This window comes from Pseudomonas sp. BNK-15, assembly GCF_047456105.1.
GTDB lineage: Bacteria > Pseudomonadota > Gammaproteobacteria > Pseudomonadales > Pseudomonadaceae > Aquipseudomonas > Aquipseudomonas putida_E.
Map to the genome: position 1 here is coordinate 685,607 of NZ_CP179898.1, position 55,213 is coordinate 740,819.

The window sequence follows — 55,213 nt, forward strand, 5'->3', positions numbered from 1 at the left end:
CCGTGCCGACAACCCTTGTTTGATATAAGATAACGCCCCTCGTTTTTCCGCCTTGCCTTGCCCCGGAGTTCCCCATGACGGCCCCAGCCGAGCTCTCGCCTACCCTTCAACTGGCCTGCGACCTGATCCGTCGCCCCTCGGTCACCCCTGTCGACGCCGACTGCCAGGCGCAGATGATGAAGCGCCTGGGCGCCGTGGGCTTTCAGCTCGAACCGATGCGCATCGAGGACGTCGACAACTTTTGGGCCACCCATGGCAACCAGGACGGTCCGGTGCTGTGCTTCGCCGGCCACACCGATGTGGTCCCCACCGGCCCGGTGCAGCAGTGGCAGCATGAGCCGTTCGAGGCACTGATCGATGCCGACGGCATGCTCTGCGGTCGCGGCGCCGCCGACATGAAGGGCAGCCTGGCCTCCATGGTGGTCGCCAGTGAGCGTTTCGTGCAGGACTACCCGAACCACCGCGGCAGGGTCGCCTTCCTGATCACCAGCGATGAAGAAGGCCCGGCCCATCACGGTACCAAGGCTGTGGTCGAGCGCCTGGTCGCGCGCAACGAGCGCCTGGACTGGTGCATCGTCGGCGAGCCGTCGAGCACTACCCTGCTCGGTGACGTGGTCAAGAACGGCCGCCGTGGCTCGCTCGGCGCCAAACTGACCGTGCGCGGCAAACAAGGCCACGTGGCCTACCCGCACCTGGCGCGCAACCCGATCCACCTGGCCGCGCCGGCGCTGGCAGAGCTGGCCGCCGAACACTGGGATGAAGGCAACGCGTTCTTCCCACCGACCAGCTTCCAGATCTCCAACCTCAACTCCGGTACCGGCGCCACCAATGTGGTACCTGGCGATCTGACCGCGCTGTTCAATTTCCGTTTCTCCACCGAGTCGACGGTCGAAGGCCTGCAAGCGCGAGTATCGGCAATCCTCGACAAGCATGAACTGGACTGGTCGATCGACTGGGCGCTTTCGGGCCTGCCATTCCTGACCGAACCCGGTGAACTGCTCGATGCCGTGTCGGCCAGCATCAAGGGCGTCACCGGCCGTGATACCCAGCCGTCCACCAGCGGTGGTACGTCCGATGGCCGGTTCATCGCCACCATGGGCACCCAGGTCGTTGAACTGGGCCCGGTCAATGCAACGATCCACCAGGTCGACGAGCGCATCCTGGCCAGCGACCTCGACCTGCTGACCGAGATCTACTACCAGACCCTGGTGCGGTTGCTCGCCTGATGCTCGCCTGCCCTATTTGCCATGCGGCCCTGACGCGGCTCGACAACGGCGTGGTGTGCCCGGCCGGCCACCGCTTCGACCGTGCCCGCCAGGGTTACCTGAACCTGCTGCCTGTGCAGCACAAGAACAGCCGTGACCCTGGCGACAATCAGGCCATGGTCGAAGCACGCCGGGATTTCCTCGATGCCGGCCATTACGCGCCCGTGGCCCGCCGCCTGGCCGAGCTGGCCACTGAGCGCCAGCCCGGCGCCTGGCTCGACATCGGCTGCGGCGAAGGCTACTACACCGCGCAGCTCGCCCAGGCCCTGCCACAGGCTGACGGCTACGCCCTGGACATCTCGCGCGAAGCCGTCAAACGCGCCTGCCGCCGCGAGCCTTCGGTCACCTGGATGGTCGCCAGCATGGCCCGCGTACCCTTGGCCGATGCCAGTTGCCAGTTCATCGCCAGCGTCTTCAGCCCGCTGGACTGGGCCGAGGCCCAGCGCCTGCTGAGCCCGGGTGGCGGCCTGATGCGGGTGGGCCCGACCAGCGGCCACCTGATGGAGTTGCGCGAAGTGCTCTACGATGAAGTTCGCCCTTATGCCGACGACAAACACCTGGCCCTGGTACCGCAGGGCATGGCCCATGCCCACAGCGAAACCCTGGAGTTCAGGCTGAGCCTGGCTGCACCCAAAGCCCGCGCCGACCTGCTGGCCATGACCCCGCACGGCTGGCGCGCCAGTGCCGAGAAACGCGCGCGGGTGATCGACCAGGCCGAGCCCTTCGACGTCACGGTTTCCATGCGTTATGACTATTTCGTGCGCCAAGACTGAGCACACCCGGAGCCCTTATGCGCCAACCTGATATCGAGATCTACCTGAAGGACGCTGACGTCGACCACAAGCAGATTGCCCAATGGCTCGGCGAAGCGATCGGCCCCTGCAGCGAATGGCAGCAGAAAGGCCAGACCTTCAAATGCAAGGCCGGTAACATTCCGGTCACCTGGTTACCCAAGGCTGTAGGGAAATGGAACAGCCTTTACCTGGAAAGCGACCAGACCCCATGGGACGATGACGTCGCCTGCGCCCGCGCCGCATTCACCGCACTGGGCGTGGAAGTGCGCTGCGCGCCGGGTGGCTGGGTCGAGGAAGATGGCGAGGAAGATGCCGATCGCTGGATCCGCATCAGCGCTGACGGTGAAGAGGAAATCACCTGGCGTACCTCGTGAGCGGCAAGCTTTAAGCGGCAAGCTGCAAGAGGGTTCGCATCAGGCTGCAAGTTACACGGTCAACTTGCAGCTTGAGGCTTGAGGCTTGAGGTTTGGGACTTAGAGCCCTACCACGTCCTCGGCTTGCAGGCCTTTCTGGCCCTGCACGCAGGAGTACTCGACCCGCTGCCCTTCGACCAGGGTACGATGCCCCTCACCGCGGATCGCCCGATAATGGACGAACACATCCGCACCACCTTCGCGCTGAATGAAGCCAAAGCCCTTGGCATCGTTGAACCACTTTACATTCCCAGTCTCACGAGACGACATCTGAACTACTCCGGATTTTTATTGTGAAGATCGCCTTGTAGACACAGGGTTTCCTCCCCGTGCCGACGCCGCTTGCCGAAATATCCTGCAAGTGGCAGGCCGAGTATATGACACAGAACAAATAATTTTCATGACCGCCGCGCCCTTTGCAGGATTTTGCTGAACTTACGCCGATACGGCAGACTAACTGATTGCACACTTACTAAAAATCACACCCAGGGCACACACCCCATGACCCGTTCTCCCCTGCGCCGCCTGATCTTCGGCGCTCTGCGTCGCCTGTTGTACCTGTGGGTGCGCTCCGAGACCATCAATCAGTCCGCCATGAGCCTGCAACTCGACCGCAGCCGCCCGGTGTTCTATGCCCTGCCCTCGCCATCGCTCACCGACCTGGCCGTACTCGACCACGAGTGCACCAAGGCGGGGCTGCCGCGCCCGGTACTGCCGGTAGCTGTGGGCACACTGCACGAGCCGGCCGGTTTCTTCTACCTCACCCCCGACCCGGACTGGCTCGGCCGCCAAGACAAGCGCGGCGCGCCTCCTGCCCTTGAGCGTGTGATTGCAGCAGTCAGCAAGCATGCCGAGGAAGATGCACAGATCATCCCGGTCAGTGTGTTCTGGGGCCAGACGCCTGCAAGCGAATCGAGCCCGTGGAAATTGCTGTTCGCCGACAGCTGGGCGGTAACCGGGCGCCTGCGCCGGCTACTGACCATCCTGATACTGGGGCGCAAGACCCGCGTGCAGTTCTCGGCGCCGATCCAGGTGCGTGACCTGGTGCAGCACAACAAAGGCCATGAGCGCACCGTGCGCATGGCCCAACGCCTGATGCGCGTACACTTTCGCAACCTCAAGACTGCAGTGATCGGCCCGGACATCTCGCACCGGCGCAATCTGGTGAAAGGCCTGGTGCACGCACCACTGGTTCGCCAGGCCATCGGCGAACAAGCCCAACGGGAAAACATTCCCGTGGCCAAGGCTGAAGCACAGGCCCTGCGCTACGGCAACGAGATCGCCTCGGACTACACCTACACCGCGATCCGCTTCCTGGAAGTGGTACTCAGCTGGTTCTGGAACAAGATCTACGACGGTATCAAGGTCAACCACATCGAGCAGGTGCAAGGCATCGCGCCGGGCCACGAAGTTATCTACGTACCGTGCCATCGCAGCCACATCGACTACCTGCTGCTGTCGTACCTATTGTTCCGCAACGGCCTGACGCCACCGCACATTGCCGCCGGCATCAACCTCAACATGCCAGTGATCGGCGGCCTGCTGCGCCGCGGCGGCGCTTTCTTCATGCGCCGCACGTTCAAGGGCAACCCGCTGTACACCGCAGTGTTCAACGAATACCTGCACACCCTGTTCACCAAGGGGTTCCCGGTCGAGTACTTCGTCGAGGGCGGGCGCTCGCGCACCGGGCGCATGCTGCAACCGCGCACGGGGATGCTGGCGATCACCCTGCGCAGCTTCCTGCGCTCATCGCGCACACCGATCGTCTTCGTGCCGGTGTACATCGGCTACGAACGGGTACTGGAAGGCCGCACCTACCTGGGTGAACTGCGTGGCGCCAGCAAGAAGAAAGAGTCGATCTTCGACATATTCAAGGTCATCGGCGCGCTGAAGCAACGCTTCGGCCAGGTCTACGTCAACTTCGGCGAACCGATCCGCCTGGCAGGCTTTCTCGACCAACAGCAACCCGGCTGGCGCGAACAGGCACTTGGCCCGCAGTTCCGTCCGGCCTGGCTGAACGAGACCACCACCCGCCTGGGTGAAACCGTAGCCCGTCACCTCAACGAAGCCGCAGCGGTCAACCCGGTCAACCTGGTAGCCCTGGCACTGCTCTCCACCAGCCGCCTGGCCCTGGACGAAAGTGCCCTGACCCGGGTACTGGACCTGTACCTGGCCCTTTTGCGCAAGGTCCCCTATTCGCAGCACACCACCCTGCCCGAAGGTGACGGCCAGGCGCTGATCGAACATGTCAGGGGCATGAACCTGCTGGCGGAACAAAAAGACGCCCTTGGCCGCATTCTCTACCTGGATGAAGCCAATGCAGTGCTGATGACCTATTACCGCAACAACGTCCTGCACATCTTTGCCTTGCCGGCGTTACTGGCGAGCTTCTTCCACAGCAGCTCACGGATGAGCCGTGAACTGCTCGGGCAATATGTACACGCGTTGTACCCGTACCTGCAGGCCGAACTGTTCCTGCGCTGGGCACCCGAGCAACTGGACGAGGTGATCGATCAGTGGCTGGCGGCACTGGTCGAACAGGGCCTGCTGCGCCGCGAAAACGATGTGTACGTGCGCCCGGCCCCCAGTTCGCGCCAGTTCGTTTTGCTGACGCTGCTGGCCCGCACCATCACCCAGACTCTGCAGCGCTTCTACATGGCCACCTCGCTGTTGCTCAACAGCGGCCAGAACACCCTCAGCGCCGAAGCACTGGAAGACCTCTGCGTGATGATGGCCCAGCGCCTGTCGATACTGCATGGCCTGAACGCCCCCGAGTTCTTTGACAAGACGCTGTTCCGCCATTTCATCCAGACCTTGGTCGAGCAAGGTGTGCTGCGCCCGGATGGCAACGGCAAACTGGGCTACCACGACAAACTTGGCGAACTCGCCGAAGGGGTGGCCAAGCGTGTGTTGTCGGCAGAGCTGCGCCTTTCGATCCGGCAGGTGGCGCTGCACCGTGAACATGCGCTGGAAGCATCGATCCTCTAAAGCATCATCAACCGGAAAAATCCGTTAAAGTCCTTGGGCTTGGCCACAAGCCAGCCCAAGGACAACGGAGAATCCATGAAAAAGCTCGTTATGCTGTGTTGCGCATCCCTGCTCGCAGCCTGTTCCAGCCACACCCCATCGCCACAGGCCAGCCTGGACGGTGAAGTCTTCTACCTGCAGCGCATTGCCCTGCCGCCCAGCGCCACCTTGAGTGTCGAACTGCAAGACGTGTCGCTGATGGACGCCCCTGCGGTGACCCTGGCCCGCCAGGCCGGCCCGGTCAAAGGCAACGTGCCGCTGCCGTTCCACCTCACGTATGACCCAGCCCAGGTCAAGCCTGGCCACCGCTACGCGGTGAGCGCCCGCATCGAGCTGAACGGCAAGCTGCTGTTCATCAACACCGAGCATCATGGGGTCAAACTCGACGGCAGCGATGAGCAGCCAGTACGGATCAAAGTCGATCCGGTGCGCTGATCCCCGCCTACTTCTGTTCAAAAGGAAAGCTTCATGATTCGCTCCTCCCTGCGCTTGACCACCCTGTGCGCCGGCCTGCTGCTGTCGGCCAGCGCGCTGGCCCTGTCACTTGGCGACCTGAGCCAGAAAGACGCCACCGGCGGCCTGAAGGATGCCCTGACCCAAGGGGCGCAGCTCGCCGTCAAGCAACTGAGCACCCCAGGCGGGTTCAGCAATAACCCCGATGTACGCATCGAGTTGCCAGGCAACCTCGGCAAAGCCGCCAAAGCCATGAAGATGTTTGGCAAAGGTGATGAGGTTACCGCCCTGGAAGACAGCATGAACAAGGCCGCTGAAGCGGCGGTGCCGCAGGCCCAGGCGATCCTGGTGGACGCGGTGAAGAACATGAGTGTGACCGACGCCAAGGGCATTCTCAGCGGCGGTGACGACTCGGCCACCCAGTACCTGAACAAGAGCAGCCGGGAGCAGATCCGCGCCAAGTTCCTGCCCATCGTCAAGGCGGCGACCGACAAGGTTGGCGTGGTTCAACAATACAACAGCTTTGCCGGCCAGGCGTCAGCCCTGGGCCTGGGCGATGCCAAGAGTGCCAATGTCGAGAGCTATGTGACCGAAAAAGCCCTCGACGGCCTGTTTGAAATGATCGCCAAACAAGAACAGAGCATTCGTCAGAACCCTGCACAGGCGGCTACCAGCCTGGCCAAGAAGGTATTTGGCGCCCTGTGACCCGCGAAGGGAGGGCGACGCCCTCCCCCGCAGCCTTCAGCCCTTCTTCACCCTGAACCACGCCGCATACAATGCCGGCAGGAACAACAGGGTCAGCGCCGTGGCAACGATCAACCCGCCCATGATCGCCACCGCCATCGGCCCATAGAACACGCTTCTGGACAACGGAATCATCGCCAGCACCGCCGCCAGTGCGGTCAGCACGATCGGCCTGAAGCGTCGCACGGTAGCCTCGATGATCGCCTGCCAACGGTCCAGCCCCGAGGCGATATCCTGCTCGATCTGATCCACCAGGATCACCGAGTTGCGCATGATCATCCCCGCCAGGGCAATGGTGCCAAGCATGGCGACGAAGCCGAACGGCTGGCGGAACACCAACAGGAACAAGGTCACGCCGATCAGCCCCAGTGGCGCCGTGAGGAACACCATCACCGTGCGCGAGAAGCTGCGCAGCTGGATCATCAGCAAGCTGAGCACCACTACGATGAACAACGGCATACCGGCGTTCACCGACTTCTGCCCACGCTCGGAGTCCTCGACTGTGCCGCCCACTTCCAGCAGGTAGCCATCAGGCAGCTTGTCCTTGACCTCCTGCAAGGTCGGGGCAATCTGCCTGACCAGGGTCGCCGGCTGCTGCTTGTCATAGATGTCGGCGCGTACGGTCACCGTCGGCAAGCGGTTACGGTGCCAGATGATGCCTTCCTCGAAGCCATAGTCCAGGGTCGCTACCTGCGATAGCGCAACGCTCTGGCCGTTGTCGGTGGGCAACGCCAGGCTGCCAAGGTTGCCCAGCTCGCCACGTTCTTTCTGCGTGCCGCGCAAAAGAATCTCGATCAGCTCGTTGTCCTCCCGGTACTGGCTCACCGTGGTACCGGTGAGCGAGCTTCGCAGGAAGCTCGACAGGTGGGCGGTGCTTACGCCAAGTGCGCGCGCACGGTCCTGGTCGATCGCCAGGAACACCGCCTTGCTCGGCTCTTCCCAGTCAAGGTGCACGTTCACCACATGCGGGTTCTCGCGCACCTTGTCCGCGACTTCGCGGGCCAGGGCGCGCACCTTCTCGATATGCTCGCCCGTGACCCGGAACTGCACCGGGTAGCCCACGGGCGGGCCGTTTTCCAGGCGGGTGACGCGGGCACGCAGGTCGGGGAATTGCTGGTCCACAGTGTTGATCAGCCAACTGCGCAAGCGCTCGCGCTCCTCCATGGACGTGGCCAGCACGACGAACTGGGCAAAGCTGGCGGCGGGCAGTTGCTGGTCCAATGGCAGATAGAAACGCGGCGACCCCGTGCCCACGTAGGCCACATAGTTGTCGATGCCATCCTGCTGCTTGAGCAGGGCCTCCAGTTGCTTGACCCGCTCGGTGGTATTGCCCAGCGACGCACCCTCGGCCAGTTTCAGGTCGACCATCAGCTCTGGGCGACCAGACGCCGGGAAGAACTGCTGCGGCACGAAGCGGAACAACGCAATGCTGCCGACAAAGGCTGCGATGGTCAGCAGGATGACCGTCTTGCGCCGCCGCACGCACCACTCCACCACACGTCGCACACGCTGGTAGAACGGTGTGGCATAGGGGTCTGGCGCATGCCCACTACCGTCATGACGGGCGGCATGCAGCTTGGCCAGGTCCGGCAGCAACCGTTCGCCCAGGTAAGGGACGAACACCACGGCCACTACCCATGAGGTGATCAGCGCGATGGTCACTACCTGGAAGATCGAGCGGGTGTACTCACCCGTACTCGACGCTGCCGTGGCAATCGGCAGGAAGCCGGCAGCGGTAATCAGCGTACCGGTCAGCATCGGGAAGGCCGTACTGGTCCAGGCGTAACTGGCAGCCTTGAACCGATCGAAGCCCTGCTCCATCTTGATCGCCATCATTTCCACGGCAATGATCGCGTCGTCCACCAGCAGGCCCAAGGCCAATACCAGCGCGCCCAGCGAGATCTTGTGCAGGCCGATGCCGAAATAGTGCATGGCGGCAAAGGTCATCGCCAGTACCAGGGGTATCGCCAGGGCCACCACCAAACCGGTACGCAGGCCAAGTGAGAAGAAGCTCACCAACAGCACGATGACCAGCGCCTCGACCAGCACCTGGACGAACTCACCCACGCCCGCCTTGACCGCCGCCGGCTGGTCGGAGACCTTGCGCAGCTGCATGCCGGCCGGCAGGTTGCGCGCCAAGCGCTCGAACTCACCTTCCAGTGCCTTGCCCAGCACCAGGATGTCGCCGCCATCTTTCATCGACACGGCCAGGCCGATCGCGTCTTCGCCCATGAAGCGCATGCGCGGCGCAGGCGGGTCATTGAAGCCACGGTAGACCTCGGCGACATCGCCGATACGGAAGGTACGGTCCCCTACCCGAATGGGAAACTGACGAATCTGCTCGACACTGTCGAACTGCCCGCTGACGCGCAGTTGCAAGCGCTCGCTGGGGGTTTCGAAAAAGCCGGCGGTACTCACCGCGTTCTGCTCCCGCAGCGCTTGCTGCACGGCCTCCAGCGGCACGCCCAGGGTGGCCAGCTTGAGGTTGGACAGCTCGATCCAGATTTTTTCGTCCTGCAGGCCGATCAGTTCGACCTTGCCCACGTCCTTGACCCGTTGCAGCTGGATCTGGATGCGGTCGGCGTAGTCCTTCAGCACCGCATAGTCGAAGCCGGTGCCGGTGAGCGCATAAATGTTGCCGAAGGTGGTGCCGAACTCATCATTGAAGAACGGCCCCTGGATTTCCGGGGGCAGGGTGTGGCGGATATCCGCGACCTTCTTGCGGATCTGGTACCACAGCTCGGGGATGTCCTTGGAATGCAGCGAGTCCCGGGCCATGAAGGTCACCTGCGATTCGCCGGGGCGCGAGAACGAGACGATCTTTTCGTACTCGCCGGTTTCCATCAGCTTCTTCTCGATGCGCTCGGTGACCTGGCGCGACACTTCCTCGGCCGTGGCCCCCGGCCACAGGGTACGGATGACCATGGCCTTGAAGGTAAAGGGTGGATCCTCGCTCTGCCCCAGCTTGGTGTAGGACATGGCGCCAATGGCAGCCAGCAGGATCATCAGGAACAGTACGATCTGGCGATTGCGCAGCGCCCAGGCGGAAAGGTTGAAACCCATCGGGACTTACTCCTTGGCCGTCAGGTTCACCACACGGTTGGTACGGTCCACCGGCCGCACCTCCTGCCCTTCGCGCAGCACGTGGCCGCCGGCGGCAACCACCCAGTCGCCAGGGTTCAGGCCCTCAAGTACGGGGACAGTGTCACTGCCATAAGGCCCCAGGCGCACGGCAGCACGCTCCAGTCGACGGTCCTGGTTGACTCGCCAGACGTACGCCTGGCCGTTTTCAGCGGTAATCGCCGAGAGAGGTACAGCCAGCGGGATCAGCCCGTCATGGGCGATGAATACCCGAGCGCTCTGCCCAAGATCGGCGGGCACCTTGGCCGAGTTGAACGCGATACGTGCGGCGAAGGTACGGGAACGGGGGTCGGCTGCGGGCGACAACTCACGGATACGGCCCTGGAAGCGCTCATTGCGCCGCGACCACAGCTCGACACTGACCTGCTGGCCAACGGCGAAGCGGGCGAACTGCTGCTCCGGCAGGCCGATGACGACTTCGCGCTCACCGTCAGCCGCCAGCGTGAACACCGTCTGCCCGGCAGCCACCACCTGGCCGACCTCGACCTGACGCTTGGCGATCACGCCGGCCTGGGGCGCACGCAACACGGCGTAACCGGCCTGATTGCCAGCCACGTCGAACTCCGCTTTGGCCTGCTTGAGGCGCGCGAGCCCGGCCCGGTAGAGATTCTCGGCGTTGTCGTACAGGGAATGGCTGACCATCTGCCGATCCAGCAGCTTGCGGTAGCGGTCACGCTCGGCGCGCACCAGCGCCAGGTTGGCTTCGGCGGCCGCCAACTGGGCACGGTTGGCCTCAAGTTGCAGGCGCACATCCTGGGGGTCGAGCTCTGCCAGTGGCTGATCGGCCTGGACCCGCTGCCCCTCCTCGACCAGGCGTTTGCTGACCTTGCCAGCGATGCGGAACGCCAGCTCCGGCTCGAAACGCGCTCGCACCTCGCCAGGGTAGCTGTCGGCTGAGGCTTGGGCCGGTTGCGGCTGGACCACCAGCGCCGGGCGCGGAGCAGTGGGCGGGGCGGCTTCCTGCCCGCAGGCCGCCAGCAACAAGGCGGCAGCGGCAGGCAGAGCGAGGCACAAGGCATGACGCAACATGATGAATCCTTTCGCGACGAGCGCATCGAATATTTATACTGTCGAGTATATTAAATCAGGGAACCGAAGCCGGGAAGCCAGCGTCGGAAAGAAAATCAACGTTAACGATGGGCCATTCCCTGAAGCCGGAAGGCAACCGAGCCGGTAAGATGGGGGCCCCTTCAACCAGACACGGATTCCAATGCCCAACGACGCACCCATCGGCCCAGGTCGCCCCAAGGACCTGGCCAAGCGCGAGGCGATCCTCGAAGCGGCCAAGACGCTGTTCCTCAGCCTCGGCTATGCCAACACCAGCATGGATGCGGTCGCTGCGGCGGCAGGTGTTTCAAAACTCACGGTCTATAGCCACTTCAACGATAAACAGACGCTGTTTGGCTCTGCGGTCATGGCTACCTGCCAGAATCAGCTACCCGACCTGATGTTCGAGTACCCCGAGGGCGCGCCCGTCGAGGCCGTGCTGCTGAATATTGCCCGGGGCTTCCAGGCGTTGATCAGCAGTGATGAGGCGGTCAAGTTGAGCCGCCTGATCATGGCCCAGGGCAGTCAGGACCCAAGCTTTGGCGAGTTCTTTTACGAAGCCGGGCCGAAACGGGTGCTGGCGGGCATGGAAGGGCTGTTGCGCGGAGTCGCCGAGCGCGGCCTGTTGCGCATCGACAACCCGTTGCACGCGGCCGAGCACTTCTTCTGCCTGGTCAAAGGAGCGCCCGATTACCGGTTGCTACTGGGGTGTGCAGGGCCATTGGAGGGAGATGAGGCCGAGGCGCATGTGCGCGAGGTGGTGGGGGTGTTCTTGCGGGCGTTTCGGCGCTGAGCCAATGTCGATAGCTGGCCGATTTCTGCCTTCTGCGGAGGCTCGCAAAAGGCAGTCAGAACTCGGTTCAATTACATATCAAGAAACACGCCTCCTGATTTCTTTCTGCAAAACGGACTGAACCATGATGTCTCGTGATGGGCCCGCGCGCTCCATACGACTGTTAACCTGATCCAATTCATTGGCAAGTGCGTCTAGTTCAAGAGTTCTGGCATAGTTATTCACCTCACCTCTCTGCACGCCCATATACCTTTCATACCGTTCTCCAGCGGCATTATCGGGAGTAGAGCCAAGCGACTGCACTCGGCTGTTACCTTTTTTTACAACCGAGCGCTCTGGCAAATTTAAATTTTCAAATAACTGAAACTGCTCAGCAATTTCGCGATCATTAAATAGCTTCTCAAATGGAATAGTATCGCCACCGGTGGGTGCAGCTTTAGGCATGGCGCCAACAGCCCTGTTACCTTGAGTGGGGTTTGTTTTCGTTACCGGCAAGCTGGTGCTCTTTTTTTTTTGCGCTTTGGGTTTCATGCCAAACAATCTTCTGAAAAAGGTCCCGATACCCCAGAAGTGACCAGTCGGGTCACTACGGTTAGTGGGATCTCCTGCGCAATATACATAGGCATTGAACCCGCCCGCCCCAAATGGGCTCCAACTGTCCGGGCTACTGAACCGCATCATGACCGGGCTGAACTGCCTATAGCCTCTCCCCAGATGATAATGTCCCGTGGCTGGGTCTGGCCGCTCGCCATTGAAGGCAAGCAACGACAGCAAACCGCTGCCCTGAGAGTGATGACCGTAGGGAGAGTAAATCTGTGACTCGTGCCGTTCCCCGTTATGCATCGATAACACAGAGCGCTGCGGGTCGCAGGCCGCTAACGCGGTGGGCAAGTGCACGGCACTGTGATTTTTCTGCGCCAGAACTTGTCCATCAGACTGAAGGATACGCCAGCGTCCGTTGCCACTTAACTCAATGGAGATCGTCTCTTTGCAATAAAAAACTTGCCGGGTATTTTGTTTGGCGTTGGGAATGGTCGGCATGAACATTAACCTCAGTGGCTTCAGATGTTCGAAAGACTGGCGCCATAGCAAAGAAAAAACCACTAGCAGAAATGCCAGGTCAATCCAGACCCACTCAATCTTTTCAGATCATACACACAGTCATTGTGGACGGTGGGTATGTGGGAAGTGTATGCGGAGGGCTTTTTCAGCCCCCACTTGAAATCAGGGCGGCGCATGATCTCAAAGGCCACAGCAATCCAGGCATGCGCCCGCACGCATGGTCAAAGGTCTGTGAACAACCGCACGAGAAAGATCAGGCCTTCAACGCTTTCTTTGGATAAATATCATACCGGCTCGACTTGCCCTCCAGGCTATGGCTCGGCTTTGGTCCATCAATGATCGGTGCCTTGCGCGGCCGCTTCACCACCACCCGGTGGCTGGCCAGCGCCAGCGCGGCTTCGAGCAAAGCCGGGGCATCCAGGTCATCGCCGACCAATGGCCGGAATACGCGCATTTCCTTTTTCACCAGGGCGCTCTTGTCCCGGTGCGGGAACATGGGGTCAAGGTAGATCACCTGCGGTGCCTCCCCCTCCCAGTTGCGCATACGCTCGATGGCGTTGCCTGTCAGCAGCCGCATGCGGCCGACGATAGGCCCTACCTCGTCATCCGACCGGGCTCGCGTCAGGCCGTCTTCCAGCAAGGCGGCTATCAGCGGCTGGCGCTCGATCAGGGTCATCTGGCAACCCAGGCTGGCCAGCACGAACGCGTCCTTGCCCAAACCCGCCGTGGCATCTAGCACTTGTGGCCGCACGCCTTGGGCGATGCCCACGGCCTTGGCGATCATCTGCCCGTTGCCACCGCCAAACTGGCGCCGATGGGCTGCCTGGCCTTCGACGAAGTCCACCCGCACTGGCCCGGGTGCCTGCGGGCCCAACTGCTGGATCTGCAAGCCATCGGCGCCCACCTGCACAGCGAAACCGGCGGCATCGTCCTGCAGCGGCAGGCCCAGGCGCTCGGCCCATGCCGTAGCCTGTTGCGCATATTCAGCCGACATCGCTTCGACTCTGATACCCGTGCCTTGCTCTTCCATCATCCACACCTGAAAATTCGAACCAAGCCCTTAATGAATCGGCACCATCGGCCGATACAGGCAATATCCCGCTATTCTGCCAGAGCACAACGCGCACGACTGCCATGACAGATACTCTTCCCATCGGCTTGACCTACCTGTCGCCCGTCGGCAACTACGGTCGGCAGAATACCCAGGCACTGGGGGGCGTCAGCCACCTGTGGCAGGATTTCTTTGCCCGCGCCATGGCCGAGCAGCAAGGGGATGAGGCAGACAGCACCCATCAGGCGCTGGCGCAGTACGACAAAATCAGCGGCGAGCCGATTGGCGGGGCCAGGGCCCTGGCCCTGATCGATGCCCAACGCGCCTGCCCCGTGCACGACACCATCGTTGCACCACCCGAGCCTCTGTTCCTGCCCAAGGCTGAGCTGGAAGCCAACCTGCTGGAGCCAGCGCCGGAGCCATTCAGCGCCGCCGAGATGATTCAGCAGCAGCGCCAACTGGACATCAGCAACAGTTGGCTGCGCCCAGTGGTCATGAGCCAGGGTCAGCCGCTTGCCGAGCCAGGCCCTGCGCCCTCCCCGCGCCCGTTGCACCTGCCTATCGCCGAGTTCGAGACGGGCCTGCTCGACCCCGCGCCGGAGCCATTCGACGCAGCGACCATGGCCAAGCAGCAGAACGATCTGGAATTCGACATCCACTGGGCGCGCCCGGTAGTGCTGAACAACGTTCGCATCCACGCCTGAGCTTAACGGCAGATCTGCCACAGCCCCATGTCCAGGTGAAAGTGATTGCGGTGGGCGGCATTGTATTCCGGCCCCAGCACCGTACTGAAGCTCTTACAGGCCGCTTGCTGCACTTGCCGCAGGAATGCCGCCTTTTGCCCGCCTGCCTGCCAGTCCCGCGCCAGCACGATCCGCTGCCCGTCCTGCAGGCGAAAGCCGCTGATATCCAGCGCATTGGCCGTGGCATGCTGACTGAGCCGGCCCTGCTTGCGGTTATAGACGTTGCGGCAGGCGAAGCTGCCCAGATGATCGACCTGCGCCACCGGCTGGCCAAACACCTGCTGCGCTGCAGGTTGCAAGCCATGCTTTTCGAACAGCGCATAGGCCACCGCCAACGGGCAACTGGCCAGGAAGCTGCTACTCAACCGCGCCTGGCCTTGTTCTATACGCCAGACGTTTTGCAACGGGCAATTGGCCGATGCCGGGCTATCGGCCTGCGCCCGATAGCGCAGGCTCGTGGTCGCCAACGCTTGGCGGCACAACTGCGGATCATCACGCAGACGCGAAAGCTTATAGGGCGTCAGCAGGTTCGGCGGCTGACGAACGTCCAGTGCTGCCCACGGATCCCAGGCCTGCGGCAGGCGCCAACCCCACTGCCAGAAAAGGCCTGCTACCAGCAGCAGCCCGCACAGCAGCACCAATGCGCGCACCGCGCTTCAGCGCCGGAACAGGTCGTTGAGCTGGGCGAACGGCAACGCCTGCTCACCATAGCTGAACGTACCCTGGTCACGAACTTCCAATGCCGCGCGCTGAAACGCACCGAGCGCCGCACGGGCCAGCGAAGAGCCCACGCTGATGCGGCGTACGCCCAAGTCCTGCAACTGATTGACGCTCAATGGCACACCCGCCAGCCCCATCAGCACATTGACAGGTTTCGGCGCCACCGCCTGTACCACCGCGCGAATCTCTTCGACAGTGCGCAAACCCGGCGCATAGAGCACGTCGGCGCCCGCTTCGGCATAAGCCTGCAGACGCAGGATGGTGTCATCCAGGTCCATTTGCCCGTGCAGCAGGTTTTCCGCGCGGGCGCAGAGCATGAAAGGAAATGGCAGGCTGCGCGCCGCCTGCACTGCAGCCCTCACCCGCTCTACGGCCAGGCCCAGGTCATAGATCGGCGCGTCGCTGCGCCCACTGGCATCTTCGATCGAGCCGCCGACCAACCCTGCTTCAGCGGCACGCAGGATGGCGTGGGCACAGTCTTCAGGCAGGTCACCAAAACCATTTTCCAGGTCGGCGGCAACGGGCAAGGCAGTGGCATCGACGATCATCCCGGCGTTGTCGAGTGTCTCGTCCAGGCTCAGCGCCGCTTCGGCATCCGCTCGCCCAAGGCTGAAGGCAAGGCCCGCACTGGTGGTAGCCAGCGCCTCGAAGCCGAGGCTTGCCAGGAGCTTGGCGGAACCGGCATCCCACGGGTTGGGGATGACGAACGCGCCATCGCGCTCGTGCAGGGCTTTGAAGGCTTCGGCACGCAGGGTTTGTACATCCATGATCACAACCTCCGGCTGGTCGGTAAGGGTCAAAGTAGCCCCAGTTGTTCGACCTCAGGGGCGCGTGGCAATTCCGGCAAAGCTGCCAACCCCGGCAAGCGCGCCATCAGCCGCTGATGAAAACGCTGAGCCAACGCGGCGGCCAGGCGGTTGTCCGAGGTGTGCAGGAAGATGTACGGGCTACGGCCTTCCTCGATCCAGCTGGCGACCTTTTCAACCCACGGCGAAAGGAACGCTTCATTGGCGTCGAGCTCGGGATGGCCGATAAAACGGACCTGGGGGTGCTGGCTGAAAGCTGCGGGGCGCAGCGCAACCCTGGGCTTCTTGGCTTGCGCGTCGAGCACGGCGGCCTCACGCGAGGTACAGCTGAACAATGCACGCGAGTCCAGGCAGATACGTTCAACACCGCGCTCGTGCAGCAAACGGTTGAGCAGGCGCTCCTCCTCACCCTTGGAGAAAAAAGCCTGGTTACGCACTTCCACCGCCACAGGCACACCGATTTCATCGAGAAAATGCCCCAGCTCAGCCAGGCGAGCCGGGCCGAACTGAGCCGGCAATTGCAACCAGTACGGTGACACCCGCTGGCCAAGGGGCGCCATCAGCCGGGTGAAGTCCAGCGCGGCTTCCAGCCGCTCGCGCAGGTCGCCTTCATGGCTGACATCACGGGGGAACTTGGCAGTAAAACGAAAGTGCCCAGGCATGACCTGCGCCCACCGCTCGACAGTGCTCGGCGCCGGGCGGGCATAGAAGGTGGTGTTGCCCTCGACGGCATTCAGCACCTGGCTGTAAAGGCCAAGAAATTCGCCGGTGCGGGCGTCAGCGGGATACAGGTAGTCGCGCCAGGCGCTTTCGCTCCATGACGGGCAACCCAGGAAATAAGGCAGGTGGGATGAACTCATCCCTCAAATGTACAGGTCCAGCCCCAGCACTTCCATGTCCCAATCGGTAAAACCGGCAGTACTGAGGTAGCTGGCCAGCGCAGTGGCCGTGCGGCGGTCACGGGCACGTGGGAAAACCATGTCTTGCTGGCGGGCCGGCAAGCCACCGGGACGGCGGCGCGGCGCCGCTTCCGGAGCAGCCTCGCCCTCTTCGACGAGCTCGGCATCGTCGATGCTCTCATCGCGCACCGCCGCTTTGCGCGGCGCGCGCTTTACCGGATAGGACTGCGGTGAGAAACCGTCGATACGCATGATGAGCACTCAGGACCAATGATGGCAATTTAGCAGCATCAGGGTTCCATCGCTAATGCTCTAGTGATAACTGGACCACAGTTTGCGACAAAGGTTTTATCGACAGCCGCGATAACCGACGAACAGCCGTCAGCGGGCTTTGGGCGTAGCTACGTTATCGCGCAGGTAAACCGGTTGCGCCTGATCGGCAACGATTGCCTCGCCGCGCGCCCAGGCGAAGCTGGCCAAGCTGAGGATGTCCAGCGCATTGGGCAGCGCCGCAGGGTTGCTGGCACTGGCCTGCACGGCCAGACGCTCGGCGTAGCCCCAGCCGGTGCCGGCCCCGTACCAATCGCCGCTGCTGCCATCAGGCAACGCCACGCGCTCCGGTGGCAGCACCGCTTCCAGGCCTTGCAGGCGCATTTCGCCCTCCACCGCCTTGTAGCAACCCCAGTACACCTCGTCCATGCGTGCATCGATGGCAGCCGCTACCTGCTGCGCGCCATGCTCGCGCAACGCACCCTGGGCCAGCGCGGCCAGGTTGGACACTGGCAGTACCGGGCGCTCCAGGGCGAAAGCCAGGCCTTGCACCACGCCGATGGCGATGCGCACGCCGGTGAAGGCGCCGGGGCCACGGCCGAAGGCAATGGCATCGAGGGCATTGAGCGCCACGCCGGAGTCGCCCAGCAGCTGCTTGATCATCGGCAGCAGCTTCTGCGCATGCATGCGCGGGATCACCTCGTAATGGCTGGTTACCTTGCCATCATGCAGCAGCGCGACGGAACAGGCTTCGGTGGCGGTATCCAGGGCCAGCAGGGTGGTCATCGAACGGGTATCCAGGAGCAAGTGAAAAGAGCGGCAGTATAAACGACAACGGCCCGCAAGCGGGCCGTCGTGACACACGGTGATGGATCAGCTCAGGGCTGCCAGCACTTTGGCGGTGATTGTATCTACCGAACCCACGCCTTCGATGTGGCTGTACTTCGGCTTGCCAGCGTTGGCGGCCGACAGCTTCTGGTAGAAGTCCACCAGCGGCTTGGTCTGGGTGTGGTAGACCGACAGGCGATGACGCACGGTTTCTTCCTTGTCGTCGTCGCGCTGAATCAGGTCTTCGCCAGTAACGTCGTCCTTGCCTTCCACTTTCGGCGGGTTGTACTGAATGTGGTAGGTACGGCCCGAGGCCAGGTGCACGCGGCGGCCCGCCATGCGGCCGACGATCTCTTCGTCGTCGACGGCGATCTCGACCACTGCATCGATGTCGACACCGGCAGCGACCATGGCTTCAGCCTGCGGAATGGTGCGTGGGAAACCGTCGAACAGGCAGCCGTTGGCGCAGTCTGGCTGGGCGATGCGCTCCTTGACCAGGCTGATGATCAGCTCGTCGGAGACCAGCTGGCCGGCATCCATGACTTTCTTGAGCTCCAGGCCCAGCGGGGTACCGGCCTTGACGGCAGCACGCAGCATGTCACCGGTGGAGATCTGTGGGATACCGAACTTCTCGGTGATGAATTTTGCCTGAGTACCTTTACCGGCCCCGGGAGCTCCCAGCAGAATTACGCGCATCTCGTGCTCCTCAAATTTTTTTATGAAATTCAATGGATTCGGCAACCAGGGCCAAGTCCGGAAAATCGGGTATGACCATAAATCGGTCAGAAGGCTGCTCAAGATACACAGCGCCCGTCAGCCAGACAAGCTTCCCAAAGTTGCAGGAATGGGCCATCTGTAGCCAAGGCTGCAGGCGGTTGCGCCCAGCGCAACCACCTTCCCTGCCCTGGTTTGGCCCGCAGGGCGGCCTTGCGCGCGGGCAGCCAGCCGTGGCCTCAGCCTGTGTTGCGCAGGCCTGCGGCAATCCCTGCCACTGTCACCAGCAGGGCCTGCTCCAGCGGGCTGTCCAGAGCGGCTTCACGGCTGCGGGAGCGCGCCAGCAGCTCGGCCTGAAGCTGATGCAGCGGGTCCAGGTAGGTGTTGCGCAGGCTGATGAATTCCAGCGTTTCCGGGCTGTGCGCCAGTAGCACCTGCTGCCCGGTCAGGCCCAATACCACCTGACAGGACTGCGACAATAGGTCGCGCAGATGTGCACCTAAAGGAAGCAACTGCGGTTGCACCAGACGTTCGTCGTAGGCCTCGGCAATCTGCGCATCAGCTTTGGCTAGGACCATCTCCAGCATGTCGATGCGGGTACGGAAGAACGGCCACTGCTCACGCATCTGCGCCAGCAACTCACCCTGCCCCCGTGCCAATGCATTGCTCAGCGCGGTCTCCCACCCCAACCAGGCCGGCAGCATCAGGCGCGTCTGGGTCCAGCCGAAGATCCATGGAATGGCACGCAGGCTTTCGATGCCACCGGCACGACGCTTGGCCGGGCGGCTGCCCAGCGGCAGGCGCCCCAGCTCCTGCTCGGGTGTGGACTGGCGGAAATACTCGACGAAATCCGGGTTCTCCCGCACCACGCGGCGGTAAGCCTTGACGCCATCGGCGGCCAGTTGGTCCATCAAGGCGCGCCAGGCCGGCTCAGGGGGTGGCGGCGGCAGCAAGGTGGCTTCCAGCACCGCCGCCAGGTACAGGTTGAGGTTCTGCTCGGCGATACCTGGCAAACCAAACTTGAAGCGGATCATCTCGCCTTGCTCGGTGGTGCGAAACCGCCCTGCCACTGACCCCGGTGGTTGCGAGAGGATCGCCGCGTGGGCCGGGCCACCGCCGCGGCCGACAGTGCCGCCACGGCCATGGAACAGCAGCAGTTCGACCTGATGCTCACGGCAGATGCGTACCAGATTTTCCTGCGCCCGATATTGGGCCCAGGCCGCGGCGGTGGTCCCGGCATCCTTGGCCGAATCGGAGTAGCCGATCATCACTTCCTGCGGCCCACGCAAGCCCGCACGATAGCCCGGCAGGCCGAGCAGCCGCTCCATCACAGGGCCCGCGTTGTCCAGATCGGCCAGGGTTTCGAACAGCGGCACCACGCGCATCGGCCTGGTCAGGCCGGCTTCCTTGAGCAGCAACTGCACAGCCAGTACATCCGATGCAGCGCCCGCCATGGAGATGACATACGAACCGAGCGATGCGCCCGGCGCCGCAGCGATCTCGCGACAGGTGGCAAGCACTTCGGCAGTGTCCGCCTGGGGCATGAAGTGGGCCGGCAGCAATGGCCGGCGGTTTTTCAATTCGGCCTGCAGGAACGCGATACGCTTGTCTTCATCCCAGTGCGCATAGCTGCCCATGCCCAGATAATCGGTGATCTCCGACAGCGCGTCACGGTGTCGGGCGGCATCCTGGCGCACGTCCAGGCGCCCCAGAAACAGGCCAAAAGTCACCGCACGGCGCAGACTGTCGAGCAATGGCCCATCGGCAATCACGCCCATGCCACATTCGTGCAAGGACTGGTAGCACAGCTCCAGCGGCGCGATCAGGTCACGGTTGTCCACCAGCACATCGGCACTGGCCGGCTGGGTAGCGGTGAGCGACGCATGGGCCCAGGCGCGCGTCGCCCGCAAGCGGTCACGCAATTGCTTGAGCACGGCGCGGTAGGGCTCGGGGGTGTCCCCTACCCGCTCGCGCACAGCGCTGTTGGCCTGCTGCATGGACAACTCTGCCGCCAGCGCGTCGACATCGCGCAAAAACAGGTCGGCCGCCATCCAGCGTGCCAGCAGCAACACTTCGCGGGTCACTGCGGCGGTCACGTTGGGGTTGCCATCACGATCGCCGCCCATCCACGAGGCAAAGCGCACAGGTGCCGCTTCCAGCGGCAGGCGCAGGCCAGTGGCGTCGAACAGCGCCTTGTCCACCTTGCGCAGGTGGCTGGGGATGGCATGCCACAGGGAATGCTCGATCACCGCGAAGCCCCATTTGGCTTCGTCTACAGGCGTTGGCCGGGTGCGCCGGATTTCTTCTGTGTGCCAGGCCTCAGCGATCAACCGGCGCAGGCGCTCGCGCACTTGCTGGCGCTCGACCGGGGTCAAATCACGATGGTCTTGCACGGCCAACTGGCCGGCAATGGCATCGTACTTCTGGATCAATGTGCGGCGTGCCACTTCGGTGGGATGCGCGGTGAGCACCAGCTGGATATCGAGCTTGGCCAATTGCCTGGCCAAGGCATCGTCCTTGTGCCCGGCCTGCTTCAGACGCGCCAGCAGCTCAGGCAGCACCCGCGCCTCGAAAGGCTCAGGCTGCTCGGCATCACGGCGCCGGATCAACTGGTACTGCTCGGCCATGTTGGCCAGGTTGAGGAACTGGTTGAAGGCACGTGCCACCGGCAACAAGTCTTCTTCAGCCAGGTTCGCCAAGGTAGAACTCAGCTGTTCGCCAGCGCTGCGCCGGTCCGCCTTGGCGCTATGGCGAATGTCCTCGATTTTCTGCAGAAACGCGTCACCGTGCTGCTGGCGAATGGTTTCGCCAAGCAACTCCCCCAACACATGGACATCTTCACGCAAGCGCACATCGATATCAGTCATTGGCCCTCTCTTCGGCGCGGCTCGCCCGCGCTCTGCTCAGGAAACAGCACTGGCCCAAGAGTGCCCACAGCGGGGCCGCCATGGCAAGCCACGACCGGTAAAGCAAACTAAAGTAAAAGTGCAGCAGTCCGATGCAATGCAGCCTTTCCGAGGCGTTTACAGAGGTCATCATGAAAATCCGCGAACTCGCCCAGCACTGGGAACAGAACGCCGCAGGCACCCTGAGCCCGACCGGCCATACCTTGCACCTGGACCTGGAGTCGGAGGCGCGCCTGGCGGCGCTCATCGACATGTACCCCAAGCGCACCGCCGAGGAACTGCTCGGTGAGCTGGTCGCAGCCGCGCTCGAGGAGCTTGAAGCCAGCTTCCCCTACGTGCAGGGCAACAAGGTCATTTCCACCGATGAAGAAGGCGATCCGCTGTACGAAGACATAGGCTCTACACCGCGCTTTCTGGCGCTTTCAAGGCGCCATCTGCACACCCTCAGCAACCCCGGCGACGGCAGCGGAAACTGACGCGCCTGCCTCCCGTTCCGGGCTGCCCTCCAGCCCGGAATACCGCTTCTGACAGTGGAAGTTCCGCTCACACACCACTGACCGATCAGTCAGAAATAGTTGGCATTTTTTTCTGAACTATTCAAAAAACGACCCAGTCACAGCCAATAGCCATCACGCTAAAACCCTGCACACTGTCGTCGTGCACCGTTGAGCTGAAGCACACGGCGATGCCAGGGATTGAGCGATGGGATGGACTGCTACGGACATCGTCGTTATCAGGAGTGATCCAATGGAGCTGACCACCATGAAGACCCGCACTTCGAAACTTTCCTCCACTCATGTGCGCGGGTTCAAGCTGGCCGCGCTGGCCCTGGGCAGTAGCCTGGTCCTGGCCGGCTGTGCGGGCAACCCGCCCACCGAGCAGTATGCCGTCACCCAGTCCGCCGTGAACTCCGCCGTCAGCGCTGGCGGTACCGAGTTCGCCGCCGTTGAAATGAAAGCGGCGCAGGACAAGTTCAAGCAGGCCGAAATCGCCATGCACGACAAGAACTACGAGGACGCCAAGCGTCTGGCCGAGCAGGCCGAATGGGACGCTCGCCTCGCCGAACGCAAGGCCCAGGCGGCCAAGGCCCAGAAGGCCGTGCAGGACGCCCGCCAGGGCGTTCAGGACGTACGTCAGGAAGGCCTGCGTAGCGCTCAGTGAGCGCCGCCCAGCCTGCCTTAGCCTTCGCACTCGATCAAAGGATGAACACTATGCGCAAACACGTCATGATTCCCGCCCTGCTGGCCCTGAGCGTCGGTCTCGCTGCCTGCTCGCACGACCCGAACGCCAACCTGGAGTCGGCCCGCACCAACTTCTCGTCGCTGCAGAGCGACCCGCAGGCGAGCAAAATCGCAGCCCTTGAAACCAAGGACGCACAAGACTGGCTGAACAAGGCCGACAAGGCCTACATGGAGCGTGAGGACAGCAAGAAAGTCGACCAGTTGGCCTACCTGACCAACCAGCGCGTTGAAGTGGCCAAGCAGACCATTGCCCTGCGCTCGGCCGAAAACGAGCTGAAAAACGCCTCGGCCCAACGTGCCCAGGCCAAGCTCGATGCCCGTGACGCGCAGATCGCCAAGCTTCAGGACAGCCTGAACGCCAAGCAGACCGACCGCGGTACGCTGGTGACCTTCGGCGATGTACTGTTCGACTTCAACAAGGCCGAACTCAAAAGCAGCGCCTTGCCCAACGTGACCAAGCTGGCCCAGTTCCTCCAGGAAAACCCTGAGCGCAAGGTCATCGTCGAGGGTTACACCGACAGCGTCGGTTCGGCCAACTACAACCAGACCCTGTCCGAGCGTCGCGCCGGTGCCGTGCGCATGGCGCTGGTACGTGCAGGCGTGGACCCTGCGCGCATCGTCGCTCAAGGCTACGGCAAGGAATACCCGGTTGCTGACAACAGCAGCAACTCGGGCCGTGCGCAAAACCGCCGGGTGGAGGTGACCATCTCCAACGACAACCAGCCGGTAGCGCCGCGTTCGGTGAGCCAGGTGCAGTAAGGCTCACAGGTCGATAAAAGGACCCCGCCTTCATGGCGGGGTTCTTCTTTTTCATCGTTGGTTCGAGCGGGTCATTGCACTTGTTGCGGGGTCTGCTCACCCATGCAACGCACCGCACGCTTGCGGTTGTCGACCAGTACCCCGGTAAGGCCCTTTTGCGCTGTGTCGAACAGCACCAGCACACCGTCCACACACTGCGCCACCTGCGGCGCTGGGTCGAGGGAAACCTTATAGTCCTCACCAGGTACGGTCTTGAGCATGGTGAAATCCTGCAGCAACAACGCATCCTCCGGCTTGGCGAAATGCAGGTAGCCGTAATACCACAGAGCCCCCACCGTCACGATGATGCTGCCGACACCGGTCAGGATCAGCGGGATGGCGTTGCGTTCTTCACTCATTGCTTGTTCTTCTCGTCAGGGTAGTTGGGCACTTCGGCCAGCCGCCGCAGGCCGTTGAAATGGCGGGGGTCATCAAGAAAACGCACCATCACCTGGCGCCAGACCGGGTCGGCAAAGGTCTGTACATGGCCGCCGCGGGTCAGTTGCAGCACCCGTGGTGGCGGTGCGTGCTGGTACAGGCGAATGCCGTTGTTCATCGGTACCAGGTTGTCGTCGATGCTATGGAAGAACAGCTTGGGTGGGCTGCTCAGGCGCTCGACCGAACGGATCGCGCTGTCACCATCGGGTACCAGCCAGGACAACGGCACCTGCAAGGGCCAGGTCAACCACGATGTGCTCAGCGCAAAGCGCCCGACATCGCGGTAACTGGCCGGCACGCCATCGAACACCAGTGCGCTGAAGCGCAGGCATTGCTCGGGGTGGGCTGCCAGGTAGTGGATGGCCATTGCCCCGCCCAGGCTCTGCCCCAGCAATACCAGGGGTTTGCCCTTGACCTCGGGGGCCTGGTCGAGCCATGCCATGGCCGCTGCGATGTCATTGTAGACCTGTGGCAAGCCGGGCTTGCCCTGGGACAGGCCATAGCCCCGGTAATCGATCATCAGCACCTGATAGCCCTGCTCCGGCAGCCAGTAGCTACCGCCCAGGTGCCCAGCCAGATTGCCGCCATTGCCGTGCAAGTGCAGCACCGTGCCCTTGACCTCGACACCCGCCTTGGCCGGCAGCCACCAGCCATGCAGGCGGACGCCGTCGGCGGTGGTCAGGGTGACATCGCGGTACTGCAGCTTGGCACGCTCGGGCGTGAACGGCTGGCCCGGTTCCGGGTAGAACAACAGGCTGCTGCACCCGCCCAGGCCCAACAGCGCCAAACCCAGGACCAGGCAGCGGCAGCGCTCAAAGAATGTTCGCGTAGTCGGCTTCAATGCGATCAAGGCTCAGGTGGTTGAGGAAGTTGGAGAAGCACATCCAGGCCGACAGCGCATTGAGGTCGCGAAACTGCTCCGGCAGGTACTTGGGCGGTTCCACCAGGCCTTCTTCGACCAGCTGACGCAAGGTACGCATGTCTTCGAGGGTAGTCTTGCCGCAGAACAGCAGCGGAATCTGCTCGAGTTTGCCCTTTCTCACGGCCAACTGAATGTAGTTGTAAACCATGATGAAACCCTTGAGGTAGGACAAATCCTTGGTAAATGGCAGACCATTGGGCACCGAGCCGCGGAACACCCGGCTTGCATTGCTGTAGCTCTGCGCCATTTCAAAGCCCTGGGCGCGGAAAAACTCGAACACCTGGAGGAAATCGGCGCCCTCCTCGACCATATGGATGGCGCGCGTGCGGTTGGTGAGCTTGCGCAGACGGCTGGGGTAAGAGGCGAAGGCGATCACCTCCATGAGAATCGCCAAACCCTCCTGAGTCACCGTCGACGAAGGCGGGCCCTTCGACAGGAAGGTGCAGATCGGCTGGTTCAGGCCGTTGAGCGTGGTGCCCACATGCACCAGCCCCTCGTGCACTTCCAGCGCGCGCACATCACGGCTGTTGAACATGGCGTCAGCGCGCACCTTGATGTAGTCGGCCCCTGCCGCCGCATCGGCGACGATCCCATCGGACTCGAACACCCGGATGGTTTCCTCGGCCTCGCCGAACACCTTGTTCAGGCGGCGCTGGAGGATGTCCACGGCCTCCTTGGCAGTCAGGTTTTTCGGCTCGTCCTTGAGGTCACCACGGCCGTCGATGTTGTTCAGGTAATCGGAAAGCATCAGGCCAAGGTCGGCCAGCGTCGGGTCGCCAGCGTGGAAGGCATCGGACGCCGCGCCATAGAGTTCCTGGGAGATCAGGCCGAAATCCTCGGTGCCGCGTGCTTCGAGCATGCGCACCACCATGCGGTACTCCTTGCACATGCGCCGCATGATCTGCCCCACCGGGTTGAACTGCCCCAATTGTCGGGTGATGTCGCGCTCGATGCTCTGGAACTCGGCCTTGACCGCACTTGAGTCGAACGACAGCGGCCGCGACTGGTAATAGGCGCGGTCCACTGCAGGCGGCTCTTTGCCCTTGGCCTTCAGAAAGCCCTGGCGGATGTTGTCATCCCACTTGACCGCATCGAGCACACGTATAGGGGTTTGCGCGGTGACGATGCGATCGGACAGTGCGCGTATGGTCTGCTGGTACTCGTCCACCGGGAACTCCTTTCTAGAACAAGGCACCTGTACAGGCCCCTCGCCGGCACGCCGGCGAGGGGCCTGTACGGTCATTTGCCGCTGCGCTGGAAGCGCGCCACCTCGACGAACAGGTCGGAGTTGGCCGGGTCATCCAGATAGGCCAGCACCCGCTCCGACGGGCTGTCGATCAGCACGCCCTCACCGTTGTCCTCCGGTACCTCCGTGTTGCGCCCGGTCAGCTCTTTTTTCTCGACCGCCTGCTGCACCTGTTCCACATCAAGGTTGTAGATCACCAGTTCCTTGCCATCGACGATATCGAAACCGCCAATCAGGAAATGGCCGCCCAGGCGCTTGGGTACACCGGCAGAGAGGTACCAGCGGTTGCCGTGGCGTGACACGGTGAATACGTACTCTTCGGGTTTCTTGCCCTTGGCCGTGGCCACGGCCTTGTAGGCATCGGCGCCGCTGCGGCTGATGGCTAGCTTCAGTGGCTCGCCCCAGGCGTCCTTGCTGCTCCACTTGCCCAGCAGGGCCTTGGGCGCCGCCTGATTGCTCGGCAACGGCTCATGGAAGGTCACCAGACAACCGCCCAGCAGGAGGAATGACAACGTCAACAACACCACACGCCAGGCTTTCATCAGGTTCTCCTTGAAAGTTCGTTCTCGGCTCAGGCCGATGCCAGCACCAGGTGCAGGTAACGGGTAAGCATAGCGAGCATCTGCCCATCGGCTTGCGCATCGGCATCCTTGAGCAGGCCCTGATATTCCATCTGCTCGATAATCGCCGTCAACATCTGGGCGTCCTGTTCCGGTTGCTGCGAGCCGACCACCTGCAACAGCTGGCGCGTGCCATGCAGCAGAATCTGCTCGTGGGCGCACACCAGTTCGGCCAGGCGCGGGCACAGCAGCGCTTCCTGGCGGAAGGCTTGCTCGGCCATCAGGAAGTCGCGGCGGTTGACCAACTGACGGGAAACGTAGTCGGCAGTCATCTGCGCCACTTCGTCAGCCAGACGCGCCCTTGATTGCGCACTGCCATCACCCTGGGCAAGCAGCTGGCGCAGCACCACTTCGGTATTGGCCCACAGCTTGGCCATGTAGGCGGCGCTGCGTTCGACGTATTGGGCGAAGGTATCGGTGAGCAGGTCCTCGATATCCTTGAAGTAGTAGGTCGTGGCCGACAGCGGCACACCGGCCTCGGCGGCGACCGCACGGTGGCGCACGCCACGCACGCCATCACGCACGACAATGCGCATGGCGGCGTCGAGGATCAACTGGCGGCGCTGTTCGCTGCCTTGGCGGGCGGTCTTGCGACCCTGGTATTGCACGCTTTCGGCGACGGCGGTGGCAATGCCGGCGGCGCCTTGCTGGGCCATTGCGGGTGTCACGGGTGTACCTCATTGATCTTGGGGTGACTGCACCGGCCCTTTCGCCGGCTTGCCGGCGATAGGGCCCTGACAAACAACATAAGGCTTCAGGCAAGAAAAAGCCGCCCCGAAAGGCGGCTTGTTCAATTCACTCAGGCCTGTGGGCGCATGTGCGGGAACAGGATCACGTCGCGAATCGACGGCGAGTTGGTCAGCAGCATCACCAGGCGGTCGATGCCGATGCCTTCACCAGCAGTCGGTGGCATGCCGTACTCCAGGGCGCGAACGAAGTCGGCATCGTAGTGCATGGCTTCGTCGTCACCGGCGTCCTTCTCGGCCACCTGGGCCAGGAAGCGCTCTGCCTGGTCTTCGGCGTCGTTGAGCTCGGAGTAGGCGTTGGCGATCTCGCGGCCACCGATGAACAGCTCGAAGCGGTCGGTCACGGCCGGGTTGTCGTCGTTGCGGCGGGCCAGCGGCGAAACTTCGAACGGGTATTCGGTAATGAAGTGCGGCTGCTCCAGCTTGTGCTCGACCAGTTCTTCGAAAATCATCACCTGCAGCTTGCCCAGGCCCTCGTGGCCCAGCACCTTGGCACCGGCTTTCTTGGCGATGTCACGGGCACGCTCGACATCCTGCAGGTCGGCCGCAGTCAGTTCAGGGTTGTACTTGAGGATCGAGTCGAACACCGACAGGCGCACGAACGGCTCACCAAAGTGGAACACCTTGTCGCCATACGGTACATCGGTGCTGCCCAGGACCAGCTGGGCTAGCTCGCGGAACAGTTCCTCGGTGAGGTCCATGTTGTCACGGTAGTCAGCGTAGGCCTGGTAGAACTCGAGCATGGTGAACTCGGGGTTGTGCCGGGTCGAAACGCCTTCGTTACGGAAGTTGCGGTTGATCTCGAACACTTTCTCGAAACCACCGACCACCAGGCGCTTGAGGTACAGCTCCGGCGCGATACGCAGGAACATGGCCATGTCCAGGGCGTTGTGGTGGGTTTCGAACGGTTTGGCCGCGGCACCGCCAGGAATGGTCTGCAGCATCGGCGTTTCGACTTCCAGGAAGTCGCGGTCGATGAGGAACTTGCGGATATGCGAGATCACCTGCGAACGCACACGGAAGGTGTGGCGGGTTTCTTCGTTGACCATCAGGTCGACATAACGCTGGCGGTAGCGCTGCTCGGTATCGGTCAGGCCGTGGTGCTTGTCCGGCAGCGGGCGCAGCGACTTGGTCAGCAGGCGTACGTTGGTCATTTCAACGTACAGGTCGCCCTTGCCGGAGCGGGCCAGGGTGCCTTCGGCGGCGATGATGTCGCCCAGGTCCCAGGTCTTGACCGCAGCCAGGGTTTCTTCCGGCAGGGTCTTGCGGTTGACGTAGACCTGGATGCGCCCGGTCATGTCCTGGATCACCATGAACGAGCCACGGTTGAGCATGATGCGACCGGCTACCTTGACCGGGATCGCTGCAGCTTCCAGCTCTTCCTTGGTCTTGTCGACGTATTGCTTCTGCAGGTCGTTGCAGTAGCTGTCGCGGCGGAAGTCGTTGGGGAAGGCCTGACCCTTCTCGCGCTCGGCGGCAAGCTTTTCCTTGCGCAGGGCGATCAGGGTGTTTTCTTCCTGTTGCAGGTCTTGCGATTCGGTCTTGAGGTCGCTCATGTCGTCATTCTTTCCATCAGGTATTCGTTGCCCTTTTCGGGCAGGGCACGCGATGCCGGCGTGCGGGCATCGCGGCGGTGGTGTGCGGCTTACAGCCCCTGCTTGAGGCTCGCTTCCAGATACTGGTCGATGTCGCCATCCAGCACCTTGTTGCAGTCGCTGCGCTCGACGCCGGTACGCAGGTCCTTGATACGCGAGTCATCCAGCACGTAGGAGCGGATCTGGTGGCCCCAGCCGATGTCCGACTTGCTGTCTTCCAGCGCCTGGGAGGCGGCGTTGCGCTTTTGCATTTCCAGCTCGTACAACTTGGCCCGCAGCATTTTCATGGCGGTGTCCTTGTTGGCATGCTGGGAGCGTTCGTTCTGGCACGCCACCACGGTGTTGGTCGGCACGTGGGTGATACGTACCGCCGAATCGGTGGTGTTCACGTGCTGACCACCGGCACCGGAGGAACGGTAAGTGTCGATGCGCAGGTCGGACGGGTTGATGTCGATCTCGACCTTGTCGTCGATCTCGGGCGACACGAACACCGCCGAGAACGAGGTGTGGCGACGGGCACCGGAGTCGAACGGGCTCTTGCGTACCAGGCGGTGCACGCCGATTTCGGTGCGCAGCCAGCCGAAGGCGTACTCGCCCTTGATGTGCACGGTGGCGCCCTTGATGCCGGCGACTTCGCCCTCGGAAAGCTCGATGATGGTGGCGTCGAAACCGCGCTTGTCGGCCCAGCGCAGGTACATGCGCAGCAGGATGTTGGCCCAGTCCTGCGCTTCGGTACCGCCAGAGCCGGCCTGGATGTCCAGGTAGGCGTTGTTCATGTCCATCTCGCCGCTGAACATGCGACGGAACTCAAGCTGGGCCAGTTTTTCTTCCAGGCCTTGCAGCTCGGTCACGACGTCGCTCACGGCGCTTTCGTCATTTTCCTCGACGGCCATGTCGAGCAGATCCTGGCAGTCGGCCAGGCCGCCGGACATCTTGTCCAGGGTCTCGACGACCTGCGCCAGCATGGCACGTTCGCGGCCCAGGGCCTGGGCGTACTCGGGCTTGTTCCAGACGGCCGGGTCTTCCAGCTCGCGGTTGACTTCGATCAGGCGGTCAGCTTTTTGATCGTAGTCAAAGATACCCCCGAATGGACTGGGAACGCTCGGTGAGGTCCTTGATGGTGTTCAGGATCGGTTGGATTTCCATGGCGCGCGGCTCTCGTACGAATTCGGTGAAAAGCCCGCGAGTATAACCGATCCAGGGAGCTGCGGCAGCCCGTTGGGCAGCCGCTTGAACCTCAGGCGATACCGACCTGGTTACGCCCGCTGTTCTTGGCCTGGTACAACCCCTTGTCGGCTGCCGAGATCAATTGCCGACAATGGCTGCCGATCGCCGGCGTCTGGGTCGCCAGGCCGATGCTCACGGTCAGGCGCGAATCGTCTTGCGATGCCGTATGCGGGATATTCAGGCCATGTATGGTCTGGCGCAGCTTCTCCGCGACCAGCCGCGCACCGCCCGGGGAGGTGTTGGGCAATACCAGCGCGAACTCCTCGCCCCCGTAGCGCGCCGGCAGGTCGGTAGGCCGTGAGCAGGAGCCGCGGATGGCCTCTGCAACCTGGCGCAGCGCTTCATCACCTGCCAGGTGGCCGAAGCTGTCGTTGTAGACCTTGAAGTAGTCGACATCGATCATCAGCAGCGACAACTGCTGCTGCTCACGCATGGCCCTGCGCCATTCCAGTTCCAGGTACTCATCGAAATGGCGGCGGTTGGACAGACCGGTGAGGCCATCGGAGTTCATCAGCCGCTGCAGCATCAGGTTGGTGTCGAGCAGTTGCTGCTGGCTCACGCGCAGCGCCCGGTAGGCCTCGTCACGCTGCAGCAGGGTCAGGTACGAGCGGGAGTGGTAGCGGATGCGAGCCACCAGTTCGATGGTATCCGGCAGCTTGACCAGGTAGTCGTTGGCCCCGGCAGCGAAGGCCGCACTTTTGACCAAAGGGTCTTCCTTGGTCGACAGAACGATGATCGGGATGTCCCGGGTAGCCGGATTGTTACGGTATTCGCGCACCAGGGTCAGGCCGTCGAGGCCCGGCATGATCAGGTCCTGGAGGATCACCGTAGGTTTGATGCGCATGGCCTGAGCCACCGCCTGATGGGGGTCGGCGCAGAAATGGAAATCGATGTTTTCCTCATGGGCCAGGCCACGACGCACCGCTTCGCCGATCATCGCCTGATCGTCGACCAGCAAGACCATCGCCGAATTTTCATTGGCGGTCGCAAACCCTTCGATCGGTAGATCAATCATCCCTATTCACCTGATCACGGCCGCAGGGGCGGTGTGATTCAATACATATCGTCATTGTGCAAAGATTTCCATCAGGCGCCCGGCGATTCGCTCCAGCGGACGGATTTCCACCGCTGCATCGATTGCCGCGGCGGCTTTGGGCATACCGTAGACTGCGCTGCTGGACTGGTCCTGAGCAATGGTCAGGAAGCCTTGCTGGCGCATCAGTTTCAGGCCTTGGGCACCATCGCGGCCCATGCCGGTGAGCAGCACGCCCACCGCCTGCCCGCGCCAATAGCGCGCCACACTTTCGAAGAACACATCGATTGAGGGCCGGTAGATTTCGTTGACAGGTTCGGCAGTGTAGGCCAACTGGCCGTTGTTCAGCAGGCGTATGTGGTGATTGGTGCCCGCCAGCAGGACCTGCCCAGGCTGCGGCGGCTCCCCTTCACGGGCCAGGCGCACCGGCATGCCGCAGGCACTGCCAAGCCATTCTGCCATGCCGGCAGCGAACACCTGGTCAACATGCTGGACCAGCACGATGGATGCCGGGAACGCTTTGGGCAGGCCCTTTAGCAGCACCTCGAGGGCCGCAGGCCCGCCGGCCGATGAGCCGATCGCCACCAGGCCGCGGCGCTGGGCGGCATCGCGTAACGGCGCGGCGACCGGTTTGGTCGCGCTGGGCCGCTGTTGGCCGATCAACCAGCTGATGTTGAGGATCTTGCGCAGCAACGGCGCCGCCGCTTCCCGCGCATCACCCGCGCCCAGCGCCGGGGTGTCGACCACATCAAGGGCCCCATGGCCCATGGCCTCGAACACGCGGTGCACGTTCTGCTTGCGGTCGACGGTGACGATGACGATGGCACACGGCGTCTCGGCCATGATCCGCCGGGTCGCCTCCACACCATCCATCACCGGCATGATGAGGTCCATGAGAATCAGGTCGGGCGTTGCCTGGGCACACTGGCGCACGGCCTCGGCGCCATTGCTGGCCACCCAGATCACCTCATGCGCAGGCTCCAGGGCCAGGGCCCGGCGCAACGCCTCTACCGCCATGGGCATATCGTTGACGATGGCGATCTTCATCCTTGAGCACCTCCGATCAGTTCAACCACGGCGTCGAGCAACGCATCGTCGTGGAAGCTGGCTTTTGCCAAATAGTAGTCGGCGCCAGCGTCCAGGCCTCGCCGTCGATCTTCTTCGCGGTCCTTGTACGACACCACCATCACAGGCAGCGACTGCAGGCGCTGGTCGCGGCGCACCAAGGTGACCAGCTCGATACCGTCCATTCGCGGCATGTCGATGTCGGTGATCAGCAGGTCGAAATCCTCGCTACGCAGTGCATTCCAACCGTCCATGCCATCGACTGCCACGGCCACCTCGAAACCGCGGTTGCTCAGCAGCTTGCGTTGCAGCTCGCGTACGGTGAGCGAGTCGTCGACAACCAGAATGCGCTTGCGGCTGGCGCCACGGCCTGCCTGCACGCCGCGCTCGATGCGCTCCAGGCGGCCGGTGCTGAGCAGTTTCTCGACCGAGCGCAGCAAGTCTTCGACATCGACGATCAACACCACCGAACCGTCGTCCAGCAGCGCCCCCGCGGAAATGTCCTGGACCTTGCCCAGCCGTGCATCGAGCGGCATCACGACCAGCACCCGCTCACCGATCAGCCGCTCCACGGCCACACCGTAAAGCTGTTCACGTTCGCGGATCACCACGACCCGCAAAGCGCTTTCATCACCTTGCGCGGCGGGCCGGTTGAGCAACTGGCTGGCCGCCACCAGACCGATATGCCGGCCCTCGTGCCAAAAATGCTGACGCCCCTCGATTTGCACGATCTGCTCGGCCGTCACCTCCAAGGTGCGCTCGATATGCGCCAGCGGGAACGCATAAGCCTCCCCGCCGACTTCCACCACGAGGCTGCGTACCACCGAAAGGGTCAACGGCACTTCCAGATGGAAGCGGCAGCCCTGGCCGGCCTGCTGGGTCAGCTCGATCGAGCCGCGCAGGTCCCGCACCAGATGCTGCACCGCGTCCAGGCCAACACCGCGGCCGGAGACTTCGGTCACTTTGTCGCGCATGCTGAAGCCCGGCAGGAACAGGAAGGTCAGCAGCTCCGCCTCGCTCATCTGCGCCACGGTGTCCGCCGGGGACAAGCCGCGCTGAACGATACTGCGCTGCAGCCGTTGCAGGTCGATGCCGGCGCCGTCATCGCTCAGTTCAAGGATCAACAGGCCGGCCTGATGGGAGGCTCGCAGGCGTATTGCACCTTCTTCCGGTTTGCCCGCCAACAGCCGCTGCTCGGGCAATTCAATACCATGGTCGACTGCATTGCGCAGCAGATGGGTCAACGGCGCTTCGAGCTTTTCCAGCACATCGCGGTCGACCTGGGTCTTTTCACCGTCTATCTGCAGACGCACCTGCTTGCCCAGCGAGCGGCCCAGGTCTCGCACCATACGGCTCTGGCCGGTAAGCACATCGGCAAACGGGCGCATGCGGCAGGCCAGGGCTGTGTCGTACAGCAACTGCGCCCGCTGGCTGGCCTGCCAGCCGAATTCGTCAAGGTCGGCGGTTTGCTGTTGCAGGATGTGCTGGGTTTCCATCAGCAGCCGTTGCGCCTGGGCCAGTGCTTCCAACACCGGCAGGCTCTGGCCGCTGCCTTCCAACTGGGCTTTCAGGCCATCGAGGGCGCGCATGCCTTGGCCGTGCATGCGCTTGAGGCGCTGCAGGGTGGCCAGATAGGGTTTGAGGCGCTGGGTCTCGACCAGCGACTTGCTCGACAAGTCGAGCAGGCTGTTGAGCCGATCGGCAGTTACCCGCAACACCCGCTCGCCACCTTGGGCGCCGCGCTTGGATGCCCTGCGCGGCACGGGAGGCTCTGCTTCGGGCTCAAGCTCGGGGGTAACCAGCTCGACCGTGGGCAATGGTGTCTGGGCCGGCACGCTGGAAGGCACAGGTGCACCGGGAGGGTCCAGCAAGCCAGCCATCTGGGCCAGAAAACCGGGTACCGCGCCCTCACCGGCAGGGTCCCCGGGCGTTGCGACATGCAACAGCAGGTCGGTACCGCGCAGCAAGGCATCGATATGTTCAGCGCGCAGCAGCAGCCGGCCTTCCTGGGCCGCTACCAGGCAATCTTCCATCACATGGGCCACGCTGACCCCGGCGTCGATGCCCACGATGCGTGCAGCACCCTTCAAAGAGTGCGCAGCACGCATGCAGGCTTCCAATTGAGCGGCCTGGGTCGGGTTGCGCTCCAGCGCCATCAGCCCTGTGATGAGCACCTGGGTCTGAGCTTCGGCTTCCAGGCTGAACAGCTCGAGCAACGATGCGTCGCGCATTTGCTCAGGGGTCATGACAGGCTCCGCTGCACGGCAGACAGTAGTTGTTGTTCGTCCAGCACACGCACGCTGCGCCCGCGCCACTGCAGTACGGCGGCGGTGAACGGTGCAGTATCTTCAGTGGCGCCCGGTAGTGTGAACTCCAGGCGATGAATACCGTCGATCTCGTCCACCGCCAGCACCACTGGCCCGCCTGCCGCCGCCAGAATCAACATGCGCGGCATCGCCCGGCTGCTGCGCGCAGGCTCCGGCAAGCGCGCCAGCCCCAGCATTTCGCTCAGCGACAGGCACGGCACCAGTGCGCCACGCACATTGGCTACCCCTTGCAGCACCCTGGAACGCTGATGCGGCAATGAATGTACCGGCTGCACCGGGGCGATCTCGGCCAGGCAGGCGGTCGCCAAGGCCAGCCACTCCTCACCCAGACGAAACAGCAGCAGCGAGCGCCCGACGCTGGACTCGACCTGCGCCGCCTCGTGCAACTGATCGTCCTGAGCCAGTGCATAGCGGTCCAGCAGACGGGTAGCGGCCGCAGCATAGACTTCACAGTTGCGACAATGGATATGCCTTTGCAGCAGCGGGCATTGCTTGTCGCCGTGCACGCCGATCCGGTTCCAGCAATCGTCGATGCGCTCATCGTCCTGGGCGAGCAGCGCAATTGCGTGTTCGACGCTCATCGTTCAGCCCCCCTGCCAGCGCGTGCCGCGCGTTCGTGCAAGCGGCGAGCGCCGGCTTCGTCGCCTTGGGCCGCCAGCAACATGGCCAGGTGCAGCAACGCCTCAGGGTGCTGCGGCTCCAGGTACAGGGCTTTGCGGTAGTGCGTCTGGGCTTGCCGGGCATCGCCTTCGGTATCGCTGAGCAGTCCCAGCCAGTAATACACCTGAGCCTTGGGCTCGAACTGCTGCAGGTAGCGCTGGCAATTGGCACGCGCTTGCGTGCCCTCACCCGCGTTGGCCTGCCTCGCGATGAGGGCCAGCAACTCACTTTCGCTCTCGCGCTGCACCACTGTGGGCGGGGCAACCGCAACCGAGCGCAAGGGCCGCGAAATGGGCGCAGGGGCAGGCACGGGGCGGCTCGGTGCGAGTGGCGCCGGCGGGATGAGCCGAGGCTGTGCTGGCGCATCCAACGGCTGGCGAACGTAGGCGAACGACTGGGCAATGCCCAGCGGCCGCATACCCAGCCTTGCCAGAAGGCTGCCCTCGGCCGGCCCGATAAACAGTACGCCGTGCTCGTGGGTAAGGCGCTTGAGCACCTCGAACACGCGCTGCTGGGTCGCCACGTCGAAGTAGATCAGCAAGTTGCGGCAGAACACGAAGTCGTAATAACCGTCACGGCTGCCCAGCGCCGGGTCGAGCACGTTGCCCACGGCCAGGTTCACCTGTGCACGCACCCGCTCATTCAGCTCATGGCCTTCGGCGAGCGCGTGGAAGTGGCGCTCGCGAAAGGCCAGATCAACGCCGCGGAACGAGTTGCGACCGTAGACCGCCTGCACGCCCTTGGCCACCGAATTGGGGCTGATGTCGATACCGTCGATGCGAAACGCAGCCGGGTTCATGCCTGAATCGAGCAGTGCCATGGCCAGGGAATAAGGTTCTTCACCCGTGGAGCACGGCAGGCTCAGCAAGCGTAGCGGCCGCTCGCCGGCAAGTTCGGCCAGGCGTTTGTGGGCCAGCCCGACCAGCGCGGTAAACGACTCCCGGTAGCGGAAGAACCAGGTTTCCGGGACGATCACCGCTTCGATAAGCGCCTGTTGCTCATCTGCCGATTGCTGCAAGCACAGCCAATAGTCGTGAAGGTCTTGGGCGTTGACCGCGACACGGCGCTGCTGCAAGGCACGCTCGACCATGGGCGCGCCGACCGATTCGACATCCAGGCCGATGCGCTCTTGCAGAAAGCGGAAAAACCGTTGCTCGCTCATGCCGACACCTGCCCCGACTGTTGTGGGAACAGCAGTTCGCGCACAGTATCAGACAGCAAGTCATCGACCTCGATACGCTGTAGCAGGCCGTTGGCGTCCTGGCGAACCGGGCCCAGGTAACGCGCTTCGGGGTTGTCCAGCCCATACGGCTGAAACTCCTCAGCGAGGCAGCGCAAGGTCTCGGTAGCCTGTTCAAGGATCAGCCCCAACTGATGCTCGCCGCGATAGCGCACCAGCACCAGCCGTGTGCTGGTGCGCGCAGTGGCAGGCTGACCAAAGCTCAGGGCCGACAGGTCGACCACCGGCACCAGCACGCCACGATGGGCAACGATGCCGGCAACCCAGGCCGGCGCCTGGGCGATCGGCTTGAGTGGCAGGCGAGGCAGCACTTCGACCACCTGGCGCACATCCAGGGCGAAACGTTGGTCATTGAGACGAAATAGCAGGTACAGCTTGCCCTTGGCGCTGGCCGCTGCTGCCGCATGCGTGTGCAGGTCAGTCATGGCGGTCAGACTTTGAAGCGCGATACACCACCGCGCAGGCCCGCGGCCACCTGGCTCAACTCGTCGATGGCGAAGCTGGCCTGGCGCAGCGATTCCACCGTCTGCGTGCTGGCATCGCTGAGCTGGGCCAGTGCCTGGTTGATCTGCTCGGCACCGGTAGCCTGGGCCTGCATGCCTTCGTTGACCATCAACACCCGCGGCGCCAGCGCCTGTACCTGATGGATGATCTGGCTCAGCTGTTCGCCCACCTGCTGCACTTCGAACATGCCACGGCGCACTTCTTCGGAAAACTTGTCCATGCCCATGACCCCTGCCGATACCGCCGACTGGATTTCCCGAACCATCTGCTCGATGTCGTAGGTGGCCACGGCCGTCTGGTCCGCCAGGCGCCGCACCTCGGTGGCCACGACGGCAAAGCCGCGCCCGTACTCACCGGCCTTTTCCGCTTCGATGGCGGCATTGAGCGAAAGCAGGTTGGTCTGGTCGGCGACCTTGACGATGGTCACCACCATCTGCGTGATGTTGCTGGCCTTTTCGTTGAGGATCGCCAGCTTGGCATTGACCAGGTCGGCTGCGCCCATGACCTGGTGCATGGTGTCCTCCATGCGCGCCAGGCCCTGCTGGCCGGAACCTGCCAGGCTCGAAGCCTGGTCGGCGGCACTGGTGACTTCGGTCATGGTGCGCACCAGGTCGCGCGAGGTCGCGGCAATCTCACGCGAGGTGGCACCAATCTCGGTGGTGGTCGCAGCGGTTTCGGTGGCGGTGGCCTGCTGTTGCTTGGAGGTGGCCGCAATTTCAGTGACCGATGTGGTCACCTGTACCGAAGAGCGCTGGGCCTGGGACACCAGCTTGGCCAGCGCCTCGGCCATCTCGTTGAAGCCGCTTTCGATGGCGCCGAACTCGTCCTTGCGGTCCAGGCTCAGGCGCATGCTCAAGTCGCCCGAGCGCAGCTTGTCGAGGGCATGCACCACGCGCTGTACGGGGGCGGTGATGGCGCGCATCAGCAGCAGGCCGCAGATGCCCGCCGCGACGATCGCCAACAACAGCGAAACGATCATGCTGCCTTTGGCGGTGCTCACGGCACCGACAATCTCGTGGTTAGCGGCGTCGGCGGCTTCGCGGTTGTACTCGATCATCGTGTTGAGATGATTGCGCCCCTGCGACCAGACCGGTGTCAGAACGTCCTTGATCAACCGCTCTGCCTCGGCATAATCCTGCCGTCGATAGGCTTCCATCACCTGGCCGATGACATGGGTGTAGTTTGCCTCCATCTGGAGAAAGGTGTCGAAATGGGCCTGGTCATCCTTGTCGTGAATGGTGCCTTGGTAGCTGGCCAGGTGTTGCTTGAGGCGTTCGTCGAAGCTTTTGAACAGCTCCATGTCGGCTGCCGTGATCTCGCGGTGGTCGGACAACCCCACCAGCTGCTGGCTGGTGACGTAGCTGTCGACCCAGGCACTGCGGATCATCGAACTGTAGTAGACCCCCGGAATGCTGTCGGTACCTACTGCCTCCTCGGCACTTTCGATCGCCACCAGCCGCGAGTAAGCAGCTACGACCATCAGCAACATGATGGCGATGATCACGGCGAAACTTGCCAGGATCCGTTGGCGCAAGGTCCAGTTCTTCACATTCAGCCCTCAGGAATTCACAACGAGCGGGAAAAATCGCCGAAGTATAGCCCAGGCTTCCTACGCTTATGCGGCTGAATATGCGGGGTTAACCAGGCATCCCTGCCTTATGGTAAGGCCATTTACCCGTCATTGACCTGCGGCAAGTCGGGCCTGGCTCTCCAGTTCCTGGCGCAACGCCGGGTCCAGGCGAAGCTGGCGGGCCAGTTCGTCCAGGTATGCACGCTCCATGAAGTTCTCCTGATCGACCATCATCAGGCTGGCCAGGTACATCTCGGCGGCCATCTCCGGCGTTTGTGCAGCACGCGCGACTTCGGCCGGGTCCAGTGGCTTGTTCAGCTCGGCGTGCAACCAGTGCTGCAGTTCGCGGTCGCTGTCCAGGCGGGTGAATTCGCCTTCGATCAGCGCGCGCTCGCGCTCGTCGATGTGGCCATCGGATTTGGCCGCCGCCACCAACGCCCGCAATACCGCCTGGCTATGCTGCTCGACCTGGGCCGGCGGCAGGCGATCGAGGGTTTGCGGTTCGGCCCCCTGCCCTGCGCCCTGGCGGGCCTGCCAGTTGCCATAGGCCTTGTAGGCCAGCACGCCGAGCGCGGCGAGGCCGCCGTAGGTGATCACTTTGCCCCCGTACTTGCGCGCCTTCTTGCTGCCCAACAGCAAGCCCAGGGCGCCAGCGCCAAGCGCCCCGCCCCCGGCGCCGGAAAGCAGGCTGCCCAAGCCTCCTGAGCCTGTGGCCGGCTTGCCTGCGCCGGACTGTTTGTTCAACAGTTCCTGGCCGGATTTGAGCAGTTGATCGAGCAGACCCCGAGTATTCATTCGCATGTCTCCACGCAGCGGAAAGTAACGTCCAGAGTAAGGCTTGCAAGGCCAAGGGCCACCCGTGGATTTGCTTCCGGATGTTGCATTGGCAGGCAAAAAGCCAACTAGACTCGAGATCGTCACAAGCACCCCAGGCTGGTAGCAATCGCAACACTGCGGTCTGGATGACTGCCCGACCACGCCCCCAAACGCAGCCGCCCAGGCGCCGGCCGCAGACACAACAGGAGCCCCCGATGCAAACCAACATGCTGATCAACGGTCGCCTGGTCGCAGGCGATGGCCCGGCCTGGACCGTGCTCAACCCCGCTGAAGGCAGTGCCTTGGCACAGATCAACGAAGCCACCGAGGCCCAGGTCGATACGGCGGTGCGTGGCGCCGACCATGCCTTCGACAGCTGGTCGCAGACCAGCCCGAAAGAGCGCTCGCTGGCCCTGCTGGCACTGGCCGACACGATTGAGGCGCATGCCGATGAACTGGCCAGGCTGGAGTCGCAGAATTGTGGCAAACCCTTCGCTGCGGCCCTGAACGACGAAATACCGGCCATCGCCGATGTGCTGCGCTATTTTGCCGGCGCCGCCCGCTGCCTCGGTGGCTCGGCGGCCGGTGAATACCTGCCAGGGCACACCTCGATGATCCGCCGCGACCCGCTGGGCGTAGTGGCCTCGATCGCACCCTGGAACTATCCACTGATGATGCTGGCGTGGAAGATCGCCCCAGCCTTGGCCGCTGGCAATACCGTGGTCATAAAACCGTCCGAGCTGACCCCGCTGACCGCCCTGCGCCTCGGCGAACTGGCCAAGGACGTACTGCCTGCCGGCGTGCTCAACATCCTCTTCGGCCGCGGCCAGACGGTCGGCAACCCACTGGTTACCCACCCCAAGGTGCGTATGGTCTCGCTGACTGGCTCGATCCCTACCGGCGCGCACATCATCGGCGCCACGGCGGGCAGCGTTAAGCGCATGCACATGGAACTGGGCGGCAAGGCGCCTGTGCTGGTGTTCGACGATGCCGACATCGATGCCGCCATCGACGGTATCCGCACCTTCGGTTTCTACAACGCAGGCCAGGACTGCACCGCGGCCTGCCGCCTGTATGTGCAGGCCGGCATCTACGAACGCTTCGTCGAACGCCTCGGCAAAGCCGTGGCCAGCCTTAAAACCGGCCTGCAGGATGCCGAAGACACCGAACTCGGCCCGCTGATCAGCGCCCAGCACCGTGACAAGGTGGCCGGCCTGGTCGGGCGCGCCATCGCCCAGCCGCACATTCGCCTGGTCACCGGGGGCAAGGCACTACCGGGGGATGGCTTCTTCTTCGAGCCAACGGTGCTGGCCGATGCGCTGCAGGATGACGAGATCGTGCGCCACGAAGTGTTTGGCCCGGTGGTGTCGGTAACGCGCTTCACCGACGAAGCACAGGCGCTGGAATGGGCCAACGACTCGGAGTACGGCCTGGCTTCGTCGGTGTGGACCCGCGACACAGGCCGCGCCCACCGCCTGGCGGCCCGGTTGCAGTATGGCTGCACCTGGGTCAATACCCACTTCATGCTGGTCAGCGAAATGCCCCATGGCGGGCAGAAGCATTCGGGGTATGGGAAGGACATGTCGATGTATGGGCTGGAGGATTACACCTGCGTGCGGCACGTGATGATCAAGCATTGAACGTGATGTGAAGCTACCGGCCTCTCCTGAGACAAGTCAGCAAGGAGGCCGGTACAAAGTGGCGATCGTCCTCGCATGAATACCTAGGACCTTTCCTTCAAGCACGGTCCCCTATCTCCTACAGTCCGGCTGTTGTGAAAAAAACGACTGGTATCATAGTCTGATACCATGAATAATCATCAAAGATCGGCCCTTGAAGCCATTTTCAGGAAACCAGTGCCCAAGACCTTGGAATGTCAATTGCGCGACGCCCGCCAGTTCCTTGAGCAGGCCGGAGTAACACCATGAATGTCATGACCTACCGCGGCTATGCCGCAAGAATCGAATACAGTGACGAGGACCAATTGCTGATTGGACACGTTGCGGGCATACGTGACGTGATTGGTTTTCACGGTGAATCGATCAGTGAATTGCGACAAGCATTCGAGGAGGCCGTTGATGACTATCTCGAAACCTGTAAACGCCTAGGCCGTGAGCCGCAAAAGACCTATTCGGGGAAGCTGAGTCTGCGCCTTGAGCCCACCCTTCACGCCAGCGTGGCCGCAAAGGCCGAGCTGGCGGAAAAAAGCATCAATCAGTGGGTCAGCGATATTCTGAGCAAGGCCGCTTACAGCTGAGGTGGTCAATCAGTCCCGCAGATCCGACTCATGTATCGGATTCGCCCGGCTGGTAGCCCGTTGATACTGCGCCGGCCACGTAGCCCTGTTACCGCCCAGGTCATCGTCGGCATGCAACGGCCAGTAAGGGTCGCGCAGCAGCTCGCGAGCCAGGAAGATCAGGTCGGCCTGCCCGGTGCGCAGGATGTGTTCGGCCTGGGCCGGTTCGGTGATCATGCCCACCGTACCGGTGGCGATCTCCGATTCCTTGCGTACACGCTCGGCGAAGCGGGTCTGGTAGCCGGGGCCGGTGGGGATTTCGGCATTCATCGAAGTACCGCCGGAGGACACATCGATCAAGTCGACACCGAGCGCTCGCAGGCGACGGGCCAGTTCTACTGTTTCGTCGGGGTTCCAGCCGTCTTCCACCCAGTCGGTCGCCGACACGCGAACGAACAGCGGCAGTTCCTTCGGCCAGACCTTACGCACCGCCTCGGTCACCTGCAGCGTAAGGCGGATGCGGTTTTCGAAACAGCTACCATATTCGTCACAGCGCTGATTGCTTAGCGGCGAGAGGAACTGATGCAGCAGGTAGCCATGGGCGGCGTGGATCTCGACTACCTTGAAGCCCGCTTGCAATGCCCGTTCGGTGGCTTTGACAAACTCGGCTACAACATCCTGGATCTCGTCTTTGCTCAACTCACGCGGCGCCGTGTGTTCAGGGTCGAAGGCAATCTTCGACGGCCCCACCGGCTGCCAGCCACCTTCCTCGATCTTGACGCTGCCATGCTTGCCCAGCCACGGGCGATGGGTGCTGGCCTTGCGCCCGGCGTGGGCCAGCTGGATGCCCGGCACGGCGCCCTGCGCGGTGATGAAGCGGGTGATGCGTTGCAGTGGGGCGACCTGTTCATCGTTCCACAGACCAAGGTCCTCGGCAGTGATCCGGCCATCGGCGGTCACAGCGACCGCTTCGGTGATGACCAGCCCGGCACCACCGACGGCGCGGCTACCCAAATGGACAAGGTGCCAGTCGTTGGCCAGGCCATCGACAGCGGAATACTGGCACATCGGCGAGACGGCGATGCGGTTGGGCAACGTCAGCTGACGCAGGGTGTAAGGCTCGAGCAGCAGGCTCATGAGGGCACCTCCCAAGGACTCCAATGGTGATCCGGCCCGGGCATTCAAGTGCACATCCCTGGCCCGGTGCCGGTCATTAATCAGACTAGACCAGATTGGTGGGAGGGAGGTTCGATGGGATTGTTGACTGCTCTGACGCGCGCTTCAGATGTTTCCTACACATATAAGCTAGCGATACCTAGATCAGGAAAATATCCTACGAATCCTGTCGACTCGCGGCTGATTGTCCCTGGAAACCCCACCCTTTAGGCTTTTCGTGTCGCTGATGTTTGGCGTCCGGGAGTGGAATCCTGTCAATTACTGAGTTGCTGTCGTCATGGCAGTTGTGCGCGGGAGGCCGCAAAGCCTACCGGGTTTACTCGTAGCCTGGATTCCACACCGCGTACAACTGCCACCCATCCGTGTGGAATCGGACAGGTCGGTCAATCAGTAACCTTACGAGTCTTTCACTATGAAAAAACTAGTCCCCGATCCGCCCCACCATTTCGACCTTCCCTCCGACAAGACCCTGACCAACGCCGTGAGCGATGGCATCGTGCCAATCGATCACGTGTTGATGAACGTCACCCATTACCTGATGCTCGCTTACAACCACTGCCATCGAGTCCTCGATGCCGTCGAAGATGACAGCTCCCGGGAATCGCTTGTGAATGGGCTGCGTGCCCTGCAGATTGCCTGGGGCCAAGCGGATGCGCTGTCATTGGCCGTGGAGCGTACTACTACCCTGCATTGAGGCTGGATTCACTGGCCTCTTCGCGGGTAAACCCGCGGCCACAGGGGCATCGCAGACCTCAAAACTTGCAGATGACCTGTGGGAGCTGGCTTGCCCACAAAGAGGCCAGAACAGGCAATCGAGAAACTTCAGGAGGGAATTCGATGACCACAGACGACACCCACTTTACTGTAGGGAAGACCACCTTCTTTCAGGGTGAACACCAGACTCACCCACTGTTCCGCATCGAGCCAGGGATTCCCTGCCGCGATGCCCGTGAGCAGGCCTCGGAATTGATGGGCTATGTACGAGAGCTGACCATCATTGGCCTGATGGATGAAAAACCGATGATGATCTGGGCATCCCATTACCTCAGTGCCATGGCCAAGGCACTGATGGATGATGCAGAGTTAGGCATGACAGGCTAACTTCTTCCTGATGGCTAAAGTGTCAGAGAGCTTAGGTCTTTACCGGTAGGTTTGCGGCGCCAGGGAAACCGAGCGCCGCCCCCGCAAAGACCAAGTCAGGCACTTGTAGGCTCCTCAGCGCGGCTCCATATGCGCAATCATCAACTGCACACTTTCATTACCTCGAAACTCGTTAACATCCAGCTTGTAGGCAAGCTCCACCCAACGCACGGTCGGGTTCGGCCAAACCTCGCGGTCGATGCCGAAGGCAATGCCATCCAGGCGTACCGAACCACATTCGCTCTTGAGCACCACTTTAAGGTGGCGCTCGCCGACCACGCGCTGCTCGACCAACTGGAACACCCCATGGAACAGCGGTTCGGGGAAGTGCTGCCCCCAGGGCCCGGCGTGGCGCAAGGCCTTGGCCAGGTCAAGGTGGAACTCCTCGACCGCTAGGCTGCCATCCGACAGCAGGCGCCCGGTGAGGTCTTCTTCACGCAGCTGGCGCCGTACTTCTTCGTCGAACGCCTCGGCAAACGCGGAGAAATTGCCTTCAGGTAGCGAGAGGCCCGCGGCCATGGCATGGCCGCCAAACTTGCTGATCAACTGCGGATGGCGCGCTGCCACTGCATCCAGCGCATCACGGATGTGAAAGCCCGGTACCGACCGCGCCGAGCCCTTGAGCATGCCGTCACCAGCATCGGCGAAGGCGATGGTAGGCCGGTGGTAACGCTCTTTCAGGCGTGAGGCGAGGATCCCGATCACACCTTGGTGCCATTCGGCATCGAACAGGCATAGGCCGTAAGGCATGGACTCGACCGGCAAATCCTTGAGCTGGGCCAACGCTTCGCGCTGCATGCCCTGCTCGATCGACTTGCGGTCCTGGTTCAGGCCATCGAGCTGCTGTGCCATGTCCTGGGCTAGCGCCTCGTCCTCGCACAACAGGCACTCGATACCCAGGCTCATGTCGTCCAGGCGCCCGGCGGCATTGAGCCGCGGGCCTAGAATGAAACCCAGGTCAGTGGAGGTGATACGCCGGTGATCGCGACGTGCCACCTCCAGAATAGCCTTCAGCCCTGGCCGCGCCCTGCCGGCACGGATGCGCTCCAGGCCCTGATGCACGAGGATGCGGTTGTTGGCATCCAGCGGCACCACGTCGGCTACGCTGCCCAGCGCGACCAGGTCGAGCAGCTCACCGATGTTCGGTTGTGCTTGCGTCTGGTAGCGCCCCAAGCTGCGTAGGCGCGCGCGCAAGGCCATCAGCACGTAGAAGATCACCCCGACGCCGGCCAGCGATTTGCTTGGGAAGTCGCAACCTGGCTGGTTCGGGTTGACGATAGCGTCGGCGTCCGGCAATTGCTGGCCCGGCAGGTGGTGGTCGGTGACCAGCACTTTGAGCCCGGCCGCTTTGGCTGCCGCCACACCCTCGACACTGGAAATTCCGTTGTCGACCGTGATCAGCAATTGCGGCTGGCGCTGCAGCGCCACCTCGACGATCTCCGGGGTCAGGCCATAGCCATATTCGAAACGGTTGGGCACCAGGTAGTCGACATGGGCCGCGCCCAGCAGACGCAGGCCGAGCACGCCGACAGTACTGGCGGTGGCGCCGTCGGCATCGAAGTCGCCGACGATGATGATGCGCTGGCGCTGGTCGAGCGCTTCGACCAGCAAGTCTACCGCGGCATCGATGCCCTTGAGCTGCTGGTAGGGCAACAGCCGCGCCAGGCTCTTGTCCAGCTCGGCCTCGGACTGCACGCCGCGGGCGGCATACAGGCGGGTCAGCAAAGGTGGCAGGTTACCGAGAAACGGCAGGGTCGGCGGCAGCGGGCGGGGTTCGATACGCATGGGTCGGTTGGCTCAGCCACGCTCACCGAGCAGCCACTGCAGCTGCACTTCGTGCTGGCCACGGTCATCAGTGACGAACACTGTGCCTTCACTGATCATCACGTCCCACTTAATGCTGCGCGGCATGTCCGTGGCAAGCACCTCGAGCACCTCTTGCGGCACAGCGGCGATGTTCAGGTTCTTCAGGTTCTTGACCGCGCCAACCACCTTGCTCTCCCATACACGCAGACTGCCGTAGGCCAGCAGGCTGGTGCGCTCGGTACGGCGCGAACACCAGGTCAGGCGATCAGCGTCCGGCTGGCCCACTTCGATCCAGTGCAGTACGCGGTCGTCCAGGCTCTTTTCCCACAGGGCAGGCTCGTCGACATCCGACAGGCCGCGGCCGAACGACAGATTCTCGTTGTACCAGAGTGCGTAGGCCAACAGCCGCACGGCCATGCGCTCTTCGGTTTCCGAAGGATGACGGGCGATGGTCTGCTTGACGCTTTCGTACACGCCGCGATCGAGATCGGTCAGATTCAGTTCGAATTTGTAGGTGGTGGACGGCTGGGCCATGGTCGAAGGGCTACTTGCGCAAAGAAAAGTCACACAGTCTACCCGATCCTGATCTTCGTTGCGCCGCAGCAGTATCTGCCGCTACCGACCTATGATAAAACCACGGTTCTGCCCAATTGCCACGGATGCCCCATGCCTACGCCCAGCAAACCCCTCGCCGGCCTGAAAGTCATCGAGCTTGGCACCCTGATCGCTGGCCCGTTCGCTTCGCGCATCTGCGCCGAGTTCGGCGCCGAGGTGATCAAGGTCGAGTCGCCCGACGGCGGTGACCCGCTGCGCAAATGGCGCAAGCTGTACGAGGGTACTTCGCTGTGGTGGTTCGTGCAGGCGCGCAACAAGCAGTCACTGACGCTGAACCTCAAGCATCCCGATGGTCGCGAGATCCTCAAGCGGCTGCTGGCCGAGGCCGACATTCTCATCGAGAACTTTCGCCCGGGCGTGCTGGAAAAGCTCGGCCTGGGCTGGGATGTGCTGCATGAGCTCAACCCGAAACTGGTGATGGTGCGCCTGTCAGGCTTCGGCCAGACCGGGCCGATGAAGGATCAGCCAGGCTTCGGCGCCGTAGGCGAGTCGATGGGTGGCCTGCGCTATATCACCGGCTTCGATGACCGCCCACCGGTGCGCACCGGCATCTCCATCGGCGACTCGATCGCTGCATTGTGGGGCGTGATCGGCGCACTGATGGCGCTGCGCCACCGCGAGGTCAACGGCGGCCAGGGCCAGGTGGTGGACGTGGCGCTGTACGAGGCAATCTTCGCCATGATGGAAAGCATGGTCCCCGAGTTCGATGTGTTTGGCTTCATTCGCGAACGCACCGGCAACATCATGCCGGGCATCACGCCCTCTTCCATCCACACCAGCGCCGACGGCAAGCACGTGCAGATCGGTGCCAATGGCGATGCGATATTCAACCGTTTCATGCAGGCCATCGGCCGTAACGACCTGGCCGACGACCCGACGCTGGCCAGCAATGATGGCCGCGATGCGCGGCGTGACGAACTGTACGGGGTGATCGACCGCTGGGCCAACAGCCTGCCCCTGGAGCAGGTGATGCAGGTACTGACAGCCGCCGAAGTGCCGGCAAGCCGAATCTATTCGGCAGAAGACATGTTCAACGACCCGCAGTACCTGGCCCGCGAGATGTTCCTGCAGGCCCGCCTGCCAGACGGTAAAGCGTTCAAGATGCCAGGCATTGTACCCAAGCTGTCCGAAACACCCGGCTCGGCCGAGTGGGTAGGCCCGGCGCTGGGCGAGCACACCGATGCCCTGCTTGGCACCCTGGGTTATGACGCCGCCGCCATCGCCAGCTTGCGCCAGGCAGGCACGGTCTGAGGTCGCCCCCGCCCGTGCGCGCGTTCCTGTCCCTGCTCTGCGGGCTGCTGCTCGCCATGGCCATCGCGCCAGTGCAGGCCAAGGAACGCCTGATATGGCTGGTCCGCGACCTGCCGCCCTTCACCATCCTGGAGGGTGCGGCCAAGGGCCAAGGTGCGATCGACCGGATGCTGGCGCTGCTGATCGAACAGATGCCCGAGTACGACCACGACATCGTACGGGTCACTCGGGCGCGCGGCATACAGATGCTGCAGGACCCTACCAGCTTCACCTGCGATCCGACCATGCTGTGGACACCGGAGCGTGCGAAGTTCGTGCATTTCTCCGAACCGGTGCTGGGGGCGATGAGCGGTGGCCTGGTCGTACGCAAGCAAGCCGGATCTCTGCTGGCACCGTTTCTGGATGGTGCGCAGGTTGACCTCAAACGCTTGTTGAGCGACACGCAACTGCAGCTTGGCATCGTCGCCGGACGCAGCTACAACACCCAGATCGACGAGATCCTGCACCAGCTCCCCGACGCAGTCCTCAGCCGCCACTATGGTAACGATGCCACTGCCAATCTGCTGCAGATGCAGCGCCTGGGGCGCCTGCAACTGGTGCTCGGCTACTGGCCGGAAGTGCGCTACCTGATCCAGCAGCAAGGCGGCTCGCTCGATGAGTACCAGTTTCACCCGATACAAGGGGTGAACCGCTACCAGTTCCTGCATGTGGGCTGCTCCGATTCCCCCTTGGGGCACGCAGCGGTCGCGCATATAGACCAACTGCTGCCCCCGCTACGCCGGGACACCCTGCCCGCGCTTTACGCCAAATGGTTGGATCCGGAGCTGCAAGAAGAATACCTGGAACAGAGCAAGCATTTTTTCGAAGGGCGGTAAAAAGAAACCCCGGGACGCTGGGGAGGACGCCCGGGGCCAATCGAAAGTCCTCATGGACTTCCCGCGACAACCCGCCATCACCGGAGCTGTGTGCTGGCTGGCTGCCCTACTGTCTCTGATGCGCCACTCAGGCAAAGGTTCCTTGAGGATGCTGACGTTGCTGCAACGCGGCGATGACACAGGGCTGCAGGCGCCCCTCGGCTATCTGCAGGTCACGGTGAAGGCCATCGACCAAGTCGATCAGCAGGCTTTGCTCCTGCAACTGGCGCTGGCTGACCGTTCGGCGCAAGGTAATGCCACCGAGGCTGTCGAAAACGGTGAGTTGCCGGTTGCCAATGGCATCGGCGGTGCCTAGCTGGGTCTGATAGGGGCTCAGGGCATCATTAAGCAGTCTGCAGATTCTTTCCATCCGGATCACTCGCTGCGTGGTGGTATATGAAGGAACTGACCAGCAAGCGCAGCGGAAAGTTCGTTGCGCTGCAGCTGTTTCAGTGAGCATGCGTGGGTGATGTGACCGTTTGAATACGCTGCAAGGCCTGCTGCCAACGCCGCACCGGTAGCGGCCAGGGCAGGTCGGCCAGCACCCAGAGGCCACGCTCGCGAGCTTGCTCGGCAAGGTTGGGCCGGTGCTTGCTGGCACAGCCGACGAAAAGCAAAGCGCGTGAACAGCGGTTGCGCTCCAGGCGTTCGAGCAGGGCCTGGCCGCCTTTCATCGCATGGTCGAGGATCAGCAGATCGGCACCGCGCTTGCGTGCCAGGCAGGCATTGAGGTCAACCAGATCATGGGTGATGCGCACATCGAAAACGCCCAGGGCATTGCACGCCTGATGCAGGAGAATCTGGTGGGAAGGCCGAGCCTGGTGAATCAACACGTAGGGCTGATGCATGAGCCGCTCCTGAGGGAAGGACGGGCCACTGTATGCAGCGCTCAACGCGTTTTACATAGGAAAAGTCTGAATGAAACCGGGGAAAAATCTAAAAAAGGGGCCGCGCAGCGGCCCCTCTCATCACGATTAAAGCGGCTTGCCGCGATTACCGTGCTGGCTGACGAAGGCCTGGACTGCCTTGAGGTCGTTGGCCAGCACCGTGCAGCGCTCCTCACGGCCGAACAGGTCGCTCAGGTGCGCAGGCAGCTCCAGCGCCTTGCCGACGCCCGCTTTCTCCACAGCCTCCGGGAATTTGACCGGGTGCGCAGTGCCCAGCACCACCATAGGGGTATCCAGGCTGCGACGGCATTCGCGCGCGGCCTTTACGCCAATCGCGGTATGCGGGTCGAGCACTTCACCTGTGCTGGCGAAGACCTCGGCGATGGTCTCGCAAGTCTGCTCGTCGCTCACTGCCAGCGAGTCGAACAGCTTGCGCGCCTCTGTCCAGCGGTCCTGGTCGACGCTGAAACCGCCGCCCTGCTTGAAGTTGGCCATCAGTTCGCCGATAGCGGCACCGTTGCGACCGTGGAGGTCGAACAACAAGCGCTCGAAGTTGGACGAGACCATGATGTCCATCGACGGCGACAAGGTCGCGTGCAGGGTTTCCTTGACGTACTGGTTGCCGCTCATGAAGCGGTGCAGGATGTCGTTGCGGTTGGTGGCAACCACCAGCTGGCTGACCGGCAGGCCCATGTTGCGTGCCAGGTAGCCGGCGAAGATGTCGCCAAAGTTGCCGGTCGGCACCGAGAACGCCACCGAACGCGCCGGGCCACCGAGCTGCAGGGCAGCGTGGAAGTAGTAGACGATCTGGGCCATGATCCGCGCCCAGTTGATCGAGTTGACTGCGACCAGGCGGGTGCCTTTGAGGAACGACTGGTCGGCGAAGCTGGCCTTGACCATCTCCTGGCAGTCATCGAAGTTGCCTTCGATGGCGATGTTGTGGATGTTGTCGCCGAAGATGGTGGTCATCTGACGGCGCTGAACTTCCGACACACGCTGATGCGGATGAAGGATGAAGATATCGACGTTGTCGCAGCGACGGCAGCCTTCGATGGCGGCCGAGCCGGTGTCGCCACTGGTGGCGCCAATGATCACCACGCGCTCGTTGCGCTTGGCCAGTACGTGGTCGAGCAGACGCCCGAGCAGCTGCAGGGCGAAGTCCTTGAAGGCCAGCGTCGGGCCGTGGAACAGCTCAAGAACCCACTCGTTGCTGTTCAGCTGGCGCAGCGGAGCGACCGCAGCGTGGGCGAACTCGCCGTAGGTCTCTTCCAGGATCTTCTTGAAATCGGCGTCGGCAATGCTGCCCTCGACGAACGGGCGCATCACACGGAAGGCCAGTTCGTGATACGGCAGGCCAGCCCAGGAAGCGATTTCTTCCTGGGTGAAGCGTGGGAGGTTCTCTGGCACGTACAGGCCGCCATCGCTGGCCAGGCCAGCCAGCAGGACGTCTTCGAAATTCAGGGCCGGTGCCTGGCCGCGGGTGCTGATATAGCGCATATGCAAACCTTCGGTTCGAGCGGCAAGTTGCAAGCTGCAAGCGCCAAGAAAAAGCTGTTCGGCATTTTTCTTACGCGCTGCACTGCCCTTGCCGCAAATTTAAACTGTTAGAAGCCCCAACACCGAACTGCTTTTTCTTGCAGCTTGCAGCTTGAAGCTTGCCGCTTAGTTGAGCTGTTCGACGCGGATGCGCACGACCTTGCCGACCACGTCCTGCAAGGCTTCCAGAGCAACGATGGCGTCGTTGATGCTCTGCTCGACCACACGGTGGGTCAGCAGGATCATCGGCACCAGGCCGTCCTGTTCCTCGACTTCTTTCTGCATGATCGACTCGATGTTGATGCCGCGCTCCGACAGGATGCTCGCCACCTGAGCCAGCACGCCCGGGTGGTCCTTGGCATGGATGCGCAGGTAGTAGGCGCTCTGGCAAGCTTCGATCGGCAGAATCGGGTGCGCCGACAGCGAGTCCGGCTGGAAGGCCAGGTGCGGCACGCGGTTTTCCGGGTCGCAGGTCATGGCGCGGACCACGTCAACCAGGTCGGCGACCACCGAGGAAGCCGTGGGCTCCATGCCGGCGCCGGCACCGTAATACAAGGTCGAGCCGGCCGCATCGCCATTGACCATCACGGCGTTCATCACGCCGTTTACGTTGGCGATCAGGCGATCGCTCGGGATCAGCGTCGGGTGCACGCGCAGCTCGATGCCTTCGGCAGTGCGGCGGGCTACACCCAGGTGCTTGATGCGGTAGCCCAGGGCTTCGGCGTAGTTCACGTCGGCGGTGGTCAGCTGGGTGATGCCTTCGGTGTAGGCCTTGTCGAACTGCAGCGGGATGCCAAAGGCGATGGACGCCAGGATGGTCAGCTTGTGCGCAGCATCGATACCTTCGACGTCGAAGGTCGGGTCGGCTTCGGCATAACCCAGCGCCTGCGCTTCGGCCAGCACGTCGGGGAAGGCGCGGCCTTTTTCACGCATCTCGGTGAGGATGAAGTTGCCGGTGCCGTTGATGATCCCGGCCAGCCAGTTGATGCGGTTGGCCGACAGGCCTTCGCGGATCGCCTTGATCACCGGGATGCCACCGGCCACTGCGGCTTCGAACGCAACGATCACGCCCTTCTCACGGGCCTTGGCGAAAATTTCGTTGCCGTGAACGGCGATCAGCGCCTTGTTGGCAGTCACCACGTGCTTGCCGTTTTCGATGGCCTTGAGCACCAGGTCGCGGGCGATGGTGTAGCCACCGATCAGCTCGATGACAACGTCGATCTCCGGGTTGCTCGCAACGTCGAACACATCAGCGGTAATGGGGGTACCGGTAATCTGGCAGTTCGGGTTCGGCGAGCGCATGGCGATCTGTGCCACTTCAATACCGCGCCCGGCACGGCGGGCAATCTCCTCGGCGTTGCGCTGAAGTACATTGAAGGTTCCGCCACCGACGGTCCCCAACCCACAGATGCCTACTTTGACCGGTTTCACTGTGAACTCCCCATTGAACGGCCGGCACCTGCGCCGACCGTGAAACATGCCGTCACCCCATGACGACGGCGTACTGAATGATTTACTTGGCGGCCTGCTGCTGGCCGGCCAGGGCCAGTTTGGCCACTTGCGGTGCCGGTTGATAACCTGGAATCACCTGGCCGTTTTCGAGCACGATCGCCGGCGTGCCGTTGACGCCGATCGACTGGCCCAGCTGGAACTGCTTGCCGACCGGGTTGGCGCATTTGGCAGCCTTGATTTCCTTGCCGTCGATCATCTTGTCCAGCGCTGCGCGGCGGTCACTGGAGCACCACACGGCCTGCAACTGCTCGTCACCCGGCGAGCCGAGGCCCTGGCGCGGGAAGGCGACATAGCGCACTTCGATACCGCGACGGTTGAGCTCCGGCACTTCGGCGTGCAGCTTGTGACAATACGGGCAGGTGGTGTCGGTGAACACGGTGATGTGCGACTTGGTCTGGCCCTTGGCAGGATAAACCACCATCTCGGCAGCTGGAATGCCATTGATGAGCTTGGCTACGCCTTGGCGCTCGGTCTTCTCGGTCAGGTTGACCGGCTTGCCGTCCTGGATCTGGTACAGGTAGCCCTGCATGACGAACTGGCCATCGGCGCTGGCGTACAGCACACGGCCGCCCTGCAGCTTGACTTCATACAGGCCGTTGAGCGGGCTGCTGGCCACGCTCTCGACCGGCACTTCCAGCTCAAGGTTCTGCAACGACTTGCGAATCGCCTGCTCGGCAGCGGCATTGCTGTCGGTCGCCGCGGCAACGGCAAAGGTACTGGCCAGCGCCAACGCGGCGGCGGCGAAAATCTGGGTCACGCGCATGGGAACTCCTGAGGGCGGACAGGGGCCGGAGGGCGTCACCTGCGCAAAAACGCGGCGACCGTGCGGCCCTTGGTGCAAACCGCCCAAGCCTACCACAACACGCTACCGGTGAAGGGGTCTGCGAGTACCGGCCGGCGGAACATGAAAATCATTCATCCACGCGGGTGGTGCTGTGCGTGCAGTTGCTGCAGGCGGGCCTTGGCCACGTGGGTATAGATTTGTGTGGTCGACAGGTCGCTGTGCCCCAGCAGCATCTGCACCACGCGCAGGTCGGCACCATGATTGAGCAGATGGGTGGCGAAGGCGTGCCGCAGGGTGTGCGGTGACAGCGGCTTGTCGATGCCGGCAACTCGCGCGTGATGCTTGATGCGGTGCCAGAACGTCTGGCGGGTCATCTGCTCACCGCGCAGGCTGGGGAACAACACATCGCTCGGGCGCCCGCTGAGCAGTTCGGCGCGGCCATCGCGCAGGTAGCGTTCCAGCCACAGCACCGCCTCTTCGCCCATCGGCACCAAGCGCTCCTTGCTGCCCTTGCCCATCACCCGCAGCACGCCCTGGCGCAGGTTCACCTGGTCCAGGGCAAGGCTGACCAGTTCGGTAACGCGCAGACCACAGGCGTACAGGACTTCAAGCATGGCACGGTCGCGCTGGCCAATGGCTTCGCCAAGGTCCGGGGCCTGCAACAGGGCCTCGACGTCGGCTTCTGACAACGACTTGGGCAAGGGTTTGCCCAGCTGAGGCATCTCTATTTGCAGGGTTGGATCGACGGCAATGAGCTTTTCCCGCAGCAAGTAGCGAAAAAAGCCACGCAGACCTGAGAGAAAACGCGCAGTGGAACGCGGTTTGTAGCCTTGATCCAGACGCCAGGCCAGGTGATCGAGGATCAGCTCTCGACCGGCGGCAGGCAAGGCCAGGCCGTGATCCTGCAGCCAGCCATTGAACAGCGCCAGGTCACTGCGATAAGAGACGCGAGTGTTGTCTGAAAGGCCTTTTTCCAGCCACAGGGCATCAAGGAACTGGTCGATCAAGGGGTGGTCAAGGGCTGGCATGAAAACTCGGTGGCAAACGACGAAATGACGCTTAGTCTTTCATAACAACGCCGGCATAGGGAGCCCGCATGAACGAACAGCAGATCCTACTCAGTGTGGGCGGTATCGGTGCCGCCGCCCTCGCCTGCCAGTGGCTGGCCTGGCGCCTGAAGCTGCCAGCGATTCTCTTCCTGCTGCTGGCCGGGATAATGGTCGGCCCGTTGCTCGGCTGGCTCGACCCGCAAGCGCTGTTCGGCCCGCTGCTGATGCCGCTGGTGTCACTGGCGGTGGCACTGATCCTGTTCGAAGGCAGCCTGACCCTGCACCTCTCGCAATGGCGGGACATCGGCAGCGTGGTGCACCGCCTGGTCACCGTCGGCGCCCTGTCGACCTGGCTGGTGATCGCCCTGGCGACACACTGGCTGCTGGGTTTCGACTGGCCGCTGGCGATCCTGTTCGGCACCTTGACCCTGGTGACAGGCCCTACGGTCATCGTGCCCATGCTGCGCGTGGTACGGCCGAAGGCGACCATTGCCAACATCCTGCGCTGGGAAGGCATCGTCATCGACCCGATCGGTGCCCTGCTCGCCGTCGTGGTGTACAGCTTCATCATCGCCAGCGCCGA

At 62.7% G+C, this 55,213-nt stretch carries 54 protein-coding genes (1 of these 54 only partly in view); 18 read left to right on the top strand and 36 right to left on the bottom strand.

The genetic code is table 11. The features are described from left to right. Positions 1–74 precede the first annotated feature (74 nt). Genes dapE through ACMGF5_RS03105 form a run of 3 tightly spaced genes read left to right on the top strand, consistent with a single transcriptional unit; the run spans position 75 to position 2,433 of the window. Complete coding sequence (gene dapE, locus ACMGF5_RS03095) at positions 75–1,226, top strand: succinyl-diaminopimelate desuccinylase (RefSeq protein ID WP_119687674.1); 1,152 nt, start codon at positions 75–77, stop codon at positions 1,224–1,226. Further along, positions 1,226–2,038, top strand: coding sequence for a putative RNA methyltransferase (locus tag ACMGF5_RS03100; protein ID WP_196996937.1), 813 nt, complete (start codon positions 1,226–1,228; stop codon positions 2,036–2,038). Before dapE ends, ACMGF5_RS03100 begins: the two co-directional genes overlap by 1 nt. A 17-nt stretch (positions 2,039–2,055) precedes the next feature. Then, on the top strand, positions 2,056–2,433 hold the full coding sequence (locus tag ACMGF5_RS03105; RefSeq protein WP_012315913.1) for a hypothetical protein: 378 nt from the start codon (positions 2,056–2,058) through the stop codon (positions 2,431–2,433). Positions 2,434–2,532: 99 nt separating this feature from the next. Here the strand turns inward: ACMGF5_RS03105 and ACMGF5_RS03110 are convergent, their stop codons facing one another. Beyond that, positions 2,533–2,742, bottom strand: a complete 210-nt coding sequence (locus ACMGF5_RS03110) for a cold-shock protein (protein WP_012315914.1) — start codon at positions 2,740–2,742, stop codon at positions 2,533–2,535. Positions 2,743–2,973: 231 nt separating this feature from the next. On the opposite strand from ACMGF5_RS03110, the gene plsB reads away from it, so the two are divergent. The 3 genes from plsB to ACMGF5_RS03125 all read left to right on the top strand — a co-directional run bounded on the left by plsB (position 2,974) and on the right by ACMGF5_RS03125 (position 6,657). Beyond that, positions 2,974–5,460 carry a glycerol-3-phosphate 1-O-acyltransferase PlsB gene (gene plsB, locus ACMGF5_RS03115; RefSeq protein ID WP_119687675.1) on the top strand — a complete coding sequence of 829 codons (2,487 nt, stop codon included), beginning with the start codon at positions 2,974–2,976 and terminating at the stop codon, positions 5,458–5,460. Between the two features lie 75 nt (positions 5,461–5,535). Beyond that, entirely contained in the window at positions 5,536–5,934 is a 399-nt protein-coding gene (locus ACMGF5_RS03120) for a YbaY family lipoprotein (RefSeq protein WP_046784329.1), read from the top strand. A 33-nt stretch (positions 5,935–5,967) separates the two neighbouring features. Further along, positions 5,968–6,657: a DUF4197 domain-containing protein gene (locus tag ACMGF5_RS03125; protein ID WP_046784330.1), complete on the top strand. Its 690-nt coding sequence runs from the start codon at positions 5,968–5,970 to the stop codon at positions 6,655–6,657. A 36-nt stretch (positions 6,658–6,693) separates the two neighbouring features. Here the strand turns inward: ACMGF5_RS03125 and ACMGF5_RS03130 are convergent, their stop codons facing one another. Beyond that, positions 6,694–9,759, bottom strand: a complete 3,066-nt coding sequence (locus ACMGF5_RS03130) for an efflux RND transporter permease subunit (RefSeq protein ID WP_174142365.1) — start codon at positions 9,757–9,759, stop codon at positions 6,694–6,696. Positions 9,760–9,765: 6 nt separating this feature from the next. Then, positions 9,766–10,866 carry an efflux RND transporter periplasmic adaptor subunit gene (locus tag ACMGF5_RS03135; RefSeq protein WP_012315919.1) on the bottom strand — a complete coding sequence of 367 codons (1,101 nt, stop codon included), beginning with the start codon at positions 10,864–10,866 and terminating at the stop codon, positions 9,766–9,768. A gap of 181 nt (positions 10,867–11,047) precedes the next feature. On the opposite strand from ACMGF5_RS03135, the gene ACMGF5_RS03140 reads away from it, so the two are divergent. Continuing rightward, positions 11,048–11,677, top strand: coding sequence for a TetR/AcrR family transcriptional regulator (locus ACMGF5_RS03140; protein ID WP_414157560.1), 630 nt, complete (start codon positions 11,048–11,050; stop codon positions 11,675–11,677). A 78-nt stretch (positions 11,678–11,755) separates the two neighbouring features. On the opposite strand, the gene ACMGF5_RS03145 is transcribed toward ACMGF5_RS03140, so the two are convergent. Both ACMGF5_RS03145 and ACMGF5_RS03150 read right to left on the bottom strand, forming a co-directional pair. Next, the gene (locus ACMGF5_RS03145; protein ID WP_158621140.1) at positions 11,756–12,718 is read right to left on the bottom strand and encodes an RHS repeat-associated core domain-containing protein; all 963 of its coding nucleotides are present in this window, start codon (positions 12,716–12,718) and stop codon (positions 11,756–11,758) included. 274 nt (positions 12,719–12,992) lie between these two features. Next, positions 12,993–13,769, bottom strand: a complete 777-nt coding sequence (locus tag ACMGF5_RS03150) for a class I SAM-dependent methyltransferase (protein WP_281870112.1) — start codon at positions 13,767–13,769, stop codon at positions 12,993–12,995. A 104-nt stretch (positions 13,770–13,873) separates the two neighbouring features. Between ACMGF5_RS03150 and ACMGF5_RS03155 the strand changes: the two genes are divergently transcribed. Continuing rightward, a complete protein-coding gene (locus ACMGF5_RS03155) occupies positions 13,874–14,494 on the top strand; it encodes a hypothetical protein (protein ID WP_046784335.1) in 621 nt (206 codons plus the stop codon). 2 nt (positions 14,495–14,496) lie between these two features. On the opposite strand, the gene ACMGF5_RS03160 is transcribed toward ACMGF5_RS03155, so the two are convergent. From ACMGF5_RS03160 to ppc, 7 genes are all read right to left on the bottom strand, one after another. Continuing rightward, positions 14,497–15,183, bottom strand: a complete 687-nt coding sequence (locus ACMGF5_RS03160) for an extensin family protein (protein WP_119687680.1) — start codon at positions 15,181–15,183, stop codon at positions 14,497–14,499. Between the two features lie 6 nt (positions 15,184–15,189). Further along, positions 15,190–16,020, bottom strand: a complete 831-nt coding sequence (locus ACMGF5_RS03165) for an isocitrate lyase/PEP mutase family protein (RefSeq protein ID WP_119687681.1) — start codon at positions 16,018–16,020, stop codon at positions 15,190–15,192. A 29-nt stretch (positions 16,021–16,049) separates the two neighbouring features. Further along, complete coding sequence (locus ACMGF5_RS03170; protein ID WP_115274021.1) at positions 16,050–16,919, bottom strand: DUF72 domain-containing protein; 870 nt, start codon at positions 16,917–16,919, stop codon at positions 16,050–16,052. 3 nt (positions 16,920–16,922) lie between these two features. Beyond that, entirely contained in the window at positions 16,923–17,210 is a 288-nt protein-coding gene (locus tag ACMGF5_RS03175) for a hypothetical protein (protein WP_115274020.1), read from the bottom strand. Between the two features lie 129 nt (positions 17,211–17,339). Further along, positions 17,340–18,014, bottom strand: coding sequence for a tRNA (adenosine(37)-N6)-threonylcarbamoyltransferase complex dimerization subunit type 1 TsaB (gene tsaB, locus ACMGF5_RS03180; protein WP_046784340.1), 675 nt, complete (start codon positions 18,012–18,014; stop codon positions 17,340–17,342). Between the two features lie 87 nt (positions 18,015–18,101). Beyond that, positions 18,102–18,752 carry an adenylate kinase gene (gene adk / locus ACMGF5_RS03185; RefSeq protein WP_414157561.1) on the bottom strand — a complete coding sequence of 217 codons (651 nt, stop codon included), beginning with the start codon at positions 18,750–18,752 and terminating at the stop codon, positions 18,102–18,104. A gap of 257 nt (positions 18,753–19,009) precedes the next feature. After that, entirely contained in the window at positions 19,010–21,637 is a 2,628-nt protein-coding gene (gene ppc, locus ACMGF5_RS03190; RefSeq protein ID WP_281870110.1) for a phosphoenolpyruvate carboxylase, read from the bottom strand. 170 nt (positions 21,638–21,807) lie between these two features. Here ppc and ACMGF5_RS03195 point away from each other — a divergent pair, with 170 nt between their 5' ends. The 3 genes from ACMGF5_RS03195 (at position 21,808) to ACMGF5_RS03205 (ending at position 23,676) form a co-directional block, all read left to right on the top strand. Further along, positions 21,808–22,152: a pilin assembly protein gene (locus ACMGF5_RS03195; RefSeq protein WP_115274018.1), complete on the top strand. Its 345-nt coding sequence runs from the start codon at positions 21,808–21,810 to the stop codon at positions 22,150–22,152. A gap of 271 nt (positions 22,153–22,423) precedes the next feature. Next, positions 22,424–22,837 (top strand): DUF4398 domain-containing protein, encoded by a 414-nt coding sequence (locus ACMGF5_RS03200; protein ID WP_012315930.1) that lies wholly within the window; start codon positions 22,424–22,426, stop codon positions 22,835–22,837. 50 nt (positions 22,838–22,887) lie between these two features. Next, positions 22,888–23,676 carry an OmpA family protein gene (locus ACMGF5_RS03205; RefSeq protein ID WP_115274017.1) on the top strand — a complete coding sequence of 263 codons (789 nt, stop codon included), beginning with the start codon at positions 22,888–22,890 and terminating at the stop codon, positions 23,674–23,676. Between the two features lie 71 nt (positions 23,677–23,747). Here the strand turns inward: ACMGF5_RS03205 and ACMGF5_RS03210 are convergent, their stop codons facing one another. From ACMGF5_RS03210 to ACMGF5_RS03280, 15 genes are all read right to left on the bottom strand, one after another. Next, positions 23,748–24,074: a hypothetical protein gene (locus tag ACMGF5_RS03210; protein ID WP_012315932.1), complete on the bottom strand. Its 327-nt coding sequence runs from the start codon at positions 24,072–24,074 to the stop codon at positions 23,748–23,750. Next, positions 24,071–24,994, bottom strand: a complete 924-nt coding sequence (locus ACMGF5_RS03215) for an alpha/beta hydrolase (protein ID WP_404601793.1) — start codon at positions 24,992–24,994, stop codon at positions 24,071–24,073. The genes ACMGF5_RS03210 and ACMGF5_RS03215 overlap by 4 nt, the downstream gene beginning before the upstream one ends. Then, a complete protein-coding gene (locus ACMGF5_RS03220) occupies positions 24,966–26,243 on the bottom strand; it encodes a flavohemoglobin expression-modulating QEGLA motif protein (protein WP_039602209.1) in 1,278 nt (425 codons plus the stop codon). The genes ACMGF5_RS03215 and ACMGF5_RS03220 overlap by 29 nt, the downstream gene beginning before the upstream one ends. A 71-nt stretch (positions 26,244–26,314) precedes the next feature. Continuing rightward, positions 26,315–26,863: a hypothetical protein gene (locus ACMGF5_RS03225; RefSeq protein WP_115274015.1), complete on the bottom strand. Its 549-nt coding sequence runs from the start codon at positions 26,861–26,863 to the stop codon at positions 26,315–26,317. A 29-nt stretch (positions 26,864–26,892) separates the two neighbouring features. Further along, positions 26,893–27,597: a TetR/AcrR family transcriptional regulator gene (locus ACMGF5_RS03230; protein ID WP_046784346.1), complete on the bottom strand. Its 705-nt coding sequence runs from the start codon at positions 27,595–27,597 to the stop codon at positions 26,893–26,895. A 143-nt stretch (positions 27,598–27,740) separates the two neighbouring features. Beyond that, positions 27,741–29,243 (bottom strand): lysine--tRNA ligase, encoded by a 1,503-nt coding sequence (lysS, locus tag ACMGF5_RS03235; RefSeq protein ID WP_046784347.1) that lies wholly within the window; start codon positions 29,241–29,243, stop codon positions 27,741–27,743. Positions 29,244–29,332: 89 nt separating this feature from the next. Beyond that, positions 29,333–30,428, bottom strand: a protein-coding gene (prfB, locus tag ACMGF5_RS03240) for a peptide chain release factor 2 (RefSeq protein WP_115274014.1) whose coding sequence is annotated in 2 segments (ribosomal slippage) — positions 29,333–30,355 and positions 30,357–30,428 — 1,095 coding nt in all. Because the reading frame shifts where the segments join, the coding sequence is not laid out codon by codon here. Positions 30,429–30,519: 91 nt separating this feature from the next. Further along, positions 30,520–31,524, bottom strand: coding sequence for a Wsp signal transduction system regulator diguanylate cyclase WspR (wspR, locus tag ACMGF5_RS03245; RefSeq protein ID WP_174142360.1), 1,005 nt, complete (start codon positions 31,522–31,524; stop codon positions 30,520–30,522). Positions 31,525–31,575: 51 nt separating this feature from the next. Continuing rightward, positions 31,576–32,589, bottom strand: coding sequence for a chemotaxis response regulator protein-glutamate methylesterase (locus ACMGF5_RS03250; RefSeq protein ID WP_119687683.1), 1,014 nt, complete (start codon positions 32,587–32,589; stop codon positions 31,576–31,578). Beyond that, on the bottom strand, positions 32,586–34,853 hold the full coding sequence (locus ACMGF5_RS03255; RefSeq protein ID WP_119687684.1) for a hybrid sensor histidine kinase/response regulator: 2,268 nt from the start codon (positions 34,851–34,853) through the stop codon (positions 32,586–32,588). Before ACMGF5_RS03255 ends, ACMGF5_RS03250 begins: the two co-directional genes overlap by 4 nt. Further along, on the bottom strand, positions 34,850–35,515 hold the full coding sequence (locus tag ACMGF5_RS03260; protein ID WP_115274012.1) for a chemotaxis protein CheW: 666 nt from the start codon (positions 35,513–35,515) through the stop codon (positions 34,850–34,852). Before ACMGF5_RS03260 ends, ACMGF5_RS03255 begins: the two co-directional genes overlap by 4 nt. Next, positions 35,512–36,756, bottom strand: coding sequence for a CheR family methyltransferase (locus ACMGF5_RS03265; RefSeq protein WP_115274011.1), 1,245 nt, complete (start codon positions 36,754–36,756; stop codon positions 35,512–35,514). Before ACMGF5_RS03265 ends, ACMGF5_RS03260 begins: the two co-directional genes overlap by 4 nt. Further along, entirely contained in the window at positions 36,753–37,259 is a 507-nt protein-coding gene (locus tag ACMGF5_RS03270; protein ID WP_115274010.1) for a chemotaxis protein CheW, read from the bottom strand. The genes ACMGF5_RS03265 and ACMGF5_RS03270 overlap by 4 nt, the downstream gene beginning before the upstream one ends. 5 nt (positions 37,260–37,264) lie before the next feature. Next, complete coding sequence (locus tag ACMGF5_RS03275) at positions 37,265–38,827, bottom strand: methyl-accepting chemotaxis protein (protein WP_231386448.1); 1,563 nt, start codon at positions 38,825–38,827, stop codon at positions 37,265–37,267. A 189-nt stretch (positions 38,828–39,016) separates the two neighbouring features. Beyond that, entirely contained in the window at positions 39,017–39,703 is a 687-nt protein-coding gene (locus ACMGF5_RS03280) for a tellurite resistance TerB family protein (RefSeq protein ID WP_237860083.1), read from the bottom strand. Positions 39,704–39,939: 236 nt separating this feature from the next. Between ACMGF5_RS03280 and ACMGF5_RS03285 the strand changes: the two genes are divergently transcribed. Both ACMGF5_RS03285 and ACMGF5_RS03290 read left to right on the top strand, forming a co-directional pair. Beyond that, complete coding sequence (locus tag ACMGF5_RS03285; RefSeq protein ID WP_046784356.1) at positions 39,940–41,364, top strand: gamma-aminobutyraldehyde dehydrogenase; 1,425 nt, start codon at positions 39,940–39,942, stop codon at positions 41,362–41,364. A 284-nt stretch (positions 41,365–41,648) separates the two neighbouring features. Continuing rightward, positions 41,649–41,981, top strand: coding sequence for a type II toxin-antitoxin system HicB family antitoxin (locus tag ACMGF5_RS03290; RefSeq protein ID WP_012315954.1), 333 nt, complete (start codon positions 41,649–41,651; stop codon positions 41,979–41,981). A 9-nt stretch (positions 41,982–41,990) separates the two neighbouring features. On the opposite strand, the gene ACMGF5_RS03295 is transcribed toward ACMGF5_RS03290, so the two are convergent. Next, entirely contained in the window at positions 41,991–43,097 is a 1,107-nt protein-coding gene (locus ACMGF5_RS03295) for an NADH:flavin oxidoreductase/NADH oxidase (RefSeq protein ID WP_414157562.1), read from the bottom strand. Between the two features lie 451 nt (positions 43,098–43,548). Between ACMGF5_RS03295 and ACMGF5_RS03300 the strand changes: the two genes are divergently transcribed. Further along, complete coding sequence (locus ACMGF5_RS03300) at positions 43,549–43,830, top strand: hypothetical protein (protein ID WP_115274005.1); 282 nt, start codon at positions 43,549–43,551, stop codon at positions 43,828–43,830. Between the two features lie 143 nt (positions 43,831–43,973). Further along, positions 43,974–44,237, top strand: coding sequence for a DUF3077 domain-containing protein (locus tag ACMGF5_RS03305; RefSeq protein WP_115274004.1), 264 nt, complete (start codon positions 43,974–43,976; stop codon positions 44,235–44,237). 114 nt (positions 44,238–44,351) lie between these two features. On the opposite strand, the gene recJ is transcribed toward ACMGF5_RS03305, so the two are convergent. Then, positions 44,352–46,061: a single-stranded-DNA-specific exonuclease RecJ gene (gene recJ / locus ACMGF5_RS03310; RefSeq protein WP_115274003.1), complete on the bottom strand. Its 1,710-nt coding sequence runs from the start codon at positions 46,059–46,061 to the stop codon at positions 44,352–44,354. A 12-nt stretch (positions 46,062–46,073) separates the two neighbouring features. Beyond that, positions 46,074–46,616, bottom strand: a complete 543-nt coding sequence (locus ACMGF5_RS03315; RefSeq protein WP_046784361.1) for a YaeQ family protein — start codon at positions 46,614–46,616, stop codon at positions 46,074–46,076. Between the two features lie 132 nt (positions 46,617–46,748). Between ACMGF5_RS03315 and ACMGF5_RS03320 the strand changes: the two genes are divergently transcribed. Beyond that, positions 46,749–47,948 carry a CaiB/BaiF CoA transferase family protein gene (locus ACMGF5_RS03320; protein WP_414157563.1) on the top strand — a complete coding sequence of 400 codons (1,200 nt, stop codon included), beginning with the start codon at positions 46,749–46,751 and terminating at the stop codon, positions 47,946–47,948. Between the two features lie 14 nt (positions 47,949–47,962). Next, positions 47,963–48,823, top strand: a complete 861-nt coding sequence (locus tag ACMGF5_RS03325; protein ID WP_196996955.1) for a TIGR02285 family protein — start codon at positions 47,963–47,965, stop codon at positions 48,821–48,823. A gap of 127 nt (positions 48,824–48,950) precedes the next feature. Here ACMGF5_RS03325 and ACMGF5_RS03330 read toward each other — a convergent pair whose 3' ends face one another. From ACMGF5_RS03330 to xerD, 6 genes are all read right to left on the bottom strand, one after another. Further along, the gene (locus ACMGF5_RS03330; protein ID WP_080765825.1) at positions 48,951–49,232 is read right to left on the bottom strand and encodes a DUF3509 domain-containing protein; all 282 of its coding nucleotides are present in this window, start codon (positions 49,230–49,232) and stop codon (positions 48,951–48,953) included. A gap of 79 nt (positions 49,233–49,311) precedes the next feature. Beyond that, on the bottom strand, positions 49,312–49,710 hold the full coding sequence (locus ACMGF5_RS03335) for a histidine kinase (RefSeq protein WP_012315963.1): 399 nt from the start codon (positions 49,708–49,710) through the stop codon (positions 49,312–49,314). Positions 49,711–49,836: 126 nt separating this feature from the next. After that, on the bottom strand, positions 49,837–51,246 hold the full coding sequence (gene thrC / locus ACMGF5_RS03340; RefSeq protein WP_046784365.1) for a threonine synthase: 1,410 nt from the start codon (positions 51,244–51,246) through the stop codon (positions 49,837–49,839). 165 nt (positions 51,247–51,411) lie between these two features. Then, on the bottom strand, positions 51,412–52,716 hold the full coding sequence (locus ACMGF5_RS03345) for a homoserine dehydrogenase (protein ID WP_046784366.1): 1,305 nt from the start codon (positions 52,714–52,716) through the stop codon (positions 51,412–51,414). A gap of 82 nt (positions 52,717–52,798) precedes the next feature. Beyond that, positions 52,799–53,560 (bottom strand): bifunctional protein-disulfide isomerase/oxidoreductase DsbC, encoded by a 762-nt coding sequence (gene dsbC / locus ACMGF5_RS03350; protein WP_012315966.1) that lies wholly within the window; start codon positions 53,558–53,560, stop codon positions 52,799–52,801. Positions 53,561–53,712: 152 nt separating this feature from the next. Next, a complete protein-coding gene (gene xerD, locus ACMGF5_RS03355; RefSeq protein WP_039603504.1) occupies positions 53,713–54,609 on the bottom strand; it encodes a site-specific tyrosine recombinase XerD in 897 nt (298 codons plus the stop codon). Between the two features lie 68 nt (positions 54,610–54,677). Between xerD and ACMGF5_RS03360 the strand changes: the two genes are divergently transcribed. Then, positions 54,678–55,213, top strand: partial view of a cation:proton antiporter gene (locus ACMGF5_RS03360; RefSeq protein WP_119687691.1) — the 5' portion only. The gene runs 1,291 nt beyond the window's last position; the window shows 536 of its 1,827 coding nt (coding positions 1–536); it begins with the start codon at positions 54,678–54,680; the stop codon falls past the right edge of the window.

What these genes read in the sequence shown, in the direction of transcription:
- ACMGF5_RS03205 (WP_115274017.1), top strand. Translation starts at nt 22,888, where the DNA reads ATGCGCAAACACGTCATGATTCCCGCCCTGCTGGCCCTGAGCGTCGGT.
- ACMGF5_RS03230 (WP_046784346.1), bottom strand. Translation starts at nt 27,597, where the DNA reads ATGGCCCAGCAAGGCGCCGCCGGCATTGCCACCGCCGTCGCCGAAAGC.
- ACMGF5_RS03120 (WP_046784329.1), top strand. Translation starts at nt 5,536, where the DNA reads ATGAAAAAGCTCGTTATGCTGTGTTGCGCATCCCTGCTCGCAGCCTGT.
- ACMGF5_RS03335 (WP_012315963.1), bottom strand. Translation starts at nt 49,710, where the DNA reads ATGCATCAGCCCTACGTGTTGATTCACCAGGCTCGGCCTTCCCACCAG.
- ACMGF5_RS03125 (WP_046784330.1), top strand. Translation starts at nt 5,968, where the DNA reads ATGATTCGCTCCTCCCTGCGCTTGACCACCCTGTGCGCCGGCCTGCTG.
- dapE (WP_119687674.1), top strand. Translation starts at nt 75, where the DNA reads ATGACGGCCCCAGCCGAGCTCTCGCCTACCCTTCAACTGGCCTGCGAC.
- ACMGF5_RS03150 (WP_281870112.1), bottom strand. Translation starts at nt 13,769, where the DNA reads ATGGAAGAGCAAGGCACGGGTATCAGAGTCGAAGCGATGTCGGCTGAA.
- ACMGF5_RS03210 (WP_012315932.1), bottom strand. Translation starts at nt 24,074, where the DNA reads ATGAGTGAAGAACGCAACGCCATCCCGCTGATCCTGACCGGTGTCGGC.
- ACMGF5_RS03295 (WP_414157562.1), bottom strand. Translation starts at nt 43,097, where the DNA reads ATGAGCCTGCTGCTCGAGCCTTACACCCTGCGTCAGCTGACGTTGCCC.
- dsbC (WP_012315966.1), bottom strand. Translation starts at nt 53,560, where the DNA reads ATGCGCGTGACCCAGATTTTCGCCGCCGCCGCGTTGGCGCTGGCCAGT.
- ACMGF5_RS03315 (WP_046784361.1), bottom strand. Translation starts at nt 46,616, where the DNA reads ATGGCCCAGCCGTCCACCACCTACAAATTCGAACTGAATCTGACCGAT.
- ACMGF5_RS03305 (WP_115274004.1), top strand. Translation starts at nt 43,974, where the DNA reads ATGACCACAGACGACACCCACTTTACTGTAGGGAAGACCACCTTCTTT.
- ACMGF5_RS03130 (WP_174142365.1), bottom strand. Translation starts at nt 9,759, where the DNA reads ATGGGTTTCAACCTTTCCGCCTGGGCGCTGCGCAATCGCCAGATCGTA.
- ACMGF5_RS03175 (WP_115274020.1), bottom strand. Translation starts at nt 17,210, where the DNA reads ATGCGTATCGACGGTTTCTCACCGCAGTCCTATCCGGTAAAGCGCGCG.
- ACMGF5_RS03110 (WP_012315914.1), bottom strand. Translation starts at nt 2,742, where the DNA reads ATGTCGTCTCGTGAGACTGGGAATGTAAAGTGGTTCAACGATGCCAAG.
- ACMGF5_RS03155 (WP_046784335.1), top strand. Translation starts at nt 13,874, where the DNA reads ATGACAGATACTCTTCCCATCGGCTTGACCTACCTGTCGCCCGTCGGC.
- recJ (WP_115274003.1), bottom strand. Translation starts at nt 46,061, where the DNA reads ATGCGTATCGAACCCCGCCCGCTGCCGCCGACCCTGCCGTTTCTCGGT.
- ACMGF5_RS03145 (WP_158621140.1), bottom strand. Translation starts at nt 12,718, where the DNA reads ATGCCGACCATTCCCAACGCCAAACAAAATACCCGGCAAGTTTTTTAT.
- ACMGF5_RS03300 (WP_115274005.1), top strand. Translation starts at nt 43,549, where the DNA reads ATGAAAAAACTAGTCCCCGATCCGCCCCACCATTTCGACCTTCCCTCC.
- ACMGF5_RS03275 (WP_231386448.1), bottom strand. Translation starts at nt 38,827, where the DNA reads ATGTTGCTGATGGTCGTAGCTGCTTACTCGCGGCTGGTGGCGATCGAA.
- adk (WP_414157561.1), bottom strand. Translation starts at nt 18,752, where the DNA reads ATGCGCGTAATTCTGCTGGGAGCTCCCGGGGCCGGTAAAGGTACTCAG.
- ACMGF5_RS03165 (WP_119687681.1), bottom strand. Translation starts at nt 16,020, where the DNA reads ATGGATGTACAAACCCTGCGTGCCGAAGCCTTCAAAGCCCTGCACGAG.
- ACMGF5_RS03170 (WP_115274021.1), bottom strand. Translation starts at nt 16,919, where the DNA reads ATGAGTTCATCCCACCTGCCTTATTTCCTGGGTTGCCCGTCATGGAGC.
- ACMGF5_RS03200 (WP_012315930.1), top strand. Translation starts at nt 22,424, where the DNA reads ATGGAGCTGACCACCATGAAGACCCGCACTTCGAAACTTTCCTCCACT.
- ACMGF5_RS03140 (WP_414157560.1), top strand. Translation starts at nt 11,048, where the DNA reads ATGCCCAACGACGCACCCATCGGCCCAGGTCGCCCCAAGGACCTGGCC.
- ACMGF5_RS03260 (WP_115274012.1), bottom strand. Translation starts at nt 35,515, where the DNA reads ATGAGCGTCGAACACGCAATTGCGCTGCTCGCCCAGGACGATGAGCGC.
- ACMGF5_RS03100 (WP_196996937.1), top strand. Translation starts at nt 1,226, where the DNA reads ATGCTCGCCTGCCCTATTTGCCATGCGGCCCTGACGCGGCTCGACAAC.
- ACMGF5_RS03285 (WP_046784356.1), top strand. Translation starts at nt 39,940, where the DNA reads ATGCAAACCAACATGCTGATCAACGGTCGCCTGGTCGCAGGCGATGGC.
- thrC (WP_046784365.1), bottom strand. Translation starts at nt 51,246, where the DNA reads ATGCGCTATATCAGCACCCGCGGCCAGGCACCGGCCCTGAATTTCGAA.
- xerD (WP_039603504.1), bottom strand. Translation starts at nt 54,609, where the DNA reads ATGCCAGCCCTTGACCACCCCTTGATCGACCAGTTCCTTGATGCCCTG.
- ACMGF5_RS03320 (WP_414157563.1), top strand. Translation starts at nt 46,749, where the DNA reads ATGCCTACGCCCAGCAAACCCCTCGCCGGCCTGAAAGTCATCGAGCTT.
- ppc (WP_281870110.1), bottom strand. Translation starts at nt 21,637, where the DNA reads ATGACTGATATCGATGTGCGCTTGCGTGAAGATGTCCATGTGTTGGGG.
- ACMGF5_RS03255 (WP_119687684.1), bottom strand. Translation starts at nt 34,853, where the DNA reads ATGACCCCTGAGCAAATGCGCGACGCATCGTTGCTCGAGCTGTTCAGC.
- ACMGF5_RS03225 (WP_115274015.1), bottom strand. Translation starts at nt 26,863, where the DNA reads ATGAAAGCCTGGCGTGTGGTGTTGTTGACGTTGTCATTCCTCCTGCTG.
- plsB (WP_119687675.1), top strand. Translation starts at nt 2,974, where the DNA reads ATGACCCGTTCTCCCCTGCGCCGCCTGATCTTCGGCGCTCTGCGTCGC.
- ACMGF5_RS03270 (WP_115274010.1), bottom strand. Translation starts at nt 37,259, where the DNA reads ATGACTGACCTGCACACGCATGCGGCAGCAGCGGCCAGCGCCAAGGGC.
- ACMGF5_RS03265 (WP_115274011.1), bottom strand. Translation starts at nt 36,756, where the DNA reads ATGAGCGAGCAACGGTTTTTCCGCTTTCTGCAAGAGCGCATCGGCCTG.
- lysS (WP_046784347.1), bottom strand. Translation starts at nt 29,243, where the DNA reads ATGAGCGACCTCAAGACCGAATCGCAAGACCTGCAACAGGAAGAAAAC.
- wspR (WP_174142360.1), bottom strand. Translation starts at nt 31,524, where the DNA reads ATGATTGATCTACCGATCGAAGGGTTTGCGACCGCCAATGAAAATTCG.
- ACMGF5_RS03330 (WP_080765825.1), bottom strand. Translation starts at nt 49,232, where the DNA reads ATGGAAAGAATCTGCAGACTGCTTAATGATGCCCTGAGCCCCTATCAG.
- ACMGF5_RS03280 (WP_237860083.1), bottom strand. Translation starts at nt 39,703, where the DNA reads ATGAATACTCGGGGTCTGCTCGATCAACTGCTCAAATCCGGCCAGGAA.
- ACMGF5_RS03250 (WP_119687683.1), bottom strand. Translation starts at nt 32,589, where the DNA reads ATGAAGATCGCCATCGTCAACGATATGCCCATGGCGGTAGAGGCGTTG.
- ACMGF5_RS03195 (WP_115274018.1), top strand. Translation starts at nt 21,808, where the DNA reads ATGAAAATCCGCGAACTCGCCCAGCACTGGGAACAGAACGCCGCAGGC.
- ACMGF5_RS03135 (WP_012315919.1), bottom strand. Translation starts at nt 10,866, where the DNA reads ATGTTGCGTCATGCCTTGTGCCTCGCTCTGCCTGCCGCTGCCGCCTTG.
- ACMGF5_RS03105 (WP_012315913.1), top strand. Translation starts at nt 2,056, where the DNA reads ATGCGCCAACCTGATATCGAGATCTACCTGAAGGACGCTGACGTCGAC.
- tsaB (WP_046784340.1), bottom strand. Translation starts at nt 18,014, where the DNA reads ATGACCACCCTGCTGGCCCTGGATACCGCCACCGAAGCCTGTTCCGTC.
- ACMGF5_RS03290 (WP_012315954.1), top strand. Translation starts at nt 41,649, where the DNA reads ATGAATGTCATGACCTACCGCGGCTATGCCGCAAGAATCGAATACAGT.